This window comes from Lampropedia cohaerens (assembly GCF_001005215.1).
In the GTDB taxonomy this organism is placed as follows: domain Bacteria; phylum Pseudomonadota; class Gammaproteobacteria; order Burkholderiales; family Burkholderiaceae_C; genus Lampropedia; species Lampropedia cohaerens.
In genome coordinates this window covers 112,335-168,492 of record NZ_LBNQ01000009.1, presented here as the reverse complement: position 1 = coordinate 168,492, position 56,158 = coordinate 112,335, and the positions used below count along the sequence as shown (strand labels likewise).

Sequence of the window (56,158 nt, the reverse complement as noted above, 5' to 3'; positions counted from 1 at the left end):
AGTGCGCCGATTATCCATAGCACAAGGCCTTACGAGGCCAATAGGGCGCAGAAAATCTGGAGAAATCACCAATTGCCAACGCATGACCTTCCGCGCAGGAGCGGCTTCGCACCAGGATGGTGCCCCTTGCCGCTATGGCCGCCAGCCGGCGCTGCCTACCAGCGCATGTACAGTTGCATCAGCAGCACGCCCAGCAGAAAGCCCAGCAACAGGGGCAGCAACGCGCCAAGCAGGCGGTTGGTGCGCCTTTGTTCCTCCAGAAGGCGCTGCAGTTCCTCGCGCTGGCCCAGCCCCTGCTGCTGCAGAAAGCCATGCAGCAGCCGCGGCAGCGCCGGAAAGATCTGCGCATAGCGTGGCGCCTCGTTGCGCAACTCCTGCAGGAAGCGCTTGGGGCCGACCTGCTCGGTCATCCACTTTTCGAGAAACGGCTTGGCCGTGCTCCACAGATCCATGTCCGGATCAAGCTGACGCCCCAGGCCTTCGATGTTCAGCAGCGTCTTCTGCAACAGCACCAGCTGTGGCTGGATCTCCACCTGAAAGCGCCGCGAGATCTGGAACAGCCGCATCAGCACCATGCCCAGGGAAATCTCCTTGAGCGGCCGGTCGAAGTAGGGCTCGCAGACGGTACGCACGGCGGCCTCAAGTTCTGCCACGCGTGTGTCCGCTGGCACCCAGCCGCTTTCGATGTGCAGCTCGGCAATGCGCTTGTAATCACGGCGGAAAAAGGCGGTGAAGTTCTGCGCCAGGTATTCCTTGTCGAAATCGGTCAACGTGCCGACGATGCCGAAGTCCAGCGAGATGAAGCGCCCGAAGGTCTGCGGCTCCAGGCTCACCTGGATGTTGCCCGGGTGCATGTCGCCATGGAAAAAACCGTCACGAAACACCTGGGTGAAGAAAATCGTCACGCCATCGCGCGCCAGCTGCGCCATGTCCACCCCGCGCGCGCACAGTGTCTCCATCTGGCTGATGGGCACGCCCTTCATGCGCTGCATCACCATGACCTCGGTGCGGCAGTAATCCCAGAACACTTCCGGAATCAGCACCAAATCCAGCCCGGCCATGTTGCGGCGCAGCTGCGCCGCATTGGCGGCCTCGCGCATCAGGTCAAGCTCATCGTGCAGATAGGTGTCGAACTCGGCCACCACCTGGCGCGGCTTGAGCCGCTTGCCTTCGGCCGACACCTTCTCCAGCCAGCCCGCCAGCATGTGCATCAGATCGAGATCCTTCTCGATCACCTTCAGCATGCCCGGGCGCAGCACCTTGACCGCCACCTCATGGTGCTGGCCGTACTTGTCGGTCAGCGTCGCAAAATGCACCTGTGCAATCGATGCACTGGCCACCGGGGTGCGCTCGAAGGTCGTGAAAATGGTCTCGATGGGCTGCCCGTCAAAAGCCTTCTCGATGATGGCGACCGCCACCGCGCTGTCGAAAGGCGGCACACGGTCCTGCAAGCGCGCCAACTCGTCGGCAATGTCCGGAGGCAGCAAATCACGGCGCGTGGACAGCACCTGGCCGAACTTGACGAAGATCGGCCCCAGCTGCTCCAGCGCCTCACGCAGGCGCTGGCCGCGCGGCGCCGACAGATCACGCCCGATCGACAAGGTACGTGCCAGCAGCGCAACGGGGCGGCTGCGAAACTGCGTCAGCACCAACTCATCCAGGCCATAGCGAAACACCACCCAGAGAATGGCCCAGCCGCGCAGGAATTTCTTCATCGCCGAGTGCGTGTGTGTCAATGCATTCAGGGCTGACCCGGCTGGCCCGGAGGCATGTCCGCCTCCGGCGCAGCATGCGCAGCGGTCGCGGCCGGCTGCGGCGAAGTCCCGGCAGTGGCCGCTGGCGCCTGTTCGCTTTCAGGCTCGGCCTGCGCGTCACGGCGACGCTGCACCAGCCCACCGACGGTAGTCATCGCGCCTTGCACGAAGGTGCGCAGCGCCTCGGCAATCCGGCGACCAACCTGGGTGAGCTTGTGGGCAGGCACGTCACCGATGATGCGCGCCAGATCATCTTCCAGATCCCAGCGCACGTTGTCGATCACCCAGTTGAGCTGGCTGGCAAGTTCCACATCACCGGCGATGCGGATGGGCGGGCGCGTGCCTTCGACCGCACTGCGTACCAGCTTGGTCACGGACGGCTCGGCCACTTCCAGCAGCAGGTCACTGGCACCGCTGACATCGTCGAGATCCAGCAGGCCCGCCGGAGTGATGCGCACCTGACCGTTGAACTGGCGCCAGCTGACATACACCGATTTGCCCGCCTGCGTCGCCAGCCGGTCCTGCGCCTCGGGCTCCTGCTGCAGCACATGATTGACCGTGAGCACGAAGCGCCGCTGCACCTCCTGCACCAGCCAGGGCGGCAGCGCAATGCCCTTGCCCAGGCTGCCGGCCAGATTGTTCAGAAATGAGAATGGGGACTGTATTGCCATAGTCCCCATTGTCGTTGAATTTCGCCCGCCGGTCAGCCCGCGATGGCCAACCCGCCTGTAGGTGCGCAGCGCAAATGCAAATCGGGCCTGCGCTGCGCCCTCGCTCACTGCAGCGCCTGGATGCCGGCAACCACCCAGCCGGAAGCGCCGTCGCGCGGCTTGGTCATGTTCCACACCTCGCGGAACGGCTGCGGGCCTGCAGCTTCATCCTCGCGGATCATGCCGGAGAATTCGACGCTGGCCATGTAGACATCCGGCAACTCCTCAATGCCCAGCAGCCGGGCATCCAGCGTGATGACTTCGGTATGGTTGGGCTTGCCGCCGTTGGCCGCGTCGCGCTCGGCCAGCTGCTGGCGAATTTCCTCCAGCATCTCGTCCGTCATCATCGCGCGCAGCGAGATCAGGTCCTTGTCGTCCCAGGCCTTCTGCAGGCTGACGAAGTTGCGCTTGGCGGCCTCGATGAAGCCGGCCGTGTCAAACCCCTGCGGCACGCCCCAGCTCTGTGAGCCCGACAGTGCGGACGCGCCGCCTCCCAGTGCCGCGCCGATCATGGAGCCGCCCTGCTCGAACGGCCGGGCCGATGCGTCGTTGCCCACATTGCGGGGGTTGTAGGGTTGCGCGCTGCGCTGGGTGTGCTGGCCGCCGCCTGCGAACGGGTTGGCTCCCTGGCCACCGAATGCACCGGCGCCCTGCACCGCCGTGCGGCTGCGCGAGCGCATGAAGTAACCGATCACCGCCAGCGCGATCATGCCCAGCAGGATCATCAGCATGACGGTGCCGAACTCCTCGCCAAAGCCCAGCGCACTGGCCAGCCATGCCAGACCGAAGCCGGCAGCCATCATGCCAAGCATGCCCATCATCGGGTTGCGCGCCGGCGTGTTGGTGGCCGTGTTGCGCTGCTGGCTGGCAGGCGGCTGCGCCTGACGCTGCTGCGTCACATGGCTGGACTGGCGCCCCACCGAACCGCCACCGCCCATGCGACGCGCCTCGGCGTCGATATGAACCCCCATCAGAAACACCATCATGATGGCCGCAAAAATCGAGGCCAGCTTGTTCATCGTCATTGTCATCGTTCGACTCCTTGGATTGGGACGCGCACAGCACCTTCCCTGGATTGCGCACTGGGTGCTATTGTTTCAAATGACGAATACCCATTGGTTTTTTCGGAGTTGTAGGGGCGCAACAGTGCGCAACCGTCTGTGCGCGCCGGCAACGGCTCGGCGATCGCAGCTGGCGACATAAAATGGCGCGCACCCGCGCTGCCCCTGTCCCTCACGCGCACAGCCCTTCAGGAGACTTACTTGGCGACACTGGCAACCTGGAATCTGCATGAAAGCGTTGCGCCTGCACAGCGTCGCCTGGCTGCGGCGCTGCAGGGCATCCAGCTTGCCACCGCGTTGGTGCTGGCGCCGATCCTCTACCTGATCGGCACGCGCCTGCCGGTCCACGCAGGGTGGGAGAATGGTCCGGTGGAAATGGCCCAGAACTTCCTGCTGCTCTGCGCAGCGCTGGGCAGCATGGGCATGGCACTGCTGCGACGCCGGCACGCGCAGCGCCACGTCTGGTGGGCCGCGGCACTGCTGTGGCTGCTGCTGCTGGGGCGCGAGCTGTCATGGGGCGTGGTGCTGGCAGCCCCCCTGAGCTTCGACGCGGTCAGTGGCCCCTTTTACAGCTCGCGCGCGCTGGTCTATCGCCCACTGGTGCCGTATGTGGCGGGGCTGACACTGGCGATGGCAGCGCTGTGCTTGGCTTGGGCGCAGCCACGGCAGCTGCTGCGCTACGCCTGGCACCGCCGGGCCCTGCTGCCATGGGGGATGATGCTGGCCTGCCTGCTCTATGGTTTGGCCGCCACCTACGCCGAGGGCGCACAGCACGATGCAAGCGGCTGGCTGCGCAACGGCCAGGTGGTGGAAGAAATCTTCGAGACCGGCGCCTATTACTTCCTGGCCCGCGCGCAGCTGTGGACGTTCCTGCGCTGGTTCAGACCGGCAGCGCCTCAGAAAAACGAGTAAAAACCGCGAAACGGCACGTTCCGCTCGGCCCAGAAGTCGGCTGCGTCACGGAACACGTCAAGCAACTGCTCACGCATCTCCTTGTCGAACTTGACGCTGATGGGAATGTGTTCGAGTACGACGATGAATCCGGGCTGGCGGCCCACGCCTGAGAGCGTATCGGTCAGGCAGTCGTAGAGCGCATCCAGATTGCGGCCAAAGTAGCCGGGCAGCAGGAACTGCCGGCCAATTTCCTCCAGGATGCGCTGCTTGGTGGTGGCCTCCTCCAGGTTGGCATAGAGAAAGTGCTGTCCCCAGTAGTCAGCAACTTGCTGCAGATCCGCGGGCTGAAAGGCCCGGATGGACTGCACCATGTTCGGCCTGACGGTGCGCGCAATGCGCTCGGCCAGTTCCACCACCTCTGCCGGCGGTTCGGCAGCGGAAGCATTCAGCGGTGGCTCGGAGGAATCGTCGTGGGCTCTCATGATCAAGGTAACGGTACTGGGTGGCATGCCATCTGCCGGTCCGCGCAAAAGGGAATCCTTCCATTGTGTGCGAGAAAACGCCGCACCAGGCCGATAACCCCAGACTGCGCATAGCGTGGTGCGAACTGCTGGATGGCACTCCATGGCACAGTGCGCACGCCGGTGTACAGCGCGGCAACGGCACGGGCACAGCGCCCCTGTCCGGCGTCCGTGCGAGTGATTATCCCCAGCGCCGCAGCCCGCGCCTGTCAGCCAACAACGCACGGCGATCTCACCGCAGCAGCCTGTTCCTGCTTCCTTTGCTGATGCGACGGCAGCAGCTAGGGCGCAATGATCAGCGCGAAGCTGTTGTAGTGATCGGCCGTGTAATAACAGGCCTCGGGCTCGCGCGGCTGCCGACCGCCACAGACAATGCGCCGTGCGCCACGGTGCGGGACGCCGGGCGTGCGCACCGTGTACTCGCGATAGTACCCCCTGGGCTGCGCCGGCAGCAGGCGCTCGCGGTTGAAGAAGGTGCTGCCATCCCTGTCGTAGGGGAATGGCCCGCCCTGGCGAATCAGCCCATAAGTGGTGTGCGCCTCTGGCGGCAGCTGCTGCCAGGCGATGGTGGCGCTCCCGCTGGGGGCCACAGCCGCATTCGCTGGTGCCTCGCCCTGCCACGTGGGCGCCTCCGGCGTCGGTGGTGCCTCGTGCTGCCATGGCGCCTGCCACGTCAGCACCGCAGCCACCACTGCCGCGGTCAGCCCGCCGCCGGCGGTCAGCCGCCGCAGCCAATGGTCGGTCTGGCGGCGCCCGCCGCGTCGATTGCGACGCTCGAGAATACTCATGGTAGCGAAGGCGCGCGATCAGGCCCCGTTGTTGCGGGAGTTGGCATCCGCCACGGCCAGTGCCGTCATGTTGACGATGCGTCGCACCGTGGTGCTGGGCGTGAGGATGTGTACCGCCTTGGCTACCCCGAGCAGAACCGGACCGATGGCGATGTTCTGGCCCGCAGCGACCTTCAGCAGGTTGTAGGCGATGTTGGCCGCGTCGATGTTGGGCAATACCAGCAGATTGGCGTTGCCCTCCAGCGTGGTGTTGGGCATGACGGCCTTGCGCGCCGCGCCGTCCAGGGCCAGATCACCGTGCATTTCGCCGTCGATTTCCAGCCACGGCGCACGCTCGTGCAGCAGCTGCAGCGTTTCGCGCATCTTGGCTGCGCTGGGCTGCAGGCTGGCTCCGAAACTGGAATGCGACAGCAGCGCCACCTTGGGCGTGATGCCAAAGCGCTGCATCTCCTCGGCAGCAGCGACGGTGATTTCGGCCAGCTGCTCGGCACTCGGGTCGTAGTTGACGTGTGTGTCAACCAGGAAAACCTGCCGGCCCGGCAGGATCAGCCCATTCATTGCCGCGTAGGTGCGTGCCCCGGGCTTCTTGCCGATGACCTGGTCGATGTAGTTGAGGTGGTGGTTATAGCTGCCCCAGGTGCCGGTGATCAGGCCATCGACATATTCCTTGTGCAGCAGCATCGCACCGATCAGCGAAAGACGGCGGCGCATCTCGATCTTGGCGATCGGGATCGTAATGCCCTTGCGCTCGGTCATGCGGTGGTAGGTTTTCCAGAAGTCCTGGTAGCGATCGTCCTGCTCGGTGTTGACAACGTCGTAGTCCTGGCCCTCCTGCAGACGCAGGCCGAACTTCTGGATGCGCTGCGCAATGATGGCCGGGCGCCCGATCAGCGTCGGGCGGGCAATGCCTTCGTCGACCACGATCTGCGCCGCGCGCAGCACGCGCTCTTCTTCTCCCTCGCTGTAGGCAATGCGCTTTCTTCCTATCGGCGTGGACTTGGCCGCCAGGATGATTGGCTTCATGATCGTGCCGGAGGTATAGACGAAGTTCTGCAGCTTCTCGATGTAGGCAGCCATGTCCAGAATCGGGCGCGAGGCCACGCCACTGACCTCGGCCGCCTTGGCCACTGCCGGCGCGACCTTGATCATCAGGCGCGGGTCGAACGGCTTGGGAATCAGGTATTCCGGCCCGAAGGTGAGTTTCTCGCCCACGTAGGCGCGCGCCACCTCCTCGCTCTGCTCGGCCTGCGCCAGCTGCGCAATGGCGTGCACCGCAGCCACTTCCATCTCGTCGGTGATGGCCGTTGCACCACAGTCGAGCGCGCCGCGAAACAGGTAGGGAAAGCACAGGACGTTGTTGACCTGGTTGGGATAGTCGCTGCGACCGGTGGCGATGACCGCGTCACTGCGCACGGCCTTGACTTCCTCGGGCGTGATCTCGGGGGTGGGATTGGCCAGCGCGAGAATCAGCGGCTTGTCGGCCATGCGTGCAACCATCTCCGGCTTGAGCACGCCACCGGCGGAAAGGCCCATGAACACGTCCGCGCCTTCAATGACCTCGGCCAGCGTGCGCTTGTCGGTCGGCTGCGCGTAGCCAGCCTTGATATCGTCCATCAGCTCGGTGCGGCCCTGGTACACCACGCCCTTGATGTCGGTCACCCAGATGTTCTCACGCTTGAGCCCGAGCTTGAGCAGCAGGCTCAGGCAGGCCAGCGCCGCGGCGCCGGCACCGGAGGTCACCAGCTTGACATCCTCGATCCTCTTGCCCACCACCTTCAGCCCGCCAATGACCGCTGCACCCACGACGATGGCCGTGCCGTGCTGGTCATCGTGGAACACCGGAATCTTCATGCGCTTGCGCAGTTCGCGCTCGATGTAGAAGCACTCGGGCGCCTTGATGTCCTCCAGGTTGATGCCGCCAAACGTGGGCTCAAGCGCGGCGATGATCTCCACCAGCTTGGCCGGATCCTTCTCGTCGACCTCGATGTCGAAGACGTCGATGCCCGAGAACTTCTTGAACAACACGGCCTTGCCCTCCATGACGGGCTTGGAAGCCAGCGCGCCGATGTCGCCCAGCCCCAGCACGGCCGTGCCGTTGCTGATCACGCCCACCAGGTTGGCGCGACTGGTGTAGCGCGCAGCCAGCGCTGGCTCACGCTGGATTTCCTCGCAGGGCACGGCCACGCCAGGCGAGTACGCCAGCGACAGCTCGTACTGGTTGACCAACTGCTTGGTGGGGGTAACGGAAATCTTGCCGGGCGTCGGAAACTCGTGGTACTCCAGCGCGGCCTCACGCAGCTGGGCACGTTTGTCGATCGATTCCTGGGACTTGTCTTCTGGCATGGGGAGCTTTTTGCGATGCGGGGTTGCTGACGCGCGCAGCACATGCATGGCTGCGGCGGAATGGGAAAGGGGGAACGTTGGCGATTGTAGGTATGTGCACCCGAAACGTCACGCGATACACCCCAACTGCGCACACCATTGGCGCCCCGCTCGTGCGGCCGCCATCTGCGGGCGGGGCGCTTCGACAATCAATGCGCCCCATGCAGACAGCACAACGCCGCCGGCGCTGGGGCGCGCGGCGGCGTGTAGGCAATGGCTTTTAACGCTGGCCCAGCTGCTGCAGCGCGGCGATGCGCTCCTCCAGCGGCGGGTGGGTACTGAACAGGTGCCCCATCTTGCCGAAAATGCCCATCGACGCCATGTTCTTGGGCAACTCCTCGGTGCTGATGCCGCCCAGCCGCGCCAGCGCCTTTTGCATCGACACCGGCTGGCCCATCATCCGTGCAGCCCCAGCATCGGCGCGGAACTCCCGCTGGCGGCTGAACCACGCCACGATGATGGCAGCCAGAAAGCCCAGCAGAATGTCCATCACCACCACGGTGATGAAGTAGCCCACGCCCGGGCCGGACTGGTCCGAGCCGCGGTTGAGGAAGCTGTCGACGATCGAGCCGATCACGCGCGAGATGTAGATCACGAAGGTGTTCATCACACCCTGGATCAGCGTCATCGTCACCATGTCGCCATTGGCGATGTGCGCCACTTCATGGCCAATGACGGCCTCGATCTCCTCGTGCGTCATGCTCTGCAGCAGCCCCGTGGAAACCGCTACCAGCGCGGAATTCTTGAAGGCGCCCGTGGCAAAGGCGTTGGCCGGCCCTTCGTAGATGCCCACATCGGGCATTTCGATGCCGGCCTTGTCGGCGAACTTGCGCACGGTCTCGACGATCCAAGCCTCGTCGGCGTTGCGCGGCTGATTGATCAGCTGCACGCCCATGCCGCGGATCGCCATGGTCTTGGACAGCAGCAGCGAGATGATGGAGCCGCCAAAGCCCATCACCAGTGCCAAAATCAGCAGACCGGCCTGGCTCTGCGGATCGATGCCCAGCAGGCTGGTGACCAGGCCAAGCACCACCAGCACTGCAAAGTTGGTAGCGACAAAAAGCAAGATTCGTTGCATCGGGGAAATTCCTTCTCTTCTGCCTAGTGGGACGTGGTATCAGCCTGCGAACGGACCGTCTGCGCCGCCGCATCCATGCCAGCACGCAAATCGGAGCGCTGTGCTGCCGATCATGGGTGCACGCGGCCACATTTCAAGAGTCTCGCACGATACAGATTTGGAAAAAACCCTGGACCGCACTGCCCTACATCCCTGCGCCGGTGCGCGGCCTGCACGCTCCGGCGCGCACCTGACGATAATGACCGTCTGCCCCGCTGCGTCAGCGCTGAGCCGCCATGCCCGCTTGAGCCGTTCCGAACAGCCCCTGAGTTATGACACTTCCCACACATTCTCACCAAGCCGCCACTCCACCCAGCCCGGTTCGGCTGGCCGCTCTGCATAGTCTGCTGGCCCAGCTGCAGCTGGAACGCCTGGAAGAGCGCCTGTTTCGCGGCACCAGCAGTGACATCGGCTCGCCGGCCGTGTTCGGCGGCCAGGTACTGGGCCAGGCCCTGGTAGCGGCCGCCCGCACCGTCAAGACACATCGCCTGCACTCCCTGCACGGCTACTTTCTGCTGCCTGGCGACAAGAATGCGCCAATCGTCTACGAAGTCGATGCGGTACGCGACGGCCACGCCTTTACCTCGCGCCGCGTCACGGCCATCCAGCATGGCCGCGCCATCTTTCACATGTCCGCGTCCTTTCAGCGGGAGGAGCCGGGCTACAGCCACCAGCATCCCATGCCGACAGTGCCGGAACCCACCGCACTGTCTGGTCCGGCACCACTTGGATTCGAGCTGGCCAAACCCTTCGAGATCGCCTTTGTCGATCCCCGCCGCACCGAAACCGATGGCCCGCTGCCGCCCACCAACCAGATCTGGCTGCGCACCTGCGCGCCCGTGCCGGCCGATCCGCTGGTGCATCAGGCGTTGTTGGCCTACATCTCCGATTTCAGCCTGCTCGGCGTCGCGCTGCGTCCACACGGGCTGTACTTTCGCCAGCCCGGCCTGAAGACCGTCAGCCTCGACCATGCCATGTGGTTTCACCGCCCGTTTCGCTGCGACGAATGGCTGCTCTACGACATGGACTCGCCCTCGGCCAGCAACGCCCGCGGCTTCTGCCGTGGCGCGCTGTACAACCAGCAGGGCGAACTGGTCGCCTCTGTGGCGCAGGAGGGGTTGATGCGCCACCATCCGCCGGCGGCAGACCAACCTGCGTGAGCCAGGCTCACCGCCTTGACATGCGCCGTGTCGACAGCATGATGCCGCCCAGGATTGCCGCCATGCCCACTGCGTGATAGCCATGCAGCCGCTCGCCCAGCACCAACACGGACAGCAGCGCGCCAAACAGCGGCATGAGATGGATGAACAGGCCGGCGCGGGCCGCACCCGCACGCGCCACGCCCCAGTTGTAGAACAGGTAGGCCAGCACGGACGGGAAGATGCCGACATACAGCAGCGCAGCCAGCGAAGGCCACGTCCACACCACCCGTGCTCCGCCCGCCCATTCCCACGCATAGAGCGGGGCCAGCACCAGCAGCGCCAGTGCCATCTGCACGGCCAGCAGCCCCAGCCGATCAATCTCCGCTGGAATGGCGCGCAGCCACAAGGTGTACACCGCCCAGCACACCATGGCGGAAAAGACAATCACGTCGCCGCTGCCAAACGCCAGACCTGCCAGACGCTGCCACTGGCCATGGGTAATGATGGTCAGCACACCGGCAAATGACACTGCCATGCCGAGCACCTGCAGCAGACCGATCGGCTGGCGGTAAAACAGCGCACCCAGCAAAACGATGAGAATTGGGATAAAGGCATTGAGCAAGATGCCGTTGGTGGCAGTAGTAGTCTGCAGACCGGTGTAGACCAGCGTATTGAACGCCGCCACGCCCACGATCGAAACGCCCAGCACCCGCCAGCGATTGGCCCAGTACTGGCGCCAGTCCCGGCGCAGCGCGGGCCAGGCAAACGGCAGCAGCAATACCAGCGCAATCGCCCAGCGCAGAAACGACAGGGTCACCGGCGGCACCACGCCGCGCATGGCGCGTCCGACAATGAAGTTGCCGGCCCAGAACAGCGGCGGCAGCGTCAGCAAAAGCAGCAGATCCCACGTCCACGGCGCCGCCTGCGTGGCTGGCACTGCCGGCTCGGCCTGCTCAGCCATGGCGCACCGCCCTAGGCGGCATCACTGCATCAAAACTGCCCGGCACCGCACTACCCCCCTGCGACAGTCATGCGATCGATCAGGATCGAACCGGTCGTCTTGGCGCCATAGGTATAGGCGTCGGCACCCACGGCGACGATGCCCTGGAACATTTCCTTGAGATTGCCGGCAATGGTGATTTCCTCGACCGGATAGGCGATCTCGCCGCCCTCGACCCAGAAGCCTGCCGCGCCGCGCGAATAGTCACCGGTCACGCCGTTGACGCCTTGCCCCATCAGCTCAATCACAAACAGACCGGTGCCGAGCTTGCGCAGCATTTCCGGCAGGTCGTCGCGCGACTGCGTGTGCTTGGAAAACAGCGTCAGATTGTGCGAGCCGCCGGCATTGCCCGTCGTGCGCATGCCGAGTTTGCGCGCCGTGTAGCTCGACAGCAGATAGCCCTCCAGCCGACCATCGCGCACCAGCTTGCGCGGCGCCACGCGAACGCCTTCATCATCAAACGGCGCACTGCCCTTGCCACCGAGCAGAAACGGGTTTTCCTCGATCTCAATGTGCGGCGCAAAGACCTGCTGGCCCAGCGCATCCTGCAAAAAGCTGCTCTGGCGATACAGTGCGCCGCCACTGATGGCATGCGTAAAAGAGCCGAGCAGCCCCGCTGCCAGTGGTGATTCGAACAGCACCGGGCACTGGCGCGTGCCAATGCGGCGACTGCCCAGGCGCGCCAAAGCCCGCTCGGCGGCATAGCGTCCGACGATTTCCGGCGCGGCCAGCCGCTGGGCATCGCGCATGGAGGTGTACCAGTAGTCACGTTGCATGCCATCGCCCTTGCCCGCGATGGGCGCCACCGACAGGCTGTGGCGCGAGCTCGCATAGCCGCCCTCGAAGCCATTGGTGTGCACTGCGTAGAAATGGCTGTGCTGCGCCGAGACGCTCGCGCCCTCGCTGTTGGTGATCTGGCGGCTGGTCTGCAGCGCCGCGCGCTCGGCGCGCAGCGCCAGCTCGGCAGCGCCTTCACTGTCAATGGCCCAGGGATGGTAGAGGTCCAGATCCAGGTGCGTACCAGGCGGCGCAATGTCCGCCGCATCGGCCAGGCCCGCGTGCGGATCCTCGGCCGTGAAGCGCGCAATGTCATACGCGGCCTGCACGGCGCGGGCAATCGCTGCCTCGGAAAAATCCGAGGTGCTAGCATTGCCACGGCGCTGACCGCAGAACACTGTCACACCCAGCGACTTGTCGCGGTTGCGCTCGACCGTCTCCAGCTCGCCCATACGCACGCTGACCGACAGACCGCTGCCCTCGGAGACCTCCACCGCGGCATCGGTGGCGCCCAACCGCCTGGCGTGACCGATGGCCTGATGGCAAAGCTGTTGAAACTGCGCGCGGGAAAATGCAAAGGCGTGGGCCGGCGCGGCGCCCCGCTGCGCCGCCCTGGCCTGCTTGGGAGAAGATTTTTTCATGGTGGCCGGTATGATACTTGCCCAGTCACGCGCTGCCAGGCGGCGCTCGAGAACCTGTGCATGCGCAGGCGCCCCCAACGCAGATCACGACACCGATGTCCAGAAAATCCTCCCGCGGCTACTACGTGCGCGGCCAGTTCGTCACCACCGGCAGCGAAGAAGACCTCCAATTCAAGGCCGAAATCAAGGGTCGGGACACCAGCCGCGCCGACAAGAAGCGTGAGAGCGAGGCCCTGCAGGCCCTGGGCGAGGCGTTGCTGAGCCTGCGCGGCGACCTGTATGGCAAGCTGGAACTGCCCGAGAGCCTGACCGAGGCATTGGCCGAAGCACGCCGCATCACGGACTTCGAGGGCCGCAGGCGGCAGATGCAGTACGTCGGCAAGCTGATGCGCAAGCTCGACGACGAAGCCGTGCAGGCCATCCGCACCGCACTGGACATTCAGCGCAGTGGCAGCGCCGAGCAGGCGCAGCAGCTGCATCTCAACGAGCAGTGGCGCGACCGGCTCATTGCCGATGATGCCGCGCTGACCGACTGGCTGCAGCAATACCCCGAGGCCGATGTGCAGCAGCTGCGCAGCCTGATTCGCCAGGCGCGCCGCGATGCCGCCACCACACCCAGCGCGGCCGAGGTCGCGCAAGGGCTGGCACCACGCAAGGGCAAGGCCTATCGGGAGCTGTTCCAGTGGATCCAGCGCGCCCGGCGCCTGCACGACGAGCGCCTTGAGGATGCGCGCCACCATTTGCCCGATGCGTGACAGCGAGGTCCGCGTACCGGCATGGACACACCCGAATCTTCCGGCCCCGCCCTCAGCCCACTTGAGCGCGCCATCGTGCTGGCCGTGCATGCGCACGCCGGCCAGTGTGACGACGACGGCTCGCCCTACATCCTGCACCCGTTGCGCGTCATGTGCTCCCTGGCCAGACCGGCCAGCGCCGCCCAGCGCATGGCCGCCGTATTGCACGACACGCTGGAGCAGACCGCACTGACCGCCGACGACCTCCTGCAGGCGGGCATTCCGGCAGAGGTGGTCGAGGCAGTGCAGATCCTCACCCGACCGGCGCACGAGTCGCGGCTGTCGGCCACGCAGCGCGCGGCGCGCCATCCCATCGCCAGGGCCGTCAAGCGCGCCGACATCCTCGACAACATGGATCTCTCGCGCATCCCCAACCCGCAGCCGCAGGACTTCGCACGCCTGCAGGAGTACCGGCAGGCGCTGGCCATGCTGGAGGCAGTGACAGGTGATGCACAATGATCCCCACTCCATCTGCTTCGCGCCGTGCCCATGTCCACCCTGCTGCTTGTCATCGACCCGCAAAACGACTTCTGTGACCTGCCCGCGCATACCCTGTCTGCCCCCGGGGTGTCACCTTCGGTGGTGCAGCCGGCGCTGCCGGTGCCGGGCGCCGACGCCGACCTGCTGCGCCTGGCCCATTGGCTGACCACGCATGCCAGCCAGGTCGATGCCGTGACGGTCACGCTCGACTCCCACCTGCGCTTTGACATCGCCCACCCGGACTTCTGGCGCACGGCCGACGGCGCGCCCGTGGCGCCGTTTACACCCATCACCGCGCAGGACGTGCGCGATGGCCGCTTCGTCACGGCCGCGCCCGCCCACGCCAGCCGCGCCCTGGCCTACCTGGACGCGCTGCGAGCACGCGGTCGCCACGCGCACATGGTGTGGCCGGTGCACTGTGAACTGGGCACTTGGGGCCATGGTGTGCACCCGGCCTTCCAGCAGGCCATCGCCGAATGGCAGCGCCAGCGGCTGCGCGCCATCACTACCGTCATCAAAGGCACCAATCCCTGGACAGAACACTACAGCGCGCTGCAGGCCGCCGTGCCAGACCCGCAGGATCCCGGCACGGCCCTGAACGGCGACCTGCTGCGGCAGGTCAGCAGCGCCAGCCAGGTGATCCTCGCCGGCGAGGCCAGCAGCCACTGCGTGCGCTACACGGTGCTGGATCTGCTGGAGCACCTGCCAGAGGATGCCGCCCGCCGCCTCGTGTTGCTGACGGACTGCACCAGTCCGGTACCGGGCTTCGAGGCCGACCACGCACGCCTGCTGGCAGCGCTGCAGCAGGCTGGTGCCACACTGGCCTGCAGCACGGACTTCACGCCGGCACACTAGCCTGGCCCGTACAGGCAGGCACAGCGCAAAGGGCTACACTACGCGCCATTGCGCGTGCACCCGCACCATCGCCGAACAGGCAGCCTCCTGCCTGCCGGCTTCTTTTCGACCGTGCGTGAGACATCCATGGCCCAGCCCATCATCACCAGCCTGCTCGACACCGATCTCTACAAGTTCACCATGTGGCAGGCCATGCTGCACCGCCACCCGCAGGTGCAGGCCGAGTACCGTTTCGTCTGCCGCAGGCCGCCTGCCATCCCGCTGGCCAGCCTGATCGATCAGGTCAACCGCGAGCTCGACCACCTGTGCGCACTGCGCTTTTCCGAGGACGAGTTGCGCTACCTGGGGGCGCTGCGCTTCATCAAGTCCGACTTCGTCGACTTCCTGCGCATCTTCCAGTTCCAGCGCCCCTTCATCCGCGCCTACACCGAGGGTGACGATCTGCATATCGAGGCCATTGGCCCGCAGGTGCATGTCATGGGCTTCGAGATTTTCGTGCTGGCCATCGTCAACGAGCTGTACTTTCGCCAGTTCGATGCCGAGGCGGCGCTGGCCGAAGGCCAACGCCGGCTGGAAGTCAAGGTCGAGGAGCTCAAGACGCTGGGGCGCGAGGCCGCCCTGCGTCATCCGTTCGAGTTGTTCGACTTTGGCGTGCGCAGGCGCTACTCGGCCGCCTGGCAGCACCACGTCGTCAAGACGTTCGTGCAGGAGACGCCGCAGTGGTTCAAGGGCACCTCCAACGTCAAGCTGGCCAAGGACCTGGGCATCGTGCCCATCGGCACGATGGCGCACGAGTACTTCCAGACCTACCAGGCCCTGGGCGTGGTGCAGCTGCGCAAGTTTCAGAAGGCGGCGCTGGAATCGTGGGTGCAGGAATACCGCGGCGACCTGGGCATCGCACTGACCGATACCGTTGGCATGGATGCCTTCCTGCGCGACTTCGACCTGTACTTTGCCAAGTTGTTCGATGGCCTGCGCCATGACTCTGGTGACCCGATTGTCTGGGGCGAGAAGGCGCTGGCACATTACGCGAAGCTGCGCATCGACACGCACACCAAGCGGTTGGTCTTTTCGGATGGGCTGAACGTGCCACAGGCGCTGCGCATCTACCACCACTTTGCCGACCGCGTCCAGTGCGGCTTTGGCATTGGCACGCAGCTGACCAACGACATGGGGCTGGAGCCGCTGTCCATCGTCATGAAGCTTACCAGCGCCAATGGCCAACCCGTGGCCAAGATCTCCGATTCACCCGGCAAGCTGCTGTGTGACGACGAAACCTTCCTGCGCTACCTGACACAGGTATTCGATGTGCAGCTGCCTCAGCTGCTCCAGGACTGAAGCCGCTGCAACCTCGTTCGACCCCCGCTACGCCATACTTTTTGCACACTGCCAGAACATGCCCTTGCCTGCTTTCGACGCCGCCGTGTTCATTGGCCGTTTCCAGCCCTTTCACAACGGCCATCTGGCCATGGTGCGACATGCCCTGGCTCAGGCTCGGCAGGTGGTCATTGTGCTGGGCTCGGCCCACCAGTGCCGCACGCCGAAGAATCCGTTTACCTGGCAGGAGCGCGAGGCCATGATCCGGGCGGCGCTGCCGCCAGCTGTCCAGGGCCGCGTGCAATTTCTGCCAATGCGCGATTTTTATGACGAGACACGCTGGGTGCAGGCGGTGCAGGCGGGCGTCGATCTGCTGGTCGACTGCGGCCATGGCACCAGCGAAACGGTGCTGCGCATCGCACTGGTCGGGCACTTCAAGGATGGCAGCAGTGCCTACCTGGCGCAGTTCCCGAACTGGCAGTTGCTCAACTACCCGCGCCAGAGTGAAACCGATGCGACCGTGGTGCGTGAGGCCTGCTTCGCCGCCCCCCCGCCTGGGGACGATAGTCCTGCGCCAGCCGCTCTGCTGGCCACGCTGCAGGCGCATGTGCCCCCGCCCGTTGCGCAATGGCTGCTGCAATGGCGCCGCCAACCCGAATTTGCCGAGCTGCGGCAGGAGTGGCAGATGCTCAGGGACTACAAGGCGGCCTGGGCCTGCGCACCCTATCCTCCGGTCTTCGTCACCGTTGATGCCCTGGTGCAGTGTCAGGGCCAGGTGCTGCTGGTCGAGCGCGGCCAGCGGCCCGGCAAGGGGCTGTACGCCCTGCCTGGCGGTTATCTGGAACAGACCGAGACACTGTGGGAGTCCTGCCTGCGGGAGTTGCGCGAGGAGACCGCACTGGCGCTACCCTCCTCCACCTGGCAGCAGGCCTGGCGCACTACCCGCGTATTCGACCACCCGGACCGCAGCCTGCGTGGGCGCGTCATCACGCACGTTTTCCATTTTGATCTGGGCCATGGCGCCCTGCCGCAAGTGCAAGGCGGCGACGACGCCAAGACCGCCCAATGGGTGCCCATTGCGCAGATCGGACAAATGCCCGAGCGCTTCTTCGACGACCACTTCTTCATCCTCGACGTCCTGCTGCAGCTGACCCACGAGGTGTCTGCGACACCGCAGCGCTGAAGCAACTGACGCAAGGAGGGACAAGAGGAGCCGCTAGTCAGCGCCCCACGTACCGTCCTGGGCGGTGGTTGAGCCACAGGAACACCCCCATGACGACGGCGGCCACGATGGAATACAGCACCCGGTCAAAGGGCACGATGAACAGTGCCAGCAACACCACCGTGCAATCAATGAACAGCTGCACCTTGCCGGCCGGAATGCCGCGCGCCTCCTGCAGATACAGCGAAACAATGGTGGCGCCCCCCAGGCTGGCGCGATGGCGGGCCAGAAACAGGCAGCCGGTGCTCAGCAGCAGCCCACCCAGGATGGCGGCGAACAACGGGTTGAGGTAATCCACGTGGATCACCTTGGGGCCAAGATCGGTCAGCAGCGCCAGCATGCCTACGGCAATGAAGGTCTTGAACGTGAACTCCGCGCCCATGCGCTGCCAGGAGAACCAATAGAACGGCAAGTTGATGGCGAAGAACACGGCACCCAGCGGCCAGCCGGTCCAGTAATGGATCAGGAAGGCCACGCCTGCCGTGCTGCCAGTCAGCAGCCCCGCCTGGGCAAACAGCATCAGTGTCAGCGAAACGAACAGCGTGCCCGCAAACAACGCCTGAAAATCCTCGTAATACCCGTGGCGCTGGGGGTCACGCGGGCGACGGACCCATTGAAGTGAAGCGCGTAGCGACATGGTAAGTGGCAAATCTGCAAGGAAATGAACAGATGCGGGACAGCCCTGGATGCAGGATCCGGCAAGCAAGCTTTGCGCCAGCAGGCGCGCACTGCAATGCGATTGTCCAACCTTTGGTTGGGGCCGATGTCCAAACCGTTGCGGCGCGGCCGCCATGGGCCCAGCCCACCATGAAAAAGGCCGGTGATCGGATACCTGCTGCATCCGTTCACCGGCCCTGTGCACCTGCCGCCTTACTCTGCGGCACGCGAGATCACAATGCCGAGCGCACCCCCACGCTCAGGCGGAAATCGTCTTCTTGTGTGCTTCGTAGTCGTGCTCCTGGAGCTTCTCCTTGAAGCGCAGCACCTGGCGGTCAAGCTTGTCGACCAGTTCGTCGATGGCCGCATACAAATCCTCATGCGCCGTCTTGGCGTGCAGGTCACCCCCCTTGACCAGCATGGTGCACTCTGCACTCTGACGCCGCTCCTTCTCCTTCGTATTCTCCAGCGAGAGTACCACCCGCACATCGGTCACCTGGTCGAAGCGCTTGACGACCCGCTGCAGCTTGTTGGTGACAAACTCGCGCAGTGCGGGAGTGACTTCCAGATGGTGGCCAGTAATGGTCAGGTTCATAGACATCTCCTTTCCGAGAAACACATCAATGCCTGAACCGCGGCGAACGCAGCGATGGCGCCCTTGCCACGGCGCAGACATCACGCACGCTGCACATGCGGGCAACCCAGGCCTGAAACAAGCCTTGGGCGCGACGCGCCGTGTCCAGCGTGTCCGCCCCACTATGCGCGGGCGCGGGCCTTTTCGCAAGCCGATGGGCGATTAACCATGTAAGAGCGGTTAGCACATGCGCAAGCGGGCCCAACTGCGTCACAATGCGCGTTGTTGCCCGGCGGGAGCGCCGGTCGCCGCCAGGCCTGCCGCACAGGCCGCGTGCATGGCGCCGCCCCAGCTGCTGACAACTGCTTACCGATTTCTGTTTTTCCGTTGGCCGCCCCGAGCGGGGATTCCATGACTGCTGCGCTGCACACTTCCTCCATTTCCTCCCTGCCGCTGCTGGCGCGCGGCAAGGTGCGTGACAACTACGCCGTTGGCGACGATCGCATCCTCATGGTCGCCAGCGACCGCATTTCTGCATTCGACGTCATCATGGGCGAGCCCATTCCAGGCAAGGGCGAACTGCTGACGAAAATGGCGTTGTACTGGTTCTCCCAGCTCGAAGGCATCTGCCCCAACCATCTGACGGGGCAGCCGCCCGAGAGCGTCGTCACCGAAGCCGAGCGGCCACAGGTGGTTGGCCGCGCCATGCTGGTCAAACGCCTCAAGCCGCTGCCCATCGAGGCCGTCGTGCGCGGCTATCTCGCCGGAAGCGGCTGGAAGGAATACCAGCAGAGTCAGTCGGTCTGCGGCGTGGCGTTGCCTGCCGGCCTGCGCAACGCCTCGCGCCTGCCGGAGCCGATCTACACGCCGGCGGCCAAGGCGCAAGCGGGCGAGCACGACGAGAATATCCCCTACGCCCGGACCGTGGAAATGGTCGGCGAGACGCTGGCTGCGCAGATTCGTGACATCAGCATCGCGCTGTACACGAAGGCGGCTGCGCTGGCGCAGGAAAAAGGCCTGATCATTGCCGATACCAAGTTCGAGTTCGGCCTGGATGCCGATGGCACGCTGACGCTGATGGACGAAGTGCTGACACCGGACAGTTCGCGCTACTGGCCCATCGAAGGCTACGAGCAGGCCTACCAGGCCGGCACCAACCCGCCGAGCTACGACAAGCAGTTCGTGCGCGACTGGCTTGAGCAGGTGCGCATCAATGGCAAACCCTGGGACAAGACGCCGCCTGCCCCGCGCCTGCCGCGCGAAGTCATCGAAAAGACCGCAGACAAATACCGCGAAGCCCTGCAGCGGCTACTGGGCTGAGGGGCGGGGGGCCTTCATGCGCGCCTTGTCCATGCGCTGCAGGCGGCAGCAGCCAATTCGTAGAAGGCGACAGCGCTGGACGGCGCAAGGCCTTTGCGCAGCGCAGCGCTCGCCGGTCACCAGCCCAGCACGGTGCTGCTGCCCATGAAAAACCGCACCGGGCACAGCGCGCTGCGCTCCACGCGTGCGGGGGAGCGGGTCCATGGCACCGACCCTGCGCGCAGCCATATCCTCGGCGTGCTCCAGCATGCGCCCCTGCTGGCGGCGCTCAACCAGCAGGGTATGGCATCGCAGGCGTTGCTGGAGGCTGCGCGGCCGCATCTGCCGGCCAATCTGGCGCCAAGTATTCGCAGCGGCCCCTTGCAGGATGGCACATGGTGCCTGGTCGCCCCCAATGCGGCGGTTGCGGCCAAATTGCGCCATTGTGTGCCGCAGCTGTTAGCCGCACTGCAGCAATCGGACTGCGGGCACGCCGGCCAGGTACAGACCATCCGCATCCGGGTTGCGCGCAGCCAGACGTGAACCCGCCGCGCCGGCGCCAGGCGATGCCTGCCTGGGCGCTGGCACCGGCTCCGCTGCACGCGCGCGCCGTTGGCGAAGCGGTTTTAACAATCACTTGACGCAAATGGCAACAAAAAAGTAACCACATGTACCGAATCCTATACACTGCAGTGTGCCCTTTCCCGTCCGCATCCTGACTGTTTGTGCTTGATCACCATGGCAACCGAGGAAATTGTCAAGAAACCCGCTGCGCCGCTGGCCATGCCGACGATCGCCCGCGCCTTTCTTGCGACCAAGCAGCTCTCGCAGGAACAGGTGGATACGGCCCTGCAGCGTGCGCACGGCGAGGGTAAGGACTTTCTGGACGTCGTGATCGAATCCGGCCTGCTGACGCCCGGCAAGGCTGCAGCCACGGTCTCGCAGGTGTTCTCGGTGCCGTACGTGGACTTGGATGCACTCGATCCCCTACGGCTGCCGGGCGATCTGCTGGACCCCAAGCTATGCATGGCCAACAAGGTCGTCGCCATCGGCAAGCGCCAGAACCGCCTGATTCTCGCCAGTGCCGACCCCAGCAACCGCGACGTGGCCGAGAAGATCAAGTTCGCCACGCAAATGCCGATCGACTGGCTGGTGGCCGCGCACGACAAGGTGCTGGCGCTGCTTGACAGCATCGCCAAGGCCAACGCGCTGGATGCTTCCTCGGCGGACTTCGAGTTCGGCGACCTTGAGACAATGGTCGATGAGGATGCCGACGGCACTGCACCGGCGGAGGCCAACGACGTCGATGACGCGCCGGTGGTGCGCTTTCTGCAGAAGATGATTCTCGACGCCTTCCGCCTCGGCGCATCGGACCTGCATTTCGAGCCCTACGAGTTCAACTACCGCGTGCGCTTTCGCATCGATGGGGAGCTGCGCGAGTACGCCTCGCCACCCGTGGCGATCAAGGAGAAGCTCGCCTCGCGCATCAAGGTGATCTCGCGGCTGGACATCAGCGAGAAACGCATCCCGCAGGACGGGCGCACGAAGATGCGCATCGGCGGGCGCTCGATCGATTTTCGCGTCAGCACCTTGCCCACGCTCTTTGGCGAGAAGATCGTGATCCGCATTCTGGATTCGTCCAGCGCCAAGATGGGCATTGATGCGCTGGGCTACGAGCCCGACGAAAAGGAGCGCCTGCTGGCGGCCATCCATCGCCCATACGGCATGATCCTCGTCACTGGCCCGACCGGCTCGGGCAAGACGGTCTCGCTCTACAGTTGCCTAAACTTGTTGAACAAGCCGGATGTGAACATCTCCACGGCGGAAGATCCCTCGGAAATCAACCTGCCCGGCGTCAATCAGGTCAACGTCAATGACAAGGCCGGCCTGACCTTCGCCGCTGCGCTCAAATCCTTCCTGCGCCAGGATCCGGACATCATCATGGTCGGTGAAATCCGCGACCTGGAGACAGCCGACATCGCCATCAAGGCTGCCCAGACCGGCCACCTGGTGCTTTCGACACTGCACACCAACGACGCACCCGCCACGCTCACGCGCCTGCGCAACATGGGCATTGCGCCGTTCAACATCGCCTCCAGCGTGATCCTGATCACCGCCCAGCGACTGGCTCGGCGGCTGTGCAAGGAGTGCAAGCAGCCGGCCGACATTCCCGTCGATGCGCTGGTGGAGGCAGGCTTTACCTATGACGATCTGGACGGCTCCTGGGTGCCCTACCGCGCCGTCGGCTGCCCGGCCTGCAACAATGGTTACAAGGGCCGCGTCGGCATCTATCAGGTGATGCCCATCTCCGACGAGATCCGTCGCATCATCCTCGCCGATGGCTCGGCCATGGAGATCGAAGAGCAGTCCATCCGCGAGGGCGTTCGCACCTTGCGCCAGGCCGCGCTGCACAAGGTCAAGCTCGGTGTGACGTCGCTGGAGGAAGTGCTGGCCGTCACCAACGAATAGCGTCAACTCGCCTCTTGTTCTGCTGCCCATAAAACACGCTACCCTTTCACGCCATGGCAACCACCACGACCACTGCAGCCGCAAAACCGCGCACCAAGCTGGCCAAAAGCTACCTGTTCGAATGGGAAGGCAAGGACCGCAGCGCCCGCATCGTGCGCGGAGAAATGTCCGCCGCGGGCGAGAACCAGGTTCGTGCCAACCTGCGTCGACAAGGCATTTTCGTCACCAAGGTCAAGCGCCGGCGCACGCGCGCTGGCAAGCGCATCAAGGGCCGCGACATCGGCCTCTTCACCCGCCAGCTCGCGACCATGATGCGCGCCGGTGTGCCGCTGCTGCAGTCGTTCGACATCGTCGCGCGCGGCAACCCCAACCCCAACATCACCAAGCTGCTGAACAACATCCGCGCGGATGTGGAGACCGGCACATCCCTGAGCGCAGCCTTTCGCAAGTACCCAATGTACTTCGACAACCTCTACTGCAACCTGGTGGAGGCAGGCGAGGCAGCCGGCATCCTGGACAGCCTGCTCGATCGCCTGGCCACCTACATCGAGAAGATCGAGGCAGTCAAGTCCAAGGTGAAGTCGGCACTGATGTATCCGGTCGCGGTGATCGTCGTCGCCGCCATCGTGCTGACCGTGATCATGCTGTGGGTCATCCCCGCGTTCAAGGAGGTGTTCTCCAACTTCGGCGCCGAGCTGCCGGCACCCACCCTGATCGTGATGGGCATGAGCGACTTCGTCGTGCAGTGGTTCTGGCTGATCGCCATCGTGCTGGGTGCCGGTGGCTACTTTGCCTACCAGGCCTGGCGGCGCAGCGAGAAGGTGCAGATCGTGGTGGACCAGGCCCTGCTGAAGCTGCCCATCTTCGGCGAACTGGTGTACATGTCGACCGTGGCACGCTGGACGCGCACGCTCTCGACCATGTTTGCGGCGGGCGTGCCGCTGGTGGAATCGCTCGATGCCGTCGGCGGCGCCTCGGGCAACTATGTCTACCGCAAGGCCACCGAAGCGATCCAGAAGGACGTCTCCACCGGCGGCTCGCTCTCGGCAGCAATGGCCAGCACCAATGTGTTTCCCACCATGGTGGTGCAGATGACCACCATCGGCGAGGAATCAGGCGCACTGGATCACATGCTCGGCAAGGCGGCCGATTACTACGAGGCGGAGGTCGACACCAAGGTCGAGGGCCTGTCGACGCTGCTTGAGCCCATCATCATTGTGGTGCTGGGCCTGTTGATCGGTGGCATCGTCGTCTCGATGTACCTGCCCATCTTCAAGCTGGGACAGGTGGTCTGAGATGGCAATGCAGGCAGAATGGGCCGCGGTACTGGCCGGTGTACTGGGACTGCTGGTGGGCAGTTTCCTGAACGTGGTGATTCACCGCGTGCCACTCATGCTGCAGCACAGCTGGCGGCGCGACAGCGCGGCCTTTCTGCAGGAGCAGGGCGTGGCACTGCCAGAGGACGCGCTGCCTGCCGCAGCGCAGCGCCTGAACCTTTGGGCACCGCGTTCGCGCTGCCCAAGCTGCGGGCACGGCATCACCGCCTGGGAAAACATTCCCGTCATCAGCTACCTGCTGCTGCGCGGCCAATGCCGCAGCTGCCACACACACATTAGCCTGCGCTATCCGCTGGTGGAAATCGCCTGCGCCCTGCTGTTTGCGTACTGCGGCTACCGCTGGGGCGTGAGCTGGCAGGCGTTGGCCTGGGCAGGCTTTAGCGCGACGCTACTGGCGCTGGTGTGCATCGACTGGGACACTACGCTGCTGCCCGACAACATGACGCTGCCCCTGCTGTGGGCCGGGCTGCTGCTGTCCTGGCTGGGCGTGACTGCCACGCCGCTGCGCGAGGCAGTGCTCGGCGCCATCGCCGGCTACCTGTCGCTGTGGTCGGTCTACATCGTTTTCAAGCTTGCTACCGGCAAGGAAGGCATGGGCCATGGCGACTTCAAACTGCTGGCTGCCATCGGTGCCTGGCTGGGTGCGGGAGCCATCCTGCCGGTGGTGCTGATGTCATCGGTTATCGGTGCCATCGTGGGCATTGCCCTCAAGCTCTGCCACGGGTTGCGCGAGGGCGGCTACATGCCGTATGGGCCGTTTCTCGGCGGCGCCGGTCTGGTGGTGATGGCACTGGGGCCGCAAACCCTGCAACATTGGCTGGATCGCCTGCTGACAGGCGGCTGAACATGGCTGCGCCAGCCCCTCTGCAAGGCACATCACGGTGCATCGGGCTGACCGGCGGCATCGGCAGCGGAAAGAGTACCGTGGCGCGGCTGTTCGAGACGCATTTTGCCATCGGTCTGGTGGATGCCGACGCCGTCTCGCGCCGCCTCACCGCTGCAGGTGGCGCGGCGGTGCCGGCCATCGCGGCGCGGTTCGGTCCGGCATTCGTCACCGCCGACGGTGCCATGGACCGCGCGCGCATGCGCGCACTGGTCTTCGCGGACCGCTCAGCCCGCCAGGCGCTGGAGCAGCTGCTGCACCCGCTGATCTTTGAGGCAATCGATGCACGCGTGCACGCGCTGCGCGCGCAGGGCATGCGTGACGTGCTGCTCGACATCCCGCTGCTGGTCGAATCGCCCCACTGGCCGGCCAGACTGCAGCACATCATCGTCGTTGACTGCCCGCCAGCCGTGCAGCTGGCCCGGGTGGTGCAGCGCTCGGCACTGCCCGCGCAGCAGGTGCAGGCCATCATCGCCAGCCAGGCCAGTCGTACGCAACGGCTGCGCTTTGCCGACAGCGTGGTCGCCAACGACGCCATCGACCTGGCAACACTGGCCACGCACGTGACTGCTCTGGGCCAGCTGCTGCGGCTACCCGTGCGTGCCGCGGTGGCACCCGGCGCATGACGAGCGGCTTGAGCGGGTCCGGACTGCGCGTATAGTCGCGCGCTTTGGCATCGCGCAGGCAAAAGCGCCTGCACAATCTGCTCCATGGTTCAAAGCGTTGAAATCTTGATTGTCGGGGCCGGCATCGCGGGTTGCGCGGCTGCCGTTGCGCTGGGCCGCGACGGACATGCAGTGCGGCTACTGGAACGGCGCGCCGACTTCGGCGAACTGGGTGCTGGTCTGCAGATCTCCCCGAACGCGTGGCGCTGCCTGCAAAGTTGGGGGCTGGATGCGGCCCTGCGGGAAGTCGTCAGCATGCCCGAGGCAATCGTGACCCGCGACATGGCCAGTGGCAGGGAACTGGGTCGGCTGCCGCTTACCAACCGCGCCAGACAGCGCTACGGCGCACCCTATGCGACGGTGCTGCGCACCGACCTGCACAGCCTGCTGCTGGCCCATGCCAAAGCCCAGTCGGACCTGCAAATCGGCACAGGCATGCAGGCCACCGCTATCGCGCAGGACGCAGCCGGGGTGGACACCCTGATCACCGGTGCCGATGACGCCCAGTACACGGTCCGCACCGACGCGGCCCTGCTGGCCGAAGGTGTGCAGAGCACCCTCAGCGCCCAGGCGATGAACATCGCCGCCCATGATCGCACGGGCCTGACGGCGTACCGCGGCGTGGTCAAGCAGGCGGCACTGCCGCAGCGCCTGCGCAGCAACACCGTCACCGCCTGGCTGGGTCGTCAGATGCATGCGGTGGTCTATCCGCTGCGCGGTGGCGAGTGGCTCAATGTGGTGCTGATCGTCGCGGACGGATTGCTACCGCCTGCCGTAAACGCGGCCGATCTGGCTGACATCCGAGCCGTGCTGGCGCGTAGCCAGCAGCGCCATTCTGCGCTGGAAGACGTACTGGCCGCGATCGATGCCCATGGCCAGCCGCTGCGCGATGCGCGCTGGACGCGTTGGCCGCTGCGGCTGCGCCCAGCGGTACGCGACGCGCAGGAGCTGGCCAGTGGGCGCGTCGCCGCCCTGGGCGATGCCGCCCATCCGATGGTGCCTTTTCTCGCTCAGGGTGCCGCCATGGCGATCGAAGATGCCGAACAGTTGCGTCAGTCCCTGGCCAGTCAGGGCAGTGACGTGGTGGCCGCCTTTGCCCACTACGCACGCCTGCGCGCCCGGCGTGTCGCCAGAGTACAAAGGCAGGCCTGGCGCAATGGGCGCATCTTCCACCTCTGGGGACCCTTGGCTGCCGCACGTAATCTGGCACTGACAGTGGCCGCGCCGATCGCCATGGACAGCCCATGGCTTTATGCTGGTGGCCCTGTCCCAATGCACGGCACGGTCGCCGCTAACCCGCCGCAGTAAGCCGTGAAAACGAAACGCGGCGTGGTAAGCCTCAAAATTCGCGTGGCGACTGCGCGCACAGTTGTCCTGCAGGGCGCGCCGTGCGGAGCTGAAAAGATATTTTTACAACCTGGTGACATTTCCCGTCGGCCAAATACGCGGCTGTTGCGTTGCAGGCTGTCTGCCCCCCCAATTGCGTTGAGAATCTGTCAAGATGATTTCCTTCTCTTTGCCCACGCTGTCGCTTGAGCGACTGTTATTTCCTGGCCTGCTGGCTGTGGCCATGGCCAGCGTTTCCCACGCCGAAGCCCAGTTCACCGTTGACGGCCCCTTCACCGCCGACACGGTGGAAAACCTTGCGCGCGAGCTCGCCGCCAAGCCCTACAGCGCACCGGCGCCCGTGCCTGAATCCCTTGACAAGCTCACCTACGACCAGTACCGCGCCATCCGCTACCGGCCTGAGCGCGCCATCTGGGCCGATCAGCCGCTGCCCTACCGCATGCAGATGTTCGTCTCGGGCTTTTACTACAAGGAGCCCGTGGAGATTGCCACCGTGGCCGATGGCCGCGCCAAGCATGTGCGCTACGCCCCCGATCTATTCTCCGTGGAGCCGCCGGCCCAGGTCAGCCTGCCTGCCGAGGACATCGGCTTTTCCGGCCTGCGGCTGCACAACCAGCTGAACCGTTCCGGCGTGTGGGACGAGCTACTGGTCTTCCAGGGTGCGAGCTATTTCCGCGCCCTGGGCCGCAATCAGGTCTATGGCATGTCGGCTCGCGGGCTGGCCATCGGTACCGGCTCGCCCGCTGGCGAGGAGTTCCCGCTGTTTCGTGCCTTCTGGGTCGAGCGTCCGCGCGCACAGACCGACCTGATCAAGGTGCATGCCCTGCTTGACAGCCCCAGCGTGGCCGGGGCGTACACCTTCATCGTGCGCCCGGGTGACAACACGGTAATGGACGTTCAGGCGACGCTGTTTCCACGCGTGAAAATTACCGAAGTCGGGCTGGCCCCGGGCACCAGCATGTACTTCTTCGGCGCCAATGACCGCATCGGCGTGGACGACTTCCGGCCCAGCGTGCACGACTCCGATGGCCTGCTGATGATCAACGGCCGCGGCGAGCGCCTGTGGCGCCCGCTGGCCAATCCGCAGAACCTGCAGATCAGTGCCTTCATGGACGAATCACCCTGGGGTTTTGGACTGATGCAACGTAACCGCCATTACCACAACTATCAGGATCTTGAGGCTCATTACGAGCGTCGCCCAAGCCTGTGGGTCGAGCCACAGGGCGACTGGGGTTCAGGTTCCGTGGTGCTGGTAGAGATTCCTACGCAGTCCGAAATTCACGACAACATCGTGGCGTTCTGGCGCCCCAGCGAACCGCTAGCAGCCGGGCAGACCTACCGCTTCGCCTATCGGCTCAACTGGGGCACAGGACCGCAGACGCGTCCTGGCGAACTACACGTGGCTGCAACCCGTGTGGGGCGCGCCAGCATTTCCGAGCCGACACCACGGCGCCTGTTCGTGATCGACTACGAAGTGCCGATCGAAGGCACGGCCCTGCCCGATGAGCTGCCAACCGCGCAGGTGTCGGCCTCGGTTGGCACGATCAGCAACGTCGTGGTGCGGCGCAACCCGCAGACCCATGCATATCGCGTGTCGTTTGAACTCGACCCTGCCAGCGAAAAGCTGATCGAACTGCGTGTGGATCTCAACGTCGCCGACGGACGCCCCGCGGAGAGCTGGGTCTACCGCTGGACGCCATGACGCAACCATGGCCCGCCGCGCAGGGCGCGCACTGCCTGTTGCGCGCTGGTCGCCCGCGCGTCTGTTATCCCCATGTCAGATCCTGCCATGACCTCCTCCCCTTCGGCAGATGACGCCGCGGTGTCGGCGCAGACGCAGCCCGGCACCTCCGCTGAGACGGCACCGCAAGACACAGGCGGCATGCCGCCTGCGCTGCCCAGTGCCATGCCGCGTCAGGATTTGCGCCGTGCACCGCCCGCAGCGCAGCGTCGCCTGGCCAACGTGAAAGGCCAGGCACTGCGGCGCCTGGCCGTGCTGGTTCCGGCTGCCGCGCTGGCCATCTTCGGCGCCTACGAGATGCATGCAGTGCTGTCGCTGGACAGCATGACAGTCCTGGAATGGTGCCTGTGGGCGCTGTTTGTCGTCACCTTCAGCCCGATCGCCCTGGCGGCGGTCACGGCGGTGGCCGGATTCGTACGGCAGTGGCAGCTCAGCCTGCGCCCGCCGCTGCAGGCGCAACTGGCTGACTTCGCCCCGCAAGGCCGCACTGCCGTGCTGATGCCTTGCTACAACGAGGATGCGGCAGCCATCGCCGCATCGCTGCATGCCATGCTGGCCGACCTGCAGCAGCAGTACGGCGACCGCGCGCTGCAGTGGTTCGACTGGTTTTTGCTGTCGGACACGCGCGTGCCAGAGCGCGCACTGCAGGAGGAAGAAGCCATCTCGCTGCTGCGCCAGCGCTGGCCCACAGCAGGCCTGTACTACCGGCGCCGCACCATCAATACCGACAGCAAATCCGGCAACCTGCACCAGTTCTGCGAGCAGTGGGGCGCGCGTTACGACTACCTGCTCACGCTGGACGCCGACAGTCTGCTGTCGGCCCACGCGCTGCTGGGGCTGGTCTACCGCATCGAGCACGAACCCCGCGCCGGTCTCGTGCAGACGGTGCCCAGGCTCATCGACGGCGTGAGCCTGACGGCGCGCCTGCAGCAGTTCGCCAACGCCATCTACGGGCCGATTGTGGCCAGCGGGCTGGCCGCATGGACCAATCCTTCGGGCAACTACTGGGGCCACAACGCCATCATCCGGCGCCAGGCCTTCATGGAAGCTGCCGGCCTGCCACACCTGCCAGGCAAGCCCCCTTTCGGCGGAGCCATCCTCAGCCACGATTTTGTGGAGGCTGCCCTGATGCGCCGCGCCGGCTGGCAGATTCTCATTGCCGACGACCTGCCCGGCTCCTACGAGGAGGCACCGCCCTCCATCGTCGACATGGCCATACGCGATCGCCGCTGGTGCCAGGGCAATCTGCAGCATGCGCGCGTCATCTGCGCACGCGGGCTGCACTGGGTCAGCCGCGCCCACCTGGCTACCGGCATCATGTCCTATGTCAGCTCGGTGCTGTGGCTGCTGCTGGTGCTGGTGGGGTTGATGCTGGCCATGCAGGCGCAGTACATCCGGCCGGACTATTTCAGCTCCGACTCGTTCCTGCCGGTCTGGCCGCGCCAGGACGCGCCCCGCGCCCTGCGCCTGTTCTTCATCACCATGGGCGTGCTGCTCGTGCCCAAGCTGATGGGCACCCTGCTGTATCTGCTGCGCAAGTCCCTGCGCCGCAGTGCTGGAGGCGCAGCGCGGCTGCTGCGCAACGTCCTGTTCGAGACGCTGCTGTCGATCCTCATTGCCCCGGTGATGATGTGCGTGCACTCCGCTGCCGTGCTGGCAGTGCTGGCTGGCAGCACGACCAAGTGGAACGCCCAGCGTCGTGACGACGGCACGCTGCCATGGGGGCAGCTGCTGCGGCGTCACAAATGGCACATGGTGCTGGGTCTGGCCCTGGGCGCGGCAGCCTGGTTTAATTCCTGGGCCTTGCTGGCTTGGCTCTCGCCCATGCTGGTTGGCCTATTGCTGGCCGTGCCGATCTCGGCGTGGACGGCCTCCCCAAAGATTGGACGCTGGTTCGCAGAGCGCGGCTGGCTGCAGACGCCGGAGGAGAACCAGCCTCCGGCGCCGTTGCTGCTGCGTAAGCAGGTGGAGTGCGATTACGCCGCGCGCATCGGTGCGACCGCCCCGTTGCTGGAGCAGCTGGCCCAGCCGGAACTGGTGGCGCGCCACCTGGCGCTGACCCTGCCGCCGCAGCAGCCCCAGACACGCGACATTCCACCTGCGCTGGCGCTAGCACGCGTGAAACTGGAGGATGCGCGGAGCCAGCGCGACGCGCTCGCATGGCTCACTCCTGCCGAACTGGGCTTCGTATTGGCCGACCGCACGCTGTTTGCCCAGCTGGCTGCCCTGCCCCGCTAGCGGACCCTGCCGCGGGCTAGCCGCTAAAATGGCCGGTTTTGCTGCCCTGCGCAGGCACCCGCCCCCATCCCCCTTGATTTCTGGAGCTTTTCCCGATGGCCAAAACCACTGCAATGTCCAATGCCATTCGCGCATTGGCCATGGACGCCGTTCAACAAGCCAAATCCGGCCACCCCGGCGCCCCCATGGGCATGGCAGAGATGGCCGTGGCCCTGTGGGCGCACCACCTGCGCCACAATCCGGCCGATCCGCACTGGCCCGACCGTGACCGCTTCATCCTCTCCAACGGCCATGCATCGATGCTGCTGTACGCGCTGCTGCACCTGAGCGGCTACGACCTGCCAATCGAGGAGCTGAAGAACTTCCGCCAGCTGCACAGCCGCACGGCCGGCCACCCGGAAGTGGACGTCACCCCCGGCGTCGAGACCACCACTGGCCCGCTCGGCCAGGGCATTACCAACGCCGTGGGCTTTGCGCTCGCCGAGAAGCTGCTGGCTGCCGAGTTCAACCGCGACGGCCACACCATCGTCGACCACCACACCTATGTGTTCCTTGGCGACGGCTGCCTGATGGAAGGCATCAGTCACGAGGCGGCCGCGCTGGCCGGTGCCTGGAAGCTGGGCAAGCTCATTGCGCTGTACGACGACAATGGCATCTCCATCGACGGCAAAGTCACGCCCTGGTTTGTCGATGACACCGCAGCGCGCTTTCGCGCCTATCAGTGGAACGTCATCGGCCCGGTCGACGGCCACGACGTGCAGGCACTGGATGCGGCCATTGCCGAGGCCAAGAAAAGCACCGACAAGCCCACATTGATCATCTGCAAGACCCACATCGGCAAGGGCAGCCCGAATCGCCAGGACACGTCCAAGGCCCATGGCGAGCCGCTGGGTGCTGAAGAAATCGCACTCACGCGCCAGCAACTGGGCTGGAAGCACGAGCCGTTCAAGATCCCCAAGTCCGTCTATGCAGACTGGGATGCCCGCGCAGCCGGCAAGAAGGCGCAGTCGGCCTGGCAAAAGCGCTTCAAGGCCTATGCCAAGGCCTATCCGCAACTGGCTGCCGAGTTCACGCGCCGCATGGCGGGCGCGCTGCCCGAGGATTTTGGCGCGGTGGCCGCGCAGATCGCTTCGCAGGCCCATGACAGTGCCGCCACCGTGGCCAGCCGTAAGGCCAGTCAGCTGGCCCTGGAAGGGCTGACGGCAGCGCTGCCGGAGCTGCTGGGCGGCTCGGCCGACCTGACCGGCTCCAACCTCACCAAGACAGCGGCCACCGCCGACTTCCGCGTCGACGCGCAAGGCCGGGTCGTCACCACCGAGGACGGCCGCATCGGCCGTCACATCAACTACGGCGTGCGCGAGTTCGGCATGGCCGCCATCATGAACGGCATCGCGCTGCACGGCGGTTTCATCCCCTACGGCGGCACCTTCCTGACCTTCAGCGACTACAGCCGCAATGCCATACGCATGGCCGCGCTGATGAAGCGGCGCGTCATCCACGTCTTCACGCACGACTCGATTGGCCTTGGCGAGGATGGCCCCACCCACCAGTCGATCGAACATGCCGCCAGCCTGCGGCTGATTCCCAACCTCGACGTGTGGCGGCCCGCCGACACGACCGAGACGGCCATCGCCTGGACGGTGGCACTGAGCCAGCAGCACCGCCCCAGCGCGCTGCTGCTGAGCCGCCAGAACCTCGCCTATGCGCCCAAGACGGAAGCTGCACTGGACGAGATCGCCAACGGCGCCTACGTGCTCGCCGAGCCGCAGGCCGTTGGACTGCAGCAGCCGGCACAGGCCGTGCTGATTGCCACGGGCTCGGAAGTGCAGCTGGCGCTGGCCGCGCAGCAACTGCTTGCCGAGCGCAAGATTGCCGTGCGTGTGGTTTCCATGCCAAGCACCACGGTATTTGACCGCCAGGATGCCGCTTACAAGACTCAGGTGCTGCCGCCGCAGCTGCCGCGCATCGCCGTCGAAATGGGCGTGAGCGATTTCTGGTGGAAGTACGGCTGCGCGGCGGTCGTCGGCATCGACCGCTATGGCGAGTCGGCCCCGGCTGGCGCGCTGTTCGAGCTGTTCGGCTTCACTGCCGAGAACGTCGCCGATACGGTGGAGCTGGCGCTGCAGAAGGCCAGCAGCTAAAGCACCCCGGCCTTGCCAGTTGGCCGCTTCGCAAGAAAGCGGTCAGTCGATCCGCACATGTTCCAGCCCCGGCACGGGGTCGGGCAGCTGCAGATCCATCTCGCGCAGCTTGGTGTTGAGCAGCTCGGCGATGATGAGGTTGCGCTGGCGCTTGCGGTCGGCGGGGATGACATACCAGGGCGCGTAATCGGTCGACGTCGCGCATAACAGCGCGTCATAGGCCTGCTGGTAGGCGTCCCACTTCTTGCGCGCGGTGATGTCCTCCGGGGCGAACTTCCAGTTCTTGGCCGGATCGTCGAGTCGCTCCTGCAGGCGCTTTCTCTGCTCGTCCTTGCTGATGTGCAGCATGCACTTGATGACGGTCGTGCCGGTGTCGGTCAGCAGCTTCTCGAAATGGTTGATGTGTTCGTAGCGCTGGCGCGTCTCGGCCTTGCCGATCCAGCCCTCCACCACCGGCACCAGTACATCCTCGTAGTGGCTACGGTTCCATACCGCCAGCTCGCCTGCCGCGGGCACGACGGCGTGGCAGCGCCACAGGAAATCGCGCGCACGCTCGGCCGTACTCGGTGCCTTGAAGGCGGCCACGCGAATGCCCAGCGGGGAGGTGCGCTTGAACACCCAGCGGATGGTGCCATCCTTGCCGCTGGTATCCATGCCCTGCAGCACCAGCAGCACCTTGCGCCGCCCGCTGGCGTACAGCAGGTTCTGTAGCGCGTCCAGCTCGCGTGCGCGCCGGTCCAGCTCCTTGAGCTCGGCCTTCTTGCCGCCGAGGTCGTAGGGCCGCTGCCGGGGGGCGATGTCGGCCAACCGGTTCTTGGGGCCGATGCGGTACTGCTCGAATCTTTTCATGGGCACAGCCTCCTTGATGTCGTGATGCCGGTCATACCAGCACGATGTCATAGCGGTCGGGCGCCAGCGCGGCTTCCGCCACCAATGCAATGGGCTTGGCGATGAAATCCGACAGGCTGGCCAGAAACTGGCTCTCCTCGTCGAGAAACAGCTCGATGACCTCGGGCGCGGCCAGCACCTTGATCTCGCGCGGGTTGAACTGGCGCGCCTCGCGCAGGATCTCGCGCAGGATGTCGTAGCAGACGCTGCGCGGCGTCTTGACTTCGCCGGTGCCGGCGCACGCCTGGCAAGGCTGCGTGAGCACGTGCGCGAGCGACTCGCGCGTGCGCTTGCGCGTCATCTCCACCAGGCCCAGCGTCGAGAAGTCGCACACCGTGGTGCGCACGCGGTCGCGCGCGAGCTGGCGACGAAATTCCTGCAACACCTGCTGGCGGTGCTTGTCCTGCGTCATGTCGATGAAGTCAACGACGATGATGCCGCCCAGGTTGCGCAGCCGCAGCTGGCGCGCTATGGCCTGCGCTGCCTCCAGGTTGGTCTTGAAGATGGTGTCATCGAAGTTGCGCGCACCCACGTAGCCGCCGGTGTTGACGTCGATGGTGGTCAGCGCCTCGGTCTGGTCGATGATCAGATAGCCGCCGGACTTGAGGTCCACCCGCCGGCCCAGCGCACGGGTGATTTCCTCATCGACGTTGTAGAGATCGAAGATCGGCCGCTCGCCGCTGTAGTGTTGCAGTCGGTCGACGGCGCCGGGCGTGAACTCGCGCGCAAAGGCCTGCAGTGCCTCGAACTGCTCGCGCGAGTCGATCTGCACGCTGCGCGTGGCATCGCTGACGAGATCGCGCAGCACGCGCCGCAGCAGATCGAGATCCTGATGCAGCAGGCTGGGCGCGGGCTGGCTCAGCGCCGCCTGGCGGATCTTCTGCCAGGTCAGGCGCAGATAGCGGATGTCGTCGAGCAGCTCCTCATCACTGGCGTCCTCACCATTGGTGCGCAGGATGAAGCCACCGGTGCTCTGCCCCTTGGGCGTATGAGCGGCCACCAGCGTTTGCAGGCGCTGGCGCAGCGCGTCGCGCTCGGCGGGCGGGATCTTCTGCGACACGCCGATGTGGTCATCCTGCGGCAGAAACACCAGCGAGCGCCCCGCCACGCTGATCTGCGTCGACAGCCGCGCACCTTTCTGGCCCAACGGGTCCTTGATGACCTGCACGACCAGCGACTGGCCCTGGAAGATCTGCTTCTCGATGGGCGTGACGGCTTCGAGCCTGCGCACGGTCGCGGGTGGCTCGCCGTTGCCATGGCGCTGCCAGACATCGGCCACATGCAGGAAGGCAGCGCGCTCCAGGCCGATATCGACGAAGGCCGACTGCATGCCAGGCAGCACCCGCGTGACCTTGCCCAGATAGATATTGCCCACCAGCCCACGCTCCAGCGTGCGCTCCAGGTGCAGCTCCTGCACCGCGCCGTGCTCGATCACAGCCACACGGGTTTCCTGAGGCGCCCAGTTGACCAGAATTTCCTGGCTGGCTGCGACCGCCGCCTGCGACCGTGGCGATGCAGCCTCGACCGGAACGGCGGCAGGCACGTCCGCCATCGCGTCGGTCTGAGCGGCGCCACTGGCCGGAACAAAGGGGGGATTGCTCATGAGAAATGTTCGGAATGGGCAGGTTGACACGCTGCGTTGTCTGCCAGCCAGGGACGCAGCAATTGATAGGTTTCATGCAGCGGCAGGCCCATGATGCCCGAATAACTGCCTTCGATGCGCGCAACCATCGCGCCGGCCAGCCCCTGAATGCCGTAACTGCCGGCCTTGCCGCGCCACTGCCCCGATGCCAGATACGCTGCCAGCCATGCCTGGTCCAGCGGCGCGAAATCCACCTGCGACACCGACAGCGCCTGGCGAATGGCCGCACCGTCGGCAAACGCCACCGCCGTCAGCACGGCATGGCGGCGGCCAGCAAGGCTTCGCAGCACCGCCGCGGCCTCCTGGGCATCAGCCGGCTTGCCAAGGATGACGCCATCGAGTGCTACCGTTGTGTCGGCGCACAGAATGGCCGCATCCTTCGCCAGACTGCGGCGCCGGGCGCGCGCCTGCGCCGCCTGGAGCTTGCGCAGCGTCACGCGCTGCACGTAGACATCAGCCGCCTCACCAGGCCGCACCGCCTCCAGTGCCTCTAGCGCTTCAGGCGTATCGTCCGGATGGGGATCGGCCGGATCGGGCAGCAACAGCGTGTGGGCAACGCCGATCTGCGCCAGCAGTTGGCTGCGTCGCGGGCTTTGGGATGCGAGATAAAGAGAGACGGGCATGAAGGTCACGGCGACGGGCTACTCCCGATGGTAAGGATGATTGACCAAAATGGACCAGGCACGATAAAGCTGCTCGGCCAGCAGCACACGCACCATGGCATGCGGCAGCGTCAGGTCCGAAAGGCGCAGCGTCTCGTCAGCCCGCTCGCGCAGCGCGCGCGCCAGGCCATCCGGGCCACCGATCAGAAAGACAGTGTCGGTGCCAGCGTCGCGCCAGGCTGCCAGCCGCCGCGCCAGCTGCTGCGTGGTGCCAGCCTGGCCACGTTCATCCAGTGCGACGACCCGCGCCTGCGCCGGAATCTGCGCACGTAGACGCTGGGCCTCGGCGGCCATCATTTGCTCGGCCGTCTTGCCGGCGCTGCGCGGCTCCGCCTTGACCGCCCGCAGCGTCAGCCGCATGTCAGGGGGAAAGCGCTTTTCGTAGTCCTCATAGCCCTGCTGGGCCCATGCAGGCATCTTCAGGCCGACGGCGGCGATGATCAGTTGACGCATGCAGCCAATGGTAAGCCCATTGGCGCGCACGCAGATCCGCAGAACAATCAGTGGATTTTCGAAAAATCGGGCAGACGCTTTTCAAGAAAGGCCGCCACCGCCTCCCTGGCCGCAGGCCCGCGCAGCAGTTCGGCAAAGGCCTGCGCCTCCTCATCAATGCGCGCCAGTACCTGCGCCTGTTGCGCGCCCTTGAGCAGGCGCTTGGTGGCCATCAGCGCTGCCGAGGGCTTGGCGGCCAGTCGCCGGGCTTGCGCCTGCGCATAGCTGTTGGCCTCGCCCGGCGGCACAATGCGGTTGACCAGGCCGATGTCCTGGGCCGCCTCGGCAAAGAAGGGCTCGCCCAGCAACAAGGCTTCGCTGGCGCGCAAATGCCCGACCAACTGGGGCAACAACAGCGATGAACCGGCCTCGGGACAAAGCCCAAGATTGACGAACGGCAACGAGAAGGCCGCGTTGTCACCGGCGATCACCAGATCGCAGTGCAGCAGCATGGTGGTGCCGATGCCCACGGCCGGGCCGCATACGGCAGCCAGCACCGGCTTGGGAAAGGTCGCCAGCGCCTTGAGAAAGCGAAACACCGGTGGCTCGCCGCCTTGGGTGGCCATGCCTTGCTGGAAGTCCGCCATGTCATTGCCGGCGCTGAAGATGCTCTCGTGGCCCTGGAACACGACTACGCGCACCTCCCGCTCCTGCGCGGCAGCAGCCAGCGCATCGGCCAGCATGCCGTACATCGCCTGCGTGAAAGCATTTTTTTTGTCCGGACGATTGAGCGTCAGGGTCAGCACACCGGCTTCGCGGTGCTGCAGCACCTCGTTGCAAGAAGCGGATTCGGCGGAAGGAGGATTGGTAGCCATCAGTAGTAGTCCCGCGTTGGAAGGATTGAAGGGAAAAAGCCACAGCTGCAGCATCACTGCCGGTAGTACGCCAGCTGATGGGTGGTGGCCAGCATCAGGCCATCGGCCCGCCAGATCTGGCCACTCTGGTCGGCAAAGGCATTGCGAAACTCCTGGCCTTGCGCCTGTGCCAGCAGCCAGTCATCGCCCGCGGCAGCAATCTGCGCAGCATCGGCGTGGAAATAGACGGTCATTGTGACGGTGCCGGCCGGGACCTGCTCGGCGCGCTTGAGCCAGACGCGAGGGAAAAACACGTCACAGGCCGCAGCCAGCGCGCAGAAATCCAGCGCGCGCGGCCGTGCCTTGCGTACCCACAGACGGCTGAGGCTGTCCGTGGCGACCCGTTCGTCCCAGCGTTCAGGCAGGCTGCCCACCAGCGGCACCACGGCGTACTGGCGCAGCCATGGCGTGAAGCTGTCAATGATCAGCGGCTTGACATCATTGCCCGGCCCACCCTGCTCGGGCGCAGGCATGTCCGTGCCGGACCACGTCGTGCGCGGCGCCGCCGTAACCACGGTTGCGGTGGTGACCAGGGCGTCCTGGCCGTCTTCCTGCGCCCACTGCTCGACCAGCCAATGCTGGGTGGAGCGGTTGGTGCGCACGGGGCGTGCCGTGACGCGAAACGCTCCCTGCGGCACGGCACTGGCAAAATTGACGGTCATGGCGCGGGGCGTGCCGAGCAACAGCGGATGCTGCAGCACGGCGTTGAGCAACGTCGCTGCTGTGATGCCGCCAAACGGGCCGACCATGTTCCAGTACGCTGGCGTGGTACGGCCCTCAAAATGGTCATCGCCCAGCGGCGTCAGTGCAATGGCCTCATCAAATGGATGCATGGTCCTGTCCCTTTCTCTTTCTTTCTCTTTCTGGAACGGGCGACCTTAACCCATCCGTGCGCTGACTCGCGTCACCTCCGTTTTGCGGTGAGAATCGGCACCAACGCTGACGAGCGGCCCTGCACCTGCTGACACGTCCCGCCTGTGACAGACCATGAACGCCACAACACGCCTGCAACGCTTCGCCCCGAATCACCGGGGGCGCGACCTTGCTGTCGGCGACATCCATGGCTGCTTCAGCAAGCTTTCCGAGGCGCTGCATCGCATCGGCTTCGCGCCCGAGCGTGACCGGCTGTTTGCCGTCGGGGATCTGGTGGGTCGGGGGCCGGAATCGCCGCAGGTGCTGCATTGGCTGGCGCAGCCCTGGTTTCATTCCGTCTGTGGCAATCACGACCTGATGACCTGGCGCAGAGCGCTGGGAATCCCCCTGCAGGAGGTGGATCATGTTGCGCATGGCGGGCAGTGGCTGGATGCCCTGGCCGCACCAGTGCAGCGCAAGATCGCGCAAGGGTTGCGTGCACTGCCGCTGGCGCTGGAGGTGCAGACCGCGCTGGGGCCGGTGGGTATCGTCCACGCCGACTTCCCATACGACGACTGGCAAGCCATTGCGTCAGGAAGCTTCAGCGCCAATGACGCAGGCATGTGCCTCTGGTCCATCGAACGCTACCGCTGCGGCTATCGACAGCCCGTGCGCAACGTGCGTGCCGTCATACATGGCCACATGACCGTGTCCAGACCTGCGCAGCTGGGCAACGTGTTCTTCATCGACACCGGCGGATGGCGCGATGGCGGCCGTTTCACGCTGCTGGACCTGCGGACACTGCGGCCAGCCTGAGGTGCGATGCCAACAGGGCTCTTCGCTGGCCCGTCGCTATCAGCGCGCAGGCCGGCAACAAAAAGGCCACCGCATCGGGTGGCCTGCATGTCTTGATCGCACAGGAAAAAACTGGTGGCGCATCAGGGACTCGAACCCCGGACCTGCGGATTATGATTCCGTCGCTCTAACCAACTGAGCTAATGCGCCAAAGCGCAGGATTCTAGCGCAATTTTCAACGGTTGCAGCAATTTCCGTTGCACCGCGCAGCAGTTGGCGGGTGCACCGCCGCGACCGGCCATCGTCACTGCCCGCTGCGGCGTGCGAGAATGGCCGGCTGTTGGCCGCGCAGATGCATCACCCGCCAGCCCGCGCGTGCTCGGCGCGCCAGATGCCTTCTCTTTTCTTGCTTGTTCCGGCATGCCCGCCCTACCCCGTTTCGTTCCCATCCACTCCCGCGACAATCCGCAGCTCAAGGCCTGGCGGCGCCTGGCGCAGGATGCACAGGCCTACCGCAAGCTGGGCGCGCTGTGGCTCGAAGGCGAGCATTTGTGCAGCGTGGTGCGCGATGCGGGCTTGCCGGTACAGACGGTGGTGCTGTCCCAGTCACGCCTGGCGCAGCCCGGCTGGCAGCAATGGCTGCCGGCTGCCGGATCCCACGCCTGCGTGGCGCTCGACGATACGTTGTTCGCGCAGGTCAGTGCGCTGGAAAGCTGCGCCGGCCTGGCCTATGTGCTGCCATGGCGTGGTGCCGGCAGCGTGCGCGCGAGCGTGCCGACGGTCGTACTTGACCGCCTGCAGGATGCGGGCAACGTCGGCGCCATCCTGCGCAGCGCGGCGGCCTTTGGCTTTCGGCAGGTTGTCGCCCTGCAAGGCACGGCCGCGCTGTGGTCCCCCAAGGTAGTGCGCGCCGGCATGGGGGCGCATTTTTCGCTGCAACTGGTAGAGCAGGCCCCCCTGCAGGCGCTGGATGCGCTGCAGTTGCCGCTACTGCTGACCAGCTCGCACGCCGGTGCCTGGCTGCATGAGGCACCGCTGCCTTGGCCCAGCGCATGGGTGCTCGGTCACGAGGGCCAGGGCGTCAGCCCGGCCCTGGCGGCCCTGCCCCACCAGGCAGTGCGCATTGCGCAACCGGGGGGGCAGGAGTCGCTCAACGTCGCCACGGCAGCGGCGATCTGCCTGCACGCCAATGCCACCCAGGCGCTGCAGCAGGGACTGCTTCAGGTAGACGGTGGTCTGCACGCGCCAGCTTTTTGAACCGACGAGAAAGTGCTGTTCCCATGTCTCTTTTCAAGGCGGCCTCAACGGTCTCGCTGCTGACGCTGCTTTCGCGCATCACCGGACTGGCGCGCGATCTGCTGATGGCCACCACATTTGGTGCCAACGCGCTGACCGACGCATTCAATGTCGCGTTTCGCATCCCCAATCTGTTTCGTCGGCTGTTTGCCGAAGGGGCGTTCAGCCAGGCATTTGTGCCGGTGCTGGCTTCCACCCGGGAGCAACAGGGCGACGCGGCCACGCAGTTGCTGATTGACCGCGTGGCCACGGTACTGGTGTGGGTGCTGCTGGCATTCAGCGCGCTGGGCGTGCTGGGCTCGCCGCTGCTGGTGTGGCTGCTGGCCAGCGGGCTGCAGCAGGAGCCGCATGCGTTTGACGCAGCGGTGCGCATGACGCGCTGGATGTTCCCCTACATCGCCTGCATGTCGCTGGTGGCGCTGTCGGCGGGCATTCTCAATACCTGGCGCCGCTATGCAGTGCCGGCGGCCACACCGGTGCTGCTCAATCTCTGCATGATTGCTGCGGCCGCGTGGCTGGCACCGTGGTTGGGGACGCAAGGCATCGCGCCGATTTATGCGATGGCCGTCGGCGTCATGGCCGGCGGAGTGCTACAAATGGGCATCCAGCTGCCGGCGCTGCACCGGCTGCGCCTGCTGCCGCGGCTGGGCTGGCGCCCGCAGGCGCTGCGCACCGCATGGCAGGACAGCGGCGTGCGGCGCATCCTGAGTCTGATGGCGCCCGCGCTATTGGGGGTGGGGGTGGCGCAGATCTCGCTGATGATCAACACGCAGATCGCCTCCTGGCTGCAGGCCGGCAGTGTCACCTGGTTGTTCTACGCAGACCGACTGATGGAGTTTCCCACGGCGCTGCTGGGCGTGGCGCTCGGGGTGGTGCTCACGCCAAGGCTGTCCGCAGCCAAGGCATCGGGTCATACTGAGGATTACTCCGCCATGCTCGACTGGGGCCTGCGCATGGTGGTGCTGCTGGCACTGCCATGCGCGGTGGGACTGATCTGTTTTGCGCTGCCGCTGGCCAGCACGCTATTTCACTACGGGGCTTTGCACGACGAGGACGCGGTGCAGATCGCGCGCGCGCTCATGGGCTATGGCATGGGGTTGCTGGGGCTGGTGGCTATCAAGGTGCTGGCGCCAGGCTACTACGCCAGCCAGGACATGCGCACTCCCGTTCGGATCGCCGTGGTGGTGCTGGTGACCACGCAGCTGTTGAATGTGGCGTTCGTGCCCTTGCTGGGCCATGCCGGACTGGCCCTGTCCATCGGCATGGGGGCGCTGCTCAATGCCTTCTGGCTGCTGACCGGGCTGGTGCGCCGCGGCGCGTATCGACCCGCAGGTGGCTGGTGGCGCTATGGCCTGCAAATCGCAGCCGGCCTGATTGCACTGGCGCTGTTCCTGACCTGGGCGGTGCAGACGCAGGACTGGCTGGCGTTGCGCGCCACGCCCTGGCGGCGCGTGGCACTGCTGGCGGCGATGCTGGCCGGGTCAGCGCTGGTCTACTTCGGCGTGCTGCTGGCCGCTCGCTGCGATCTGCGCGCATTGCTGCGCCGGTCGCGCGCCTGGTAATGCCGTGCCCGAGCACTGGCAGGTACGGCACTGCTACACTGCGTTTTCAGGCAATGCCGAAGAAATGACCGGCGTGCCACGCCCTCTCACCCATGAAGCTGGAACTCCCTACCCCGCTCGATTACTTTGCTACGCTGGTGCAGACCGACGCGGACTTTCCGCTGCTGGAGGCCGCTGCCAGCCTTGCGCAGGACGAATACCCGGAATTGGATCTTCAACAAGTGCTGTGGACGGTCGACAGCCTGCAGGCGCGCCTGGCGACGCGGCGGCTGCGCGAGCAACCAGTGCTGGCGCGCATCCGCGCCCTCAACCGTTTCTTCTACGGCGAGCTGGGCTTCGAGATCAACCGCAACGATTACTACGATCCCGACAACAGCTACCTGCACCAGGTCTTGCAGACACGCCGCGGTATTCCCATTTCGCTGGGCGTACTGTGGCTGGAACTGGCACACAGCGTTGGCCTGCAGGCGCATGGCGTGTCGTTTCCAGGGCATTTCATGCTCAAGGTGCTGCTGCCAGAAGGCCAGGTGATTCTGGATCCTCTGACCGGCAAGTCGTACTCCAGCGAAGAGCTGACGCATCAGCTGCAGGGGCAACTGCCGCGCCTGGCAATGGTCGAGGAGGAGACGCTGCCGCTGGGCCTGTTCCTGCAAAGCGCGACGCCGCGCGAAATCGTCGCGCGCATGCTGCGCAACCTCAAGGAGATCCATCGAGTCCAGTGCGACAACGAACGGTTGCTGGCCGTGCAGCATCGCCTGGTCTGCCTGCTGCCCGGCGACTGGTCAGAGCGCCGCGACCGTGGTTGGACCCACGATGCGCTGGGCCACGTGGAAGAAGCCATCGCCGACTTCGAAGCCTATCTCAGCCATGTGCGCGATGCCGAGGATGCCGGCGATGTGCGCGCACGCTTGGCAATACTGCGGGCTGGCGAGTTATGAAAGCCGCCACCGCTGTGGCCGTCAATCCTGACAGACCAGCGCCTTCCACTGCGACTTGCGTGCGATGAAGGCGGCCACATAGGAGCAGGTCGGCATCACACATTGACCGCCGGCCTGAATATCCGCCAACGCATATTCCACCAGTTGCGCCGCTAGCCCTTGGCCACTGTACTGCGGCTCGACAACCGTATGGGGCAGCTCAACCCGACTCCCGCTGATGCGGTAGTCGGCAAAGCCGGCGAGCGTGCCGTCGTCCAGATGGATCTCATACCGGCTGGCAGAGGCATTTTTGCGAATCGTCGGCATGTCCGTCCGGCTCCATCACAGCGTGCAGGACACGCAGCCTTCCACTTCCGTGCCTTCCAGCGCCATCTGACGCAGTCGGATGTAGTAGATGGTCTTGATGCCCTTGCGCCAGGCATAGATCTGCGCCCGGTTGACGTCCCGGGTAGTGGCGGTGTCGCGGAAGAACAGCGTCAGCGACAGGCCCTGGTCAACGTGCTTGGTGGCCGCCGCATAAGTGTCGATGATCTTTTCCGGTCCGATCTCGTAGGCATCCTGGAAATATTCCAGATTGTCCTGCGAGAGATAGGGTGCGGGGTAATAGACCCGGCCGACCTTGCCTTCCTTGCGGATCTCGATCTTGGCCACGATCGGGTGAATGCTGGACGTGGAATTGTTGATGTACGAGATCGAGCCGGTGGGCGGCACCGCCTGCAGGTTCTGGTTGTAGATACCGTACTTCTGCACCGAGGCCTTGAGCGCCTTCCAGTCCTCCTGCGTCGGTATGGCGATGCCAGACTTCTCGAACAGCTCACGCACCTTCTGCGTCTTGGGCTCCCACTTCTGGAAGATGTACTTGTCAAAGTATTCGCCGCTGGCGTACTTGGAATCCTCGAAGCCCTTGAACTTCTTGCCCGTCTCGATGGCGATGCGGTTGGAGGCGCGAATCGCGTGGTAGGTGATGGTGTAGAAGTAGATATCGGTGAAGTCGATACCTTCTTCGCTGCCGTAGAAGATGCGCTCGCGCGCCAGATAGCCATGCAGGTTCATCTGCCCCAGGCCAATGGCATGGGACTCGTCATTGCCTTGCGCAATGGATGGTACGGAATCGATATGGCTCTGATCCGACACCGACGAGAGTGCGCGAATGGCCACTTCAACCGTCTTGGCAAAGTCCGGGGAATCCATGGTCTTGGCAATGTTGAGGCTGCCCAGATTGCAGGAAATGTCCTTGCCGATGGTCTCGTAACCGAGATCGTCGTTGTAGGTCGACGGCGTGTTGACCTGCAGGATCTCCGAGCACAGGTTGCTCATGTTGATGCGCCCTTTGATGGGGTTGGCGCGGTTGACCGTGTCCTCGAACATGATGTACGGATAGCCCGACTCGAACTGGATCTCGGCGAGGGTCTGGAAGAACTCGCGCGCGTTGATCTTCTTCTTGCGAATGCCCGGGTTGTCGACCATCTCGCGGTACTTTTCGGTAATCGAAATGTCCGCCATCGGCACACCATAGATGCGCTCGACGTCGTAAGGCGAGAACAGGTACATGTCCTCGTTGTTCTTGGCCAGCTCGAACGTGATGTCGGGAATGACCACGCCCAGCGACAGCGTCTTGATGCGGATCTTCTCGTCGGCATTCTCGCGTTTGGTATCGAGAAAACGCAGGATGTCCGGGTGGTGCGCGCTCATGTAGACCGCACCCGCGCCCTGGCGCGCGCCCAGCTGGTTGGCGTAGCTGAACGCATCCTCGAGCAGCTTCATGATCGGGATCACACCCGAAGACTGGTTCTCGATGTGCTTGATGGGCGCGCCCGCCTCGCGGATGTTGGTCAGCAGGAAGGCCACGCCGCCGCCGCGCTTGGACAGTTGCAGTGCCGAGTTGATTGCGCGGCCAATGGACTCCATGTTGTCCTCAATGCGCAGCAAAAAGCACGAAACCAGCTCGCCGCGCTGCTTCTTGCCACAGTTGAGGAAGGTCGGCGTGGCTGGCTGGAAGCGCCCGGTGATGATCTCGTGCATCAGCTCCATGGCCATGGCTTCGTCGCCACGCGCCAGCGTCAGCGCCACCATGCAGACACGGTCCTCATAGCGCTCCAGATAGCGCTTGCCGTCAAAGGTCTTGAGCGTGTAGGAGGTGTAGTACTTGAACGCCCCCAAGAATGTGGGGAAGCGGAATTTGTGTGCATACGCCGCGTCCCAGAGCTTTTGCAAGAATTCAAAGCTGTACTGCTGCAGCACCTGCTCCTCGTAGTAGCCCTTTTCTACCAGATAGTCGAGCTTTTCCTTGAGATTGTGGAAAAACACCGTGTTCTGGTTCACATGCTGCAGAAAGTACTGGCGTGCAGCCATGCGATCCTTGTCGAGCTGGATCTCTCCGTTCGGGCCGAACAGGTTCAGCATCGCGTTGAGCGCGTGGTAATCGAGCTCCGTATCCTGCTTGTGGGCAACGGACTGGACCACGGGCAGCGGCTCTGCGCTGGGAGCAGTAGGGCGAAGGGCGTGCACGGTGGCAGAAGGCATGGTTGATGTCCTATCCTTATCTCTCAAAACATGCATCAACTGTCATCAACAGTCGATGAAATCATTCAAAATCAGTAACCAAGCATCGCAGACGAAGGGCTGCGATCAGGTTTTCAGGCCGATTCGGCCTGCTCACTTTTCCAGAATTCGGCCAGACCGGACCGCACGCGCTCCACATCGTCGGGGGTTCCGAGCAATTCGAACTTGTACAGGAACGGCACCTGGCACTTCTGCGCAATAACCGTGCCTGCCAGTGCATAGGCGGTGCCGAAGTTGGTGTTGCCCGAAGCAATGACGCCACGGATCAGCGCGCGATTGACCGGTTGGTTCAGAAAGTGGATGACTGGCTTGGGCACCGCCCCCTGCAGGTTGCCGCCTCCATAGGACGGCAGGATGAGCACATAGGGCTGCTGTACCGTAAACGCGGCGGCCTGTTCGATGTCGCGCGGGATGCGTTGCGCAGGCAAACCCAGCTTGACGACAAAACGATGCGTGTTTTCCGACTGGCTGGAAAAATAGACAATCATCCCCATGACTCGCAATTCCTGTCAAATGGGCGCCATCCGCCGCCAAAAAACAGCAACTGTCGACCATTGAGCAGCGAGCTAAGCTACCCAGCGGCGCAGCGCACGTGCGTCAAGCCGCCGCCTTGGCCAGACTGCCAATCTTGTCCGGGCGGAAACCACTCCAGTGATCGTCCCCGGCGAACACCACTGGCGCCTGGGAATAGCCCAGCGCCTTGACCTTCTCCATGGCCGCTGCATCCTGCGTCAAATCCACGATTTCGTAAGCAATGCCCTGTCTGTCCAACGCGCGGTAAGTGGCAGTGCACTGAACGCAAGAAGGGGTGCTGTAAACCGTGACCTGCATGGAATGAAACTCCTGAGAAAGAAAGTGGCCGCAACCGCGCCAAGGCCCGCCGCCAAGAGACGCCGGGAAGACCACCTCTTGCGCGCCTGACGCGGTTTGTCCAACGCAAAAATCCAAAAAATAGGCTTTCGCGAGACGGGTTGCGCAGGGGGAGCGGCAAATGCCGCAACAGCCTAAAGCAGACCGCCTCATGGGGATGGGACCTCCGGCGAAACACGCCCTCGGAGGTCACTACACATCGCCTGCATACGGCGCGAAAAGCAGGCTTCACTTTAGCACAGAAGGGCCTGGCAAGGCAGCTTTGCACAAATCACAAAATGTCAGAAAAACGCTATATATAGCGTGTCGCAGAACAAATATACACTATATGTAGTGACGAAATTGCACCCCACCGACATTTGAGGCATCCCTCCCGCAAGTGCAAACAGCCCAGCAACCCCGCGTCGAATAACGGATTGCGCGGGGTCGGTCGAGGCAATGCGCCACAACGCCAGCGCAGGCTTGTTAGTGTCGCGCGCGGTCCGAAAAAACCGACGTGCCGCAAACCCTTCAGGCAGGTGCCAACCTTCGTTATTGCGCGCACCGCTGCTGTGCAAGCCATCGGCCTACAATCGGCGCATGCAGCCACCAACCTATACCCGCGCCCAGGCACTGCCGGATATCCTGCGCCACCGCATTGTGATCCTAGATGGCGCCATGGGGACCATGATTCAGCGCTTCAAGCTGGGCGAAGCCCAGTATCGTGGCGAGGGGTATACCGGCGCGGACGGTGCCGGCCAGCGATTTGCCGATTGGTCCAGGGATGTCAAGGGCAACAACGAGCTACTGTCGCTGACGCGCCCCGACGTCATATCGGCCATCCATGAAGGCTACCTGGCCGCAGGCGCTGACCTGATCGAGACCAACACGTTCGGTGCCACGACAGTGGCACAGGACGACTACGGCATGGCGACACTGGCGCGTGCGATGAACCTGCGTTCCGCGCAGCTGGCGCGCCAGGCCTGCGACCGTTTCTCAACCGCAGACAAGCCGCGCTACGTTGCCGGCGCGCTCGGGCCCACCCCGAAGACGGCCAGCATCAGCCCCGACGTGAACGATCCCGGTGCACGCAACATCGACTTCGAGACGCTGCGCCAGGCCTATCTGGAGCAGGCACTGGCGCTGATCGAAGGTGGTGCGGATGTGATTCTGGTCGAAACCATCTTCGACACCCTCAACGCCAAGGCCGCGCTGTTTGCCGTACAGCAGGCATTCGACGAGACCGGCGAGCGGCTGCCCATTCTCATCAGCGGGACGGTCACGGATGCGTCCGGGCGGATTCTCTCGGGCCAGACGGTCACGGCCTTCTGGTACAGCGTGCGCCACGTCCAGCCGCTGGCAGTCGGCCTGAACTGCGCCCTTGGCGCCGCGTTGATGCGTCCCTATATCCAGGAACTGGCCAACGTCGCGCAGGACACCTTCATCAGCTGCTACCCCAATGCTGGCCTGCCCAATCCGATGAGCGAGACCGGCTTCGACGAGACGCCGGACGTCACCAGCCGGCTGATCCATGAATTCGCGGCCGAGGGACTGGTCAACATCGTCGGCGGCTGCTGTGGCACCACCCCCGAACACGTTGCCGCCATTGCTAAGGCCGTTGCGCCGCAAGCTGCGCGAAAGATCGATGCCCGCAGCCCATTTGCCGCATACCGGGATGCCGCCTGAGCGCCTGTGCCGGATCGATTCTTACGCCGTGTTCGATCTGAGGGCTGGGCAGGAGATGAAAAGCGTGCAAGCACGCTGGGACGCGCAGCGATAATGGTTGCATTCGGTGCGGCCTGCGCCGCATAGACGTTTCTTCACGAAGGAGTACTGAGACCATGTCCGTGAGCAAAACCATCAAAGTGCAGGGCATGACCTGCGAGCACTGTGTCAATGCCGTTCAGAAAGCCATCCTTAAGCTCGACAACACCGCGAAGGTCAATGTGGACCTCAAGACTGGCCTGGTCAGTGTCGACACGATGCAGCCGCGCGAGACCTTGATCGCAGCAGTCAAGGACGCTGGCTATGAAGCCACTGCGCCCTGACGGGCCGCGCCGCAACGACCCATGGTCTCGGCGGCGCTCCTTATGCACGAGACAAGCGCACCCCTTTCGGTGCGCTTTTGCTTGGCCGTCCGCTGCGCAATGAAAAAAGCGTGAACAAATTCTCAGGACGCTTGCTGCGCCGCAGCAGACGCGTTGACGGGTTCGAGTCGGTAGCCCACGCCATACACGGCATTGACCACATAGCCATTCTCAGGCGTTAGCTCCAGCTTGGTGCGCAGGCGGGAAACGTGCGTGTCGAGCGAGCGCGAGGGCACCTGGTACAGCTGGCCCCACACCATCTCCCGTACATGGTCGCGCGACAGCAGACGCCCTGCATTCTGGAACATGAACAACGCCAGATCGAACTCCCGTGTCTTCATCTCGACCGGCTCGCCGCGCACCTGGAGCGTGCGCTTGTCGGTATCGAAGCGGTAGATGCCAAATTCCAGCACGCCAGCGTGATTGGCTGGATAGGCCCGACGCAACAGCGCGTTCAACCGCGCAGTCAACTCACCCAGCCGCACCGGCTTGGTCATGAAATCGTCCGCACCACTGGCCAGGCCCTCGACAACATCCTCCTCCGTGCCACGGCGAGTCACGAACAGGATGGGGATGTTGGAGCCAATGCTCTGGCGCACCGCCTCGACCACACGCGGGCCTTCCATGTCCGGCAAGTGCCAGTCCACGATCAGCAGATCAAAGGTCTGGCGGCGCAAGTCCTTGAGCAGGCTCGTGCCATCGCCAAACAGATAACAGCTGTGGCCCAACTGCTCGATGGCGCCCTTTTCCAACTCCTGCACCAGCGGATCATCGTCCAATACGGCAATTCTCATTGTTATGCATCCAGTAGTGGGCTGACAGTTCCGAAACTGCGCCGATTATAGTGACAGGCCTTCGTGACACCGTATCCCCACGAAGGCGGGTGCCAGAGTCCGGCGATTGCCCCCCCGTCGTCGCGACGCGGGGCATCCAAAGATCGTAAACAGATTCCTACTGCCCAAACACGCCGATCAGCACCGCCACGACCAGCGCCAGCAGCATGACCGCCACTGCAATCTTGACCCAGCTATAGGGGTGCTCGCCCGCGAGCTGGCCGGTGTGGCCATTGGTCACAAGCTGATAGCGCTTGCGCCCATAGGTGTAGCTTACCAGCCAGACCGGCACCAGCACATGCTTGAATGTGCGACCCTGGTATTGCACATCCAGCACGAGATTGCGGTGCGTATCGCCCGGCACGCGCTGGGCACACAGGCTGTAGAGGCGATCGCGCATCTGCCGCTCGCCGAGCATGGCAGCCTGGCGCAGGTCAATCTGGTAACGCTCGACCGTCCAGCCTCGCACATACTCGGGTGAGTACGGCACCAGCTCGGCGCGTGTGGGAAACGGCTCGATTCGGCGCAGCAACACCCCGTGCACCCCCACTGTGCCGGGCACCAGCGCGTCATCGAAGAAATGCGTCAGCTGCCCCGATGTCGGCATCCAGCGCACGCGCCGCACCTGGCGCGTCTGCAACTGGCCCGTGCTGCTGCGGTAGGTCTCGCTCGTAAAGTAGTAATGCCCGGCATCGGCACGCCAGCGCGCGCTGGCGTGGGCATCAAACGTCCAGTACGGCAAGTAGACGCCCCTGAGCGTATCAGTCAGTGCGGCGCGTCGGAGTTTGCTTGGGGCAAACCAGCGCGAGGCATACCACCTGCGCACGCGCTCGCGCACCTGTGCCTCGCTGACCCTGAAGGGCAGGATGCCCTGTGGGGTGATGACTTCCCCCAGCGCGGTGTGCGCAACGATGGAAGGTGAGCCGCAAAAGTCACAGCGCTGCGCCACCCGTGCGCTGTCAAACACCGTGATGGCGTGACAGCTCTGACACCGGACTTCATACCGCTCGCTCCCCCAGCCACGCCGGCTGTCCGGGTCTTGCAATGCCGCTTGCAGGTCGCGCTCGACAATGCCACCGCTGCCTCCGGGCGCTGGCGGCGTCCAGCTGGCGGTCGTGCCGCAGTATGGGCACACCAGCGCCTGTCTGGACGCACTCCACTCCAAGTCGGCCCCGCAGGCCGGGCACGGTTGCCTGCCAATGGCCTGTGTCGCTTCACCAGCCTGAGCGGCGGCCTCAACTGCCATGACGTCTCAGCACTTGCAACGCATTGACCTGCACGGCGCCCATCAGCCGCGCAGAAAATCTTCCAGCGCGCTTTGCGCAATGCGCCATGCGCTGCCTATCCGGCGCGCCCTGAGCTCACCAGCCTCGATGGCGGCCATCACGTCCTGCACCGTCACACCGAGCACCTGCGCCACCTGCTCCGGGCTCAGCACTTGAAGGCCGGCGCTGGCGGGCGCCTGCGGTGCTGCCGCAGCACCGGGCTGCTGCATGCTGCGCATCATCTCCTGCGCGATGCCAAAGCCCATGGCCATCTGTGCCGGCACGGTGGCCGCGGCCCCGGCCTCGCCGCCCTCGCCCATGGCCATGCCCATCTGGTATTTGACATAGTCGTTGAGATTGCCAATCACGCCCATGCTCGAACGCTTGTCGATGGCCTGCTCGACTTCGGGCGGCACGGACACGTTCTCGAGGATGAAGCTGGCGATCTCCAGCCCGTATTTGTCCCGGATGGCAGGATTGATGATGGGCAGCAATGCGTCACCCAGCTCGCTGTAGCGCTGGGCGATGTCAAGCACTGGCACATGCGCCCTGGCCAGCGCCTCGGTAAAGACGCTGACGATGCGCGAGCGCATCGTGTCGTTGAACTCGTCGAGACGGAAATTCTGGTCCGTGCCTGCCACTTCCTTGAGAAACCGGGGCGCATCGACGATGCGGAAGTCGTAGGTGCCGAAGGCGCGCAGGCGCACCACGCCGAAGTCCTGGTCGCGCATCATCACCGGGTTGGCGGTGCCCCATTTGTTCCCGGTGAAAAGGCGCGTGTTCAGATAGTACACATCGCACTTGAACGGCGACTGGAAGCCATACTTCCAGCCAAGAATGGTGGACAGCACCGGAATGTTCTCGGTTGAGAGCGTGTGCTTGCCGGGCCCGAACAGGTCCGCAAACTGACCGGCTGCGACGAACTGCACCTGCTGCGACTCGCGCACGATCAGCTGCGCGCCATTCTTGATTTCCTTGTCCTCGTCCGGCCAGCGGTAGGACAGCGTATCGCGCGAGTCATCCGTCCATTCAATGACTTCGATGAGCTGGTTGCGCACGAGATTGAAGATTCGATCGACCATGAAACCCTTCCTGAAAATAGGCACGCAAGCACATCAGCGGCCACGCTGGAACTGACGATTCTAGGCAAGGTATGGAAACCCAGGCGCACCGCAGCACATAGCGTGCAGCCACGCATCGCACAAAGCACATCGCAACAAGCGCGTGCGGTGCCGTATTGCCTACAATCGCGGCCTTGCCATCCGTTCACAGAAAGACTGCCATGAATCCCCCCGCCTGCCCCGTTCCCGACGATATGGAGTTGGTGCTCAAGGTCGTGCCCATGCCCAAGGACTGCAACGTCAATGGTGACATCTTTGGCGGCTGGGTCATGGCCCATGTCGACGTGGCCGGCTCGGTGCTGCCGGCTCGCCATGCGGCAGGGCGAGTGGTCACTGTCGCCGTCAATGAGTTCATCTTCAAGCAGCCGGTGCACGTCGGTGACCTGCTGTCTTTCTACTCCAAGGTGCTGCGCTTTGGCCGCACCTCCATTCAGGTCACGGTGGAAGTCTTTGCAGAACGCCACGCCCAGCCCGGCAACATCGTCAAGGTCACTGAAGCCACGCTGACCTACGTGGCCATCGACGCGCAAGGCAGGCCGCGACCTCTGCCTGGCGCAGCGCAGCAGTAATTACCGTCTGCTCATGGGCCGCCAACCCTGGCGGCACGGCGCCCCGCCCAGATCCAGACGGCAACGCCGCCCAGGATCATCGGCACGCACAGCCATTGGCCCATGCTCATGCCCAGCGACAGCAGCCCCAGAAAGTCGTCGGGCTCGCGAAAGAATTCCGCGATGAAGCGCAGCACGCCGTAGCCCATCAGGAACACCGCCGCCACCCGCCCCTGCGCGTGCTCGCGCCGTGCGTACAGCCACAGCAGAATAAACAGCAGCACACCCTCCAGCAGGAACTGATAGAGCTGCGAAGGATGGCGTGGCAGCATCGAGCCACTGTGCGGAAACACCATGCCCCACGGCAGATCAGGCGATGCGAATCGCCCCCACAGCTCGCCATTGATGAAATTGCCGATGCGCCCTGCGGCAAAGCCCAGCGGCACGCAGGGCGCCACGAAATCGGCCACCTGCCAGAACGGCCGCTTGCGTGTGAGCGAGAACCAAACGATTGCCACGATGGCTCCAATTAGCGCGCCATGGAATGCCATGCCCCCCTTGTTGATCATGGGGATTTCCAGCGGATTGGCCAGGTAGTAGCCAGGCTTGTAGAACAGCACGTAGCCCAGCCTGCCACCAAGAATGATGCAGACCACGCCAATGAACAGCATGTCTTCCACGTCGCGCTTTTGCCAGATGCCCTGCGCAGCCAGCCGCTCGAACGGCGGATGCTTCAGGCGCTGGCGCCCGAGCAGCACGAACAGCACAAAGCCAACCAGATAGGTCAGCCCGTACCAGTGAACAGCCAGAGGACCGATCTGCAATGCAATCGGGTCGATATCGGGATACATCAGCATGGTGGTAATCGGCCGCCAGAGCGCCGTCCATTGAATCAGGTGGCAGCCGCATCGCGCGGCACGTTGGTGCTGCTCATTGCGGCTCGTAACCCAGCTGCGCGATGATACGGCCCCAGGTTTGGCTGTAAGCGGCTTCCACATCGCGCAGCCGGTTATGGTTCATGTAATCGACGACCATACCCCAGTCCTGCATCTGCTGACGCACCTGGGGAATTTGCAGTACCTTCTGCACGGCCGTCTCCCAGCGGGCGACCAGCTCGGCTGGCAGACCGGCGGGCGCATACAAGCCGTAAAAAGGCGGGTCCTCGAATCCGGGCACCCCCATCTCACTGAAGGTGGGCACATCGGGCAGTGCCGGCTGTCGCTGCGCGCCAAGCACCCCCACCACGCGCAGACGTCCCGTACGGTGCAATTCCATGAAATCCTGCACCGAGCCAATGCCTGCCGGGACCTGCCCCCCGAGAAGATCAGCAATCATCGGCGCACTGCCCCGGTAGGGAATGGGTTGCAGCGCCACGCCATTGCGCTGCGCCAGCAGATTGACCAGAAACTCCGGCGTTGAGGCAGGCGCGGGAATGCCCACGGCCAGCTGCTCGGGCGCCTGCTGCTTCAGCCAATGCTCGTAATCGGCAAAGGTGCGTGCCGGGTGAGCGGCCGTCACCGCAAACGCATTGACGAAAGTGGCCACCCCCGCCACCGGCACGAAATCCACATTCGGGTCAAAGCCCGGCACGCGGATGACTTTGGGGACGATGCTGATCGTATGGTCATGCGAGAGAAACAGGGTCTTGCCGTCAGGCGCGGCCGCCTTGAGGGCCTGCGCAGCAAGCTGCCCACCGGCGCCGGGGCGATTGTCCACCACGATGTCCACCCCGAGCTCGCTGCGTAAATGCGCAGCGAGAAGGCGTGCCAGCGCATCGGTGCCGCCACCGGCGGGAAAGCCCACCAGCAGGCGAACCGGACGGCCTGCGGCCGATACGACGGAGCGTTGCGACACGACAACGGCTGCAATGGCTGCCTGCAGCAGCTGGCGGCGATGAAACGGCATGACGATTCCTAGAAATACTGTGCAATGGATTGTCCCGCACAACGGCAGCGCCGCCGTGGGACTTGCGTGTGGCTACTTGCGTGATTTGCCCCCACCCATCAGACCGCCCAGCACGCCGCGCAGCAGCTGGCGTCCCAGGCGATTGGCCTGCGTGCGCACAGTGGATTTGACGACCGACTGCACCAGCCCGTCGCGCTTGCCGCCACGCGGGCCGGTACTGCCGAAGAGGAACTCACTGAGCATCCCGGTGATGCCCTCGCCCTGCTGGCTGGCCTGCTCGGCGGCCTCCTGCGCAGCCTCGGCGCGCTGCTTGAGCACCTCGTAGGCGGACTCCCGATCAACCGCCTCGTCATACACCCCCGCCACCAGCGATTGCCGCACCAGTTGCTGCCGCACGCTGGCCTCGATCGGGCCGATGAAGCTGCCCGGCGGGACCACAAACGCACGCTCGGTGATGCCTGGGCTACCTTTCTCATCCAGAAAACTCACCAGCGCCTCGCCAACGGCCAGTTCGGTGATGGCCTGTTCGATGTCCAATCCCTCCTTGGGCCGCATCGTCTGCGCCGTCGCCCGCACGGCCTTCTGGTCGCGCGGCGTAAACGCCCGCAACGCGTGCTGCACACGATTGCCCAGTTGCGCCAACACGCTATCGGGAATGTCCGTGGGATTCTGCGTAACAAAGAATACGCCCACGCCCTTGGAGCGGATCAACCGCACCACCAGCTCAATGCGCTCGAGCAGCACCTTGGGCGCATCGGCAAACAGCAGATGGGCCTCGTCAAAGAAGAAAACCAGCTTGGGCTTGTCCGGGTCCCCTACTTCGGGCAAGTGCTCGAACAGCTCCGAGAGCATCCACAACAAAAATGCCGCATACAGGCGCGGGGCCTGCATCAGTTGATCCGCCGCGAGAATACTGACGACGCCGCGCCCCTGCGCATCGGTCTGCATGAAATCGGCAATGTCGAGCATGGGCTCGCCAAAGAACTGGTCGGCCCCCTGTTCCTCGATCTGCAGCAAGGCGCGCTGGATCGCCCCCACACTGGCGGCGCTGATGTTGCCGTAACTCGTGCGCAGCTGCGCCGCGTTATCGGCCAGGTACTGCAGCATGGAGCGCAAGTCCTTCAGGTCCAGCAGCAATAGCCCCTCGTCATCGGCGACGCGAAACGCCATGTTGAGGATGCCGCTTTGCGTCTCGTTCAGATCCAGCATGCGCGCCAGCAGCAGTGGTCCCATGTCGGAAATCGTCGCACGCACGGGATGGCCGCTCTTGCCGAACACGTCCCAGAAAATCGTCGGCGCAGCGTAACTGTCCGGCAACGCAATGCCGCGCTGCTGCAAAGTGGCAGCCATCTTGGCGCCCATGCTGCCGGGCTGGCTGATACCCGCCAGGTCGCCCTTGATGTCCGTGAGAAACACCGGCACGCCAATCCTGGAGAACTGCTCGGCCATCGCATGCAGCGTCACCGTCTTTCCGGTGCCGGTTGCGCCCGTGATCAGGCCATGGCGGTTGGCCTTGCCGGGCAACAGCAGGCAGTCGACAGAGGCGTTCTTGGCAATCAACAGCGGCTCGGGCATCGCTGGCATCCTGTTTCGTGAAAAGATGCCGCAATTCTAGAGAAGGTCGCAGGCAATCTCGAGAACGGACTGCGAGTTCCGCACAAGGGCTGCTTCCAGCGAAGGTCTGCACAAAAACTCTCGGAAAGCGCGCGGTAGCTTGTGATGGCAATAGTGGCGCGACTGGCCTCAGCAGCGCATCAAGCCATATGCCTCCAGCGTGCATCCACGCCGCGCCATGGATTTTCTACAGGCCCTCACTCGCTGATGAGCGCCTGTACATGACAGCCATCGCCACTGGATGGACGAGCAAGACACCGCAGACGGACCGGATAGGTGCCGAAGCCCAGGCGCGGCCTGCGATGACGCGGTATTCTGGATCTCGACAGCGACAGGACACATCCCTGAAAAATATAAACTCCTGCACGCGGTACCGGCGCCTGCGACATCACCTGCCAGCCATTGCCTGCGCCCCAATCTGACGCATTTTCTGGAACCTGTTTTGGAAGCCATCCAATTTCTGGTGGAGTTCATTCTCCACGTCGACCAACACCTGCAAGCCCTTGTCGCCAACTACGGTGCCTGGGTCTACCCGATCCTGTTCCTGGTTGTGTTTGTGGAAACCGGATTGGTGGTCATGCCGTTCC

General features: G+C 64.5%; 52 protein-coding genes and 1 tRNA gene (1 of these 53 running past the window's edge). 25 read left to right on the top strand and 28 right to left on the bottom strand.

The window, feature by feature from the left end:
• Positions 1–155: 155 nt before the first annotated feature.
• From ubiB to AAV94_RS01590, 3 genes are all read right to left on the bottom strand, one after another.
• The gene (gene ubiB / locus AAV94_RS01600) at positions 156–1,715 is read right to left on the bottom strand and encodes a ubiquinone biosynthesis regulatory protein kinase UbiB (protein WP_046740542.1); all 1,560 of its coding nucleotides are present in this window, start codon (positions 1,713–1,715) and stop codon (positions 156–158) included.
• 26 nt (positions 1,716–1,741) lie between these two features.
• A complete protein-coding gene (locus tag AAV94_RS01595) occupies positions 1,742–2,425 on the bottom strand; it encodes a hypothetical protein (protein ID WP_197407983.1) in 684 nt (227 codons plus the stop codon).
• A 104-nt stretch (positions 2,426–2,529) separates the two neighbouring features.
• A complete protein-coding gene (locus tag AAV94_RS01590) occupies positions 2,530–3,495 on the bottom strand; it encodes a Tim44 domain-containing protein (protein ID WP_407927298.1) in 966 nt (321 codons plus the stop codon).
• A 231-nt stretch (positions 3,496–3,726) separates the two neighbouring features.
• Between AAV94_RS01590 and AAV94_RS14325 the strand changes: the two genes are divergently transcribed.
• Entirely contained in the window at positions 3,727–4,437 is a 711-nt protein-coding gene (locus AAV94_RS14325) for a hypothetical protein (protein WP_156167895.1), read from the top strand.
• Here the strand turns inward: AAV94_RS14325 and AAV94_RS01580 are convergent.
• From AAV94_RS01580 to htpX, 4 genes are all read right to left on the bottom strand, one after another.
• The gene (locus tag AAV94_RS01580; RefSeq protein WP_084824680.1) at positions 4,422–4,901 is read right to left on the bottom strand and encodes a barstar family protein; all 480 of its coding nucleotides are present in this window, start codon (positions 4,899–4,901) and stop codon (positions 4,422–4,424) included. The two genes, AAV94_RS14325 and AAV94_RS01580, sit on opposite strands and share 16 nt — an antisense overlap.
• 320 nt (positions 4,902–5,221) lie before the next feature.
• Positions 5,222–5,728: a ribonuclease domain-containing protein gene (locus AAV94_RS14530; protein ID WP_084824664.1), complete on the bottom strand. Its 507-nt coding sequence runs from the start codon at positions 5,726–5,728 to the stop codon at positions 5,222–5,224.
• 18 nt (positions 5,729–5,746) lie between these two features.
• On the bottom strand, positions 5,747–8,071 hold the full coding sequence (locus tag AAV94_RS01570) for an NADP-dependent malic enzyme (RefSeq protein WP_046740653.1): 2,325 nt from the start codon (positions 8,069–8,071) through the stop codon (positions 5,747–5,749).
• Positions 8,072–8,330: 259 nt separating this feature from the next.
• Positions 8,331–9,188, bottom strand: coding sequence for a protease HtpX (htpX, locus tag AAV94_RS01565; protein ID WP_046740541.1), 858 nt, complete (start codon positions 9,186–9,188; stop codon positions 8,331–8,333).
• Positions 9,189–9,499: 311 nt separating this feature from the next.
• Here htpX and AAV94_RS01560 point away from each other — a divergent pair, with 311 nt between their 5' ends.
• Positions 9,500–10,387, top strand: a complete 888-nt coding sequence (locus AAV94_RS01560; RefSeq protein ID WP_046740540.1) for an acyl-CoA thioesterase — start codon at positions 9,500–9,502, stop codon at positions 10,385–10,387.
• A 7-nt stretch (positions 10,388–10,394) separates the two neighbouring features.
• On the opposite strand, the gene AAV94_RS01555 is transcribed toward AAV94_RS01560, so the two are convergent.
• Complete coding sequence (locus AAV94_RS01555) at positions 10,395–11,330, bottom strand: DMT family transporter (RefSeq protein WP_084824663.1); 936 nt, start codon at positions 11,328–11,330, stop codon at positions 10,395–10,397.
• Between the two features lie 50 nt (positions 11,331–11,380).
• Positions 11,381–12,787 (bottom strand): metalloprotease PmbA, encoded by a 1,407-nt coding sequence (pmbA, locus tag AAV94_RS01550; protein WP_046740651.1) that lies wholly within the window; start codon positions 12,785–12,787, stop codon positions 11,381–11,383.
• A 95-nt stretch (positions 12,788–12,882) separates the two neighbouring features.
• Here pmbA and yjgA point away from each other — a divergent pair, with 95 nt between their 5' ends.
• From yjgA to AAV94_RS01525, 5 genes are all read left to right on the top strand, one after another.
• Positions 12,883–13,542, top strand: coding sequence for a ribosome biogenesis factor YjgA (gene yjgA, locus AAV94_RS01545; protein ID WP_046740539.1), 660 nt, complete (start codon positions 12,883–12,885; stop codon positions 13,540–13,542).
• Positions 13,543–13,563: 21 nt separating this feature from the next.
• Positions 13,564–14,040 (top strand): HD domain-containing protein, encoded by a 477-nt coding sequence (locus AAV94_RS01540; RefSeq protein WP_046740538.1) that lies wholly within the window; start codon positions 13,564–13,566, stop codon positions 14,038–14,040.
• Between the two features lie 30 nt (positions 14,041–14,070).
• Complete coding sequence (locus AAV94_RS01535) at positions 14,071–14,916, top strand: isochorismatase family protein (RefSeq protein WP_046740537.1); 846 nt, start codon at positions 14,071–14,073, stop codon at positions 14,914–14,916.
• A gap of 126 nt (positions 14,917–15,042) precedes the next feature.
• On the top strand, positions 15,043–16,254 hold the full coding sequence (pncB, locus tag AAV94_RS01530; RefSeq protein ID WP_046740536.1) for a nicotinate phosphoribosyltransferase: 1,212 nt from the start codon (positions 15,043–15,045) through the stop codon (positions 16,252–16,254).
• A 58-nt stretch (positions 16,255–16,312) separates the two neighbouring features.
• Positions 16,313–17,416: a bifunctional nicotinamide-nucleotide adenylyltransferase/Nudix hydroxylase gene (locus tag AAV94_RS01525; RefSeq protein WP_046740535.1), complete on the top strand. Its 1,104-nt coding sequence runs from the start codon at positions 16,313–16,315 to the stop codon at positions 17,414–17,416.
• Between the two features lie 37 nt (positions 17,417–17,453).
• Here AAV94_RS01525 and AAV94_RS01520 read toward each other — a convergent pair whose 3' ends face one another.
• Complete coding sequence (locus tag AAV94_RS01520) at positions 17,454–18,092, bottom strand: YitT family protein (protein ID WP_046740534.1); 639 nt, start codon at positions 18,090–18,092, stop codon at positions 17,454–17,456.
• A 279-nt stretch (positions 18,093–18,371) separates the two neighbouring features.
• Complete coding sequence (gene hpf, locus AAV94_RS01515) at positions 18,372–18,707, bottom strand: ribosome hibernation-promoting factor, HPF/YfiA family (protein ID WP_046740533.1); 336 nt, start codon at positions 18,705–18,707, stop codon at positions 18,372–18,374.
• 390 nt (positions 18,708–19,097) lie between these two features.
• Between hpf and AAV94_RS01510 the strand changes: the two genes are divergently transcribed.
• The 10 genes from AAV94_RS01510 (at position 19,098) to tkt (ending at position 32,806) form a co-directional block, all read left to right on the top strand.
• The gene (locus tag AAV94_RS01510; protein WP_046740532.1) at positions 19,098–20,006 is read left to right on the top strand and encodes a phosphoribosylaminoimidazolesuccinocarboxamide synthase; all 909 of its coding nucleotides are present in this window, start codon (positions 19,098–19,100) and stop codon (positions 20,004–20,006) included.
• 144 nt (positions 20,007–20,150) lie between these two features.
• Entirely contained in the window at positions 20,151–20,528 is a 378-nt protein-coding gene (locus tag AAV94_RS01505) for a DciA family protein (RefSeq protein ID WP_156167892.1), read from the top strand.
• Between the two features lie 195 nt (positions 20,529–20,723).
• Positions 20,724–22,454 (top strand): type IV-A pilus assembly ATPase PilB, encoded by a 1,731-nt coding sequence (pilB, locus tag AAV94_RS01500; RefSeq protein ID WP_046740649.1) that lies wholly within the window; start codon positions 20,724–20,726, stop codon positions 22,452–22,454.
• Between the two features lie 53 nt (positions 22,455–22,507).
• Positions 22,508–23,749, top strand: coding sequence for a type II secretion system F family protein (locus AAV94_RS01495; RefSeq protein ID WP_046740531.1), 1,242 nt, complete (start codon positions 22,508–22,510; stop codon positions 23,747–23,749).
• 1 nt (position 23,750) lies between these two features.
• Positions 23,751–24,635, top strand: coding sequence for a prepilin peptidase (locus tag AAV94_RS01490; protein WP_046740530.1), 885 nt, complete (start codon positions 23,751–23,753; stop codon positions 24,633–24,635).
• A 2-nt stretch (positions 24,636–24,637) separates the two neighbouring features.
• Positions 24,638–25,300 (top strand): dephospho-CoA kinase, encoded by a 663-nt coding sequence (gene coaE / locus AAV94_RS01485; RefSeq protein WP_046740529.1) that lies wholly within the window; start codon positions 24,638–24,640, stop codon positions 25,298–25,300.
• Between the two features lie 84 nt (positions 25,301–25,384).
• Positions 25,385–26,647 (top strand): FAD-dependent monooxygenase, encoded by a 1,263-nt coding sequence (locus AAV94_RS01480; protein WP_046740528.1) that lies wholly within the window; start codon positions 25,385–25,387, stop codon positions 26,645–26,647.
• Positions 26,648–26,840: 193 nt separating this feature from the next.
• Positions 26,841–28,388: a glucan biosynthesis protein G gene (locus AAV94_RS01475; RefSeq protein WP_084824662.1), complete on the top strand. Its 1,548-nt coding sequence runs from the start codon at positions 26,841–26,843 to the stop codon at positions 28,386–28,388.
• 87 nt (positions 28,389–28,475) lie between these two features.
• Positions 28,476–30,665 (top strand): glucans biosynthesis glucosyltransferase MdoH, encoded by a 2,190-nt coding sequence (gene mdoH, locus AAV94_RS01470; protein ID WP_046740647.1) that lies wholly within the window; start codon positions 28,476–28,478, stop codon positions 30,663–30,665.
• Between the two features lie 95 nt (positions 30,666–30,760).
• The gene (gene tkt / locus AAV94_RS01465) at positions 30,761–32,806 is read left to right on the top strand and encodes a transketolase (protein WP_046740527.1); all 2,046 of its coding nucleotides are present in this window, start codon (positions 30,761–30,763) and stop codon (positions 32,804–32,806) included.
• Between the two features lie 42 nt (positions 32,807–32,848).
• Here the strand turns inward: tkt and AAV94_RS01460 are convergent, their stop codons facing one another.
• Genes AAV94_RS01460 through AAV94_RS01435 form a run of 6 tightly spaced genes read right to left on the bottom strand, consistent with a single transcriptional unit; the run spans position 32,849 to position 38,177 of the window.
• Positions 32,849–33,655 (bottom strand): PPK2 family polyphosphate kinase, encoded by an 807-nt coding sequence (locus AAV94_RS01460; protein WP_046740646.1) that lies wholly within the window; start codon positions 33,653–33,655, stop codon positions 32,849–32,851.
• A 31-nt stretch (positions 33,656–33,686) separates the two neighbouring features.
• Positions 33,687–35,297, bottom strand: a complete 1,611-nt coding sequence (gene rng / locus AAV94_RS01455) for a ribonuclease G (protein ID WP_231731167.1) — start codon at positions 35,295–35,297, stop codon at positions 33,687–33,689.
• Positions 35,294–35,959: a Maf family protein gene (locus tag AAV94_RS01450; RefSeq protein WP_046740526.1), complete on the bottom strand. Its 666-nt coding sequence runs from the start codon at positions 35,957–35,959 to the stop codon at positions 35,294–35,296. The genes rng and AAV94_RS01450 overlap by 4 nt, the downstream gene beginning before the upstream one ends.
• Before the next feature lie 18 nt (positions 35,960–35,977).
• Positions 35,978–36,451: a 23S rRNA (pseudouridine(1915)-N(3))-methyltransferase RlmH gene (rlmH, locus tag AAV94_RS01445; protein ID WP_046740644.1), complete on the bottom strand. Its 474-nt coding sequence runs from the start codon at positions 36,449–36,451 to the stop codon at positions 35,978–35,980.
• 47 nt (positions 36,452–36,498) lie between these two features.
• Positions 36,499–37,305, bottom strand: a complete 807-nt coding sequence (locus tag AAV94_RS01440; RefSeq protein ID WP_046740643.1) for an enoyl-CoA hydratase — start codon at positions 37,303–37,305, stop codon at positions 36,499–36,501.
• A gap of 53 nt (positions 37,306–37,358) precedes the next feature.
• Positions 37,359–38,177 (bottom strand): acyl-CoA thioesterase, encoded by an 819-nt coding sequence (locus AAV94_RS01435; RefSeq protein WP_046740525.1) that lies wholly within the window; start codon positions 38,175–38,177, stop codon positions 37,359–37,361.
• Positions 38,178–38,331: 154 nt separating this feature from the next.
• On the opposite strand from AAV94_RS01435, the gene AAV94_RS01430 reads away from it, so the two are divergent.
• A complete protein-coding gene (locus AAV94_RS01430; RefSeq protein ID WP_046740524.1) occupies positions 38,332–39,012 on the top strand; it encodes a metallophosphoesterase in 681 nt (226 codons plus the stop codon).
• Between the two features lie 112 nt (positions 39,013–39,124).
• On the opposite strand, the gene AAV94_RS01425 is transcribed toward AAV94_RS01430, so the two are convergent.
• Positions 39,125–39,201 (bottom strand) — tRNA-Met (locus AAV94_RS01425).
• A 210-nt stretch (positions 39,202–39,411) separates the two neighbouring features.
• Between AAV94_RS01425 and AAV94_RS01420 the strand changes: the two genes are divergently transcribed.
• From AAV94_RS01420 to AAV94_RS01410, 3 genes are all read left to right on the top strand, one after another.
• Positions 39,412–40,248 (top strand): TrmH family RNA methyltransferase, encoded by an 837-nt coding sequence (locus tag AAV94_RS01420; protein WP_046740642.1) that lies wholly within the window; start codon positions 39,412–39,414, stop codon positions 40,246–40,248.
• Between the two features lie 23 nt (positions 40,249–40,271).
• On the top strand, positions 40,272–41,849 hold the full coding sequence (gene murJ / locus AAV94_RS01415) for a murein biosynthesis integral membrane protein MurJ (RefSeq protein WP_046740523.1): 1,578 nt from the start codon (positions 40,272–40,274) through the stop codon (positions 41,847–41,849).
• Positions 41,850–41,941: 92 nt separating this feature from the next.
• The gene (locus AAV94_RS01410; RefSeq protein ID WP_046740522.1) at positions 41,942–42,787 is read left to right on the top strand and encodes a SirB1 family protein; all 846 of its coding nucleotides are present in this window, start codon (positions 41,942–41,944) and stop codon (positions 42,785–42,787) included.
• A 21-nt stretch (positions 42,788–42,808) separates the two neighbouring features.
• Here the strand turns inward: AAV94_RS01410 and AAV94_RS01405 are convergent, their stop codons facing one another.
• The 4 genes from AAV94_RS01405 to nrdH form a co-directional block, all read right to left on the bottom strand.
• Entirely contained in the window at positions 42,809–43,093 is a 285-nt protein-coding gene (locus tag AAV94_RS01405; RefSeq protein WP_046740521.1) for a GNAT family N-acetyltransferase, read from the bottom strand.
• 15 nt (positions 43,094–43,108) lie between these two features.
• Positions 43,109–45,310 carry a class 1b ribonucleoside-diphosphate reductase subunit alpha gene (gene nrdE / locus AAV94_RS01400; protein ID WP_046740520.1) on the bottom strand — a complete coding sequence of 734 codons (2,202 nt, stop codon included), beginning with the start codon at positions 45,308–45,310 and terminating at the stop codon, positions 43,109–43,111.
• A gap of 113 nt (positions 45,311–45,423) precedes the next feature.
• Positions 45,424–45,843 (bottom strand): class Ib ribonucleoside-diphosphate reductase assembly flavoprotein NrdI, encoded by a 420-nt coding sequence (gene nrdI / locus AAV94_RS01395; RefSeq protein WP_046740519.1) that lies wholly within the window; start codon positions 45,841–45,843, stop codon positions 45,424–45,426.
• 103 nt (positions 45,844–45,946) lie between these two features.
• Positions 45,947–46,180, bottom strand: a complete 234-nt coding sequence (gene nrdH, locus AAV94_RS01390; protein ID WP_046740518.1) for a glutaredoxin-like protein NrdH — start codon at positions 46,178–46,180, stop codon at positions 45,947–45,949.
• A gap of 618 nt (positions 46,181–46,798) precedes the next feature.
• Between nrdH and AAV94_RS01385 the strand changes: the two genes are divergently transcribed.
• Both AAV94_RS01385 and AAV94_RS01380 read left to right on the top strand, forming a co-directional pair.
• Entirely contained in the window at positions 46,799–47,884 is a 1,086-nt protein-coding gene (locus tag AAV94_RS01385) for a homocysteine S-methyltransferase family protein (protein ID WP_046740641.1), read from the top strand.
• 155 nt (positions 47,885–48,039) lie between these two features.
• Positions 48,040–48,246 (top strand): heavy-metal-associated domain-containing protein, encoded by a 207-nt coding sequence (locus AAV94_RS01380; RefSeq protein ID WP_231731165.1) that lies wholly within the window; start codon positions 48,040–48,042, stop codon positions 48,244–48,246.
• 122 nt (positions 48,247–48,368) lie between these two features.
• On the opposite strand, the gene AAV94_RS01375 is transcribed toward AAV94_RS01380, so the two are convergent.
• The 3 genes from AAV94_RS01375 to AAV94_RS01365 form a co-directional block, all read right to left on the bottom strand.
• A complete protein-coding gene (locus AAV94_RS01375; RefSeq protein WP_046740517.1) occupies positions 48,369–49,079 on the bottom strand; it encodes a response regulator transcription factor in 711 nt (236 codons plus the stop codon).
• A gap of 157 nt (positions 49,080–49,236) precedes the next feature.
• A complete protein-coding gene (locus AAV94_RS01370) occupies positions 49,237–50,364 on the bottom strand; it encodes a zinc ribbon domain-containing protein (protein WP_046740516.1) in 1,128 nt (375 codons plus the stop codon).
• 42 nt (positions 50,365–50,406) lie between these two features.
• On the bottom strand, positions 50,407–51,465 hold the full coding sequence (locus AAV94_RS01365; RefSeq protein WP_046740515.1) for an SPFH and helix-turn-helix domain-containing protein: 1,059 nt from the start codon (positions 51,463–51,465) through the stop codon (positions 50,407–50,409).
• A gap of 200 nt (positions 51,466–51,665) precedes the next feature.
• Here AAV94_RS01365 and AAV94_RS01360 point away from each other — a divergent pair, with 200 nt between their 5' ends.
• Complete coding sequence (locus tag AAV94_RS01360; protein WP_046740514.1) at positions 51,666–52,073, top strand: acyl-CoA thioesterase; 408 nt, start codon at positions 51,666–51,668, stop codon at positions 52,071–52,073.
• Positions 52,074–52,084: 11 nt separating this feature from the next.
• On the opposite strand, the gene lgt is transcribed toward AAV94_RS01360, so the two are convergent.
• The 3 genes from lgt to AAV94_RS01345 form a co-directional block, all read right to left on the bottom strand.
• On the bottom strand, positions 52,085–52,909 hold the full coding sequence (gene lgt, locus AAV94_RS01355; protein WP_046740513.1) for a prolipoprotein diacylglyceryl transferase: 825 nt from the start codon (positions 52,907–52,909) through the stop codon (positions 52,085–52,087).
• Between the two features lie 73 nt (positions 52,910–52,982).
• Positions 52,983–53,957 (bottom strand): tripartite tricarboxylate transporter substrate-binding protein, encoded by a 975-nt coding sequence (locus tag AAV94_RS01350; RefSeq protein WP_046740512.1) that lies wholly within the window; start codon positions 53,955–53,957, stop codon positions 52,983–52,985.
• A 72-nt stretch (positions 53,958–54,029) separates the two neighbouring features.
• Positions 54,030–55,532: a helicase HerA-like domain-containing protein gene (locus tag AAV94_RS01345; protein ID WP_046740511.1), complete on the bottom strand. Its 1,503-nt coding sequence runs from the start codon at positions 55,530–55,532 to the stop codon at positions 54,030–54,032.
• Positions 55,533–56,013: 481 nt separating this feature from the next.
• On the opposite strand from AAV94_RS01345, the gene AAV94_RS01340 reads away from it, so the two are divergent.
• Positions 56,014–56,158 carry the beginning of a DedA family protein gene (locus tag AAV94_RS01340; protein WP_046740510.1) on the top strand. 530 nt of this gene lie beyond the right edge of the window, so only the first 145 of its 675 coding nucleotides appear in the window; it begins with the start codon at positions 56,014–56,016; its stop codon lies off the right edge, out of view.

Bases quoted from the DNA above. Each gene is read 5' to 3' on its own strand.
- AAV94_RS01435 (WP_046740525.1), bottom strand. From the start codon at position 38,177: ATGCATCCATTTGATGAGGCCATTGCACTGACGCCGCTGGGCGATGAC.
- AAV94_RS01370 (WP_046740516.1), bottom strand. From the start codon at position 50,364: ATGGCAGTTGAGGCCGCCGCTCAGGCTGGTGAAGCGACACAGGCCATT.
- AAV94_RS01350 (WP_046740512.1), bottom strand. From the start codon at position 53,957: ATGCCGTTTCATCGCCGCCAGCTGCTGCAGGCAGCCATTGCAGCCGTT.
- AAV94_RS14530 (WP_084824664.1), bottom strand. From the start codon at position 5,728: ATGAGTATTCTCGAGCGTCGCAATCGACGCGGCGGGCGCCGCCAGACC.
- AAV94_RS01360 (WP_046740514.1), top strand. From the start codon at position 51,666: ATGAATCCCCCCGCCTGCCCCGTTCCCGACGATATGGAGTTGGTGCTC.
- pmbA (WP_046740651.1), bottom strand. From the start codon at position 12,787: ATGAAAAAATCTTCTCCCAAGCAGGCCAGGGCGGCGCAGCGGGGCGCC.
- tkt (WP_046740527.1), top strand. From the start codon at position 30,761: ATGGCCAAAACCACTGCAATGTCCAATGCCATTCGCGCATTGGCCATG.
- coaE (WP_046740529.1), top strand. From the start codon at position 24,638: ATGGCTGCGCCAGCCCCTCTGCAAGGCACATCACGGTGCATCGGGCTG.
- AAV94_RS01440 (WP_046740643.1), bottom strand. From the start codon at position 37,305: ATGGCTACCAATCCTCCTTCCGCCGAATCCGCTTCTTGCAACGAGGTG.
- AAV94_RS01385 (WP_046740641.1), top strand. From the start codon at position 46,799: ATGCAGCCACCAACCTATACCCGCGCCCAGGCACTGCCGGATATCCTG.
- nrdE (WP_046740520.1), bottom strand. From the start codon at position 45,310: ATGCCTTCTGCCACCGTGCACGCCCTTCGCCCTACTGCTCCCAGCGCA.
- nrdI (WP_046740519.1), bottom strand. From the start codon at position 45,843: ATGGGGATGATTGTCTATTTTTCCAGCCAGTCGGAAAACACGCATCGT.
- AAV94_RS01475 (WP_084824662.1), top strand. From the start codon at position 26,841: ATGATTTCCTTCTCTTTGCCCACGCTGTCGCTTGAGCGACTGTTATTT.
- AAV94_RS01535 (WP_046740537.1), top strand. From the start codon at position 14,071: ATGTCCACCCTGCTGCTTGTCATCGACCCGCAAAACGACTTCTGTGAC.
- AAV94_RS01405 (WP_046740521.1), bottom strand. From the start codon at position 43,093: ATGCCGACGATTCGCAAAAATGCCTCTGCCAGCCGGTATGAGATCCAT.
- nrdH (WP_046740518.1), bottom strand. From the start codon at position 46,180: ATGCAGGTCACGGTTTACAGCACCCCTTCTTGCGTTCAGTGCACTGCC.
- AAV94_RS01505 (WP_156167892.1), top strand. From the start codon at position 20,151: ATGAAAAACCGCACCGGGCACAGCGCGCTGCGCTCCACGCGTGCGGGG.
- pilB (WP_046740649.1), top strand. From the start codon at position 20,724: ATGGCAACCGAGGAAATTGTCAAGAAACCCGCTGCGCCGCTGGCCATG.
- AAV94_RS01570 (WP_046740653.1), bottom strand. From the start codon at position 8,071: ATGCCAGAAGACAAGTCCCAGGAATCGATCGACAAACGTGCCCAGCTG.
- AAV94_RS01480 (WP_046740528.1), top strand. From the start codon at position 25,385: ATGGTTCAAAGCGTTGAAATCTTGATTGTCGGGGCCGGCATCGCGGGT.
- AAV94_RS01540 (WP_046740538.1), top strand. From the start codon at position 13,564: ATGGACACACCCGAATCTTCCGGCCCCGCCCTCAGCCCACTTGAGCGC.
- AAV94_RS01490 (WP_046740530.1), top strand. From the start codon at position 23,751: ATGGCAATGCAGGCAGAATGGGCCGCGGTACTGGCCGGTGTACTGGGA.
- AAV94_RS01410 (WP_046740522.1), top strand. From the start codon at position 41,942: ATGAAGCTGGAACTCCCTACCCCGCTCGATTACTTTGCTACGCTGGTG.
- rng (WP_231731167.1), bottom strand. From the start codon at position 35,297: ATGAGCAATCCCCCCTTTGTTCCGGCCAGTGGCGCCGCTCAGACCGAC.
- AAV94_RS01420 (WP_046740642.1), top strand. From the start codon at position 39,412: ATGCCCGCCCTACCCCGTTTCGTTCCCATCCACTCCCGCGACAATCCG.
- AAV94_RS01525 (WP_046740535.1), top strand. From the start codon at position 16,313: ATGCCCTTGCCTGCTTTCGACGCCGCCGTGTTCATTGGCCGTTTCCAG.
- hpf (WP_046740533.1), bottom strand. From the start codon at position 18,707: ATGAACCTGACCATTACTGGCCACCATCTGGAAGTCACTCCCGCACTG.
- rlmH (WP_046740644.1), bottom strand. From the start codon at position 36,451: ATGCGTCAACTGATCATCGCCGCCGTCGGCCTGAAGATGCCTGCATGG.
- AAV94_RS01510 (WP_046740532.1), top strand. From the start codon at position 19,098: ATGACTGCTGCGCTGCACACTTCCTCCATTTCCTCCCTGCCGCTGCTG.
- AAV94_RS01590 (WP_407927298.1), bottom strand. From the start codon at position 3,495: ATGACAATGACGATGAACAAGCTGGCCTCGATTTTTGCGGCCATCATG.
- AAV94_RS01555 (WP_084824663.1), bottom strand. From the start codon at position 11,330: ATGGCTGAGCAGGCCGAGCCGGCAGTGCCAGCCACGCAGGCGGCGCCG.
- lgt (WP_046740513.1), bottom strand. From the start codon at position 52,909: ATGCTGATGTATCCCGATATCGACCCGATTGCATTGCAGATCGGTCCT.
- AAV94_RS01495 (WP_046740531.1), top strand. From the start codon at position 22,508: ATGGCAACCACCACGACCACTGCAGCCGCAAAACCGCGCACCAAGCTG.
- AAV94_RS01345 (WP_046740511.1), bottom strand. From the start codon at position 55,532: ATGCCCGAGCCGCTGTTGATTGCCAAGAACGCCTCTGTCGACTGCCTG.
- AAV94_RS01430 (WP_046740524.1), top strand. From the start codon at position 38,332: ATGAACGCCACAACACGCCTGCAACGCTTCGCCCCGAATCACCGGGGG.
- AAV94_RS01560 (WP_046740540.1), top strand. From the start codon at position 9,500: ATGACACTTCCCACACATTCTCACCAAGCCGCCACTCCACCCAGCCCG.
- murJ (WP_046740523.1), top strand. From the start codon at position 40,272: ATGTCTCTTTTCAAGGCGGCCTCAACGGTCTCGCTGCTGACGCTGCTT.
- AAV94_RS01365 (WP_046740515.1), bottom strand. From the start codon at position 51,465: ATGGTCGATCGAATCTTCAATCTCGTGCGCAACCAGCTCATCGAAGTC.
- ubiB (WP_046740542.1), bottom strand. From the start codon at position 1,715: ATGAAGAAATTCCTGCGCGGCTGGGCCATTCTCTGGGTGGTGTTTCGC.
- AAV94_RS01375 (WP_046740517.1), bottom strand. From the start codon at position 49,079: ATGAGAATTGCCGTATTGGACGATGATCCGCTGGTGCAGGAGTTGGAA.
- mdoH (WP_046740647.1), top strand. From the start codon at position 28,476: ATGACCTCCTCCCCTTCGGCAGATGACGCCGCGGTGTCGGCGCAGACG.
- htpX (WP_046740541.1), bottom strand. From the start codon at position 9,188: ATGCAACGAATCTTGCTTTTTGTCGCTACCAACTTTGCAGTGCTGGTG.
- AAV94_RS01520 (WP_046740534.1), bottom strand. From the start codon at position 18,092: ATGTCGCTACGCGCTTCACTTCAATGGGTCCGTCGCCCGCGTGACCCC.
- AAV94_RS01380 (WP_231731165.1), top strand. From the start codon at position 48,040: ATGTCCGTGAGCAAAACCATCAAAGTGCAGGGCATGACCTGCGAGCAC.
- AAV94_RS01580 (WP_084824680.1), bottom strand. From the start codon at position 4,901: ATGAGAGCCCACGACGATTCCTCCGAGCCACCGCTGAATGCTTCCGCT.
- AAV94_RS01595 (WP_197407983.1), bottom strand. From the start codon at position 2,425: ATGGCAATACAGTCCCCATTCTCATTTCTGAACAATCTGGCCGGCAGC.
- pncB (WP_046740536.1), top strand. From the start codon at position 15,043: ATGGCCCAGCCCATCATCACCAGCCTGCTCGACACCGATCTCTACAAG.
- AAV94_RS01460 (WP_046740646.1), bottom strand. From the start codon at position 33,655: ATGAAAAGATTCGAGCAGTACCGCATCGGCCCCAAGAACCGGTTGGCC.
- yjgA (WP_046740539.1), top strand. From the start codon at position 12,883: ATGTCCAGAAAATCCTCCCGCGGCTACTACGTGCGCGGCCAGTTCGTC.
- AAV94_RS01450 (WP_046740526.1), bottom strand. From the start codon at position 35,959: ATGCCCGTCTCTCTTTATCTCGCATCCCAAAGCCCGCGACGCAGCCAA.